Source organism: Arthrobacter agilis, from assembly GCF_006494655.1.
Taxonomy (GTDB): Bacteria; Actinomycetota; Actinomycetes; order Actinomycetales; family Micrococcaceae; genus Arthrobacter_D; species Arthrobacter_D agilis.
This window is the reverse complement of record NZ_VHIM01000002.1, coordinates 169657-227327: the sequence shown is the minus strand read 5'-3', so window position 1 is coordinate 227327 and position 57671 is coordinate 169657. Positions and strand designations below refer to the sequence as shown.

Sequence of the window (57671 nt, the reverse complement as noted above, 5' to 3'; positions counted from 1 at the left end):
GGCGACCACCGGCATCTCGAATCCGTACGCGTCGATCTGCCAGTTCACCGAGACGTCCAGCGGGTCCCTCGTCCGTCGGGAGGGCACCACCGCCACGTCGTCCAGCGAATATGCCCTGCGTCCGCGCTTGCCTCGGCCGATCTCGATCTCATAAGTCACTGCTCTAGGTTAGCCCAGGGGCGCGGACGGCCTCCTGCTGCCGCACGCGATCGAGGAACATCGCCGAACGCTCCTGCAGACCGGACACCTGCCGGAGCACGACGACGGCCGGGTCCGGATGGATCTCGCTGGCGGGCGGCTGCCTGCGGACGTTCGAGGAACAGACGAAATCGGCGCAGATGAGCGTTCCGACGCTGTTGCCGTCACGCCCGGACTGCCCGGCCCGGCGGGCGACCCAGAGGAGGACGTCCTCCTTCGAGTAGACATCCCGGCAGAGTTCGCAGAGCACGGAGCGGTTCTTCCGCGCGCCGCTCTCGGGAGCCCGCAGGAGGATTCCCGTGGGGCCCCGGTCCGTGGGCAGGACGAGGTACCCGCGCAGGGGCATCTTCGGGTCCCGCCAGCCGAGGACGTCGAGGTTCTCCCAGTCGAGGTCCTCGAGATTCTTCGGCGGGGTGAGCTTCGCGGCCTCGGAGCGCGTGGCGTTGATGAAGGAGGAGCGGATGTCGGAAATGGAGAGGGGGAGCATGGAGGAGCACCTTTGCAGAGGAGGAATCGAGGGGTATCGGTCTCTGCCGGGTCGAGCACGCAGGGGAAATCGCCGAAGGGACGCCCGAATGGACGTCGAGGGTACATCGACGACCCGGATCGGGTGGGAGACGCACACCGAGGCGTGCGGTCGGCTCTGTCAGCCGTGGAGGCTGGGCGCTGCGTGCTGGAGGGCCGGCGACGGCACCGGGGCACAGCAGGCCCCGTGGGCCACCCCGCTCACCGCGGCGCTCCGGGCCTTCGAGGTCCCCAGCATGCTCACCGTCCCTGTCTCCTGACTATCGTGCCCGGACATCCTCGCAGGAGCAGCGGAGGCAGCGCAAAGCGGCAGTCCGCCCGGCGGTGATCCCGGTCCCTCACGCCGTCGGCCCGCGGCGCGCGTCCCCCGGTCACGGCCTCGGTCGCTGCCACGGAAGCGGCATCGTCGCCTGGCAGGGACCGGATGGAGTGTCCTCCGGCGACGCGACCGACCAGACTGTCCCCATGACGACGACACGTGCGAAGGACTGGCTGATCGGGGCCGTCGGGATGATCCTGCTCCTGCTGGCGGCGGTGGCCATCCTCTGGTGGGCGGTGAGCGAGCCCGCCGGCAGCGCTGCGGACGACGGCGTTCCGCCCGCGTCGCAGGGTGCGGACGTCCCCGCGGCTGCACCTCCTGCCGGCCTGGGGGACGACGGGGTGTGGTTCGCGAGTCTGCGGCTCGACGCGGAGACGGTTGTCGCCTCGGGATCGACGCTGCGGGACGTTCGGGCCGTCGGCGACGGCGTGGTGACAGGTCCGGACGACGTGGTGGCCGCACGGCTGACCGTCGACGCGACCGTGCCCTTCGACGTGGTCGCTGAAGAGGTGGGTGACGGTTCGGAGGTGCGGGCCGCGCAGGACGGACAGGCGGCCGTGGTGCGGACGGTCGAGGCCTTCGGCCGTGAGATCCGGGTCGTCGCGACCGGTACGGTCGACGTCGAGAACGGCCGCCTGGTCCTCGAACCGCGCTCGATCGACGTCGGAGGGCCCGACGTCCTCTCCAGCGCCCTCGCCGCCGTGGTCCGCGGCTCGGTGACCTTCGAGCACGAGATCGAGGGACTGCCGGAGGGACTCGTGCTGCAGGACGTCGTGGTCCGGGAGGACGGCCTCCGCGCGACCCTCGAGGGCACCGACGTCGCCCTGCAGCCCTGAGCCGGTGCCCGCGCCACGGACGGCACCGCGTGCCCGGGTGCCGGCGGGCCGGGTGCCGGCGTCAGCCCCTCAGGCCTCCGGCAGCTGACTCTCGAACATGCGGTAGTACCGCCCGCGGAGCGCGACGAGTTCGCGGTGTGTACCGGACTCGACCACACGCCCGTCCTCGAGCATGTACACCACGTCCGCCTTCTCGATCGTGGCGAGGCGGTGGCTGATCGCGACGATGGTCCGGGAGCGGTCGGCGAACAGCCGCGTGAAGATCCGGTGCTCGGCGAGGGCGTCGATGGCCGACGTCGGCTCGTCCATCACGATGAAGGGCGCGTCCCGGTAGAAGTTCCTGGCCATCGCGAGGCGCTGCCACTGGCCGCCCGACAGGCCGCTGCCCTTCCGCCCGCGGGGGTCCTCCATCCAGTTGCTGACGTAGTTCTCGAAACCGTTCGGCATCTTCTCGATGAATTCGGCGGCCTCGGCATCCCGTGCCGCCTCGCGCACCCGCTCGTCGTCGCGCAGACGGTGGACGTCACCGAAGTAGATGTTGTTCTCCGCCGTCGCGAACTCGTAGCGCAGGAAGTCCTGGGACATGACGGCCAGGTGCTGGTGCCAGTCGTCGATGGCGATCTCCCGGAGGTCCCGGCCGTCGAGCAGCACCTGCCCCTCGCTCGGCCGGTACAGGCCGGCGAGGACCCTGATCAGCGTCGACTTGCCGGCGCCGTTCTCCCCCACGATCGCGATGTGCGTGCCCCGCTCGAAGAACATCGAGATACCCCTGAGCACCTCGGTCTCCCCGCCTGCGTAGGTGAAGTGGATGTCGCGGAGCTCGACGGCGGACGGCGCCTCCGCCAGCCGGCCGCGGGCAGCGGTGGACAGCGGGAAGTCCATGAACTGCTCGTAGTCCTTCAGGTTCGCGAGGTCCTCGTCGATGGAACTGAGCGAGGACACGAGATTGTTCGCCGTGCTCAGCGCCCGGCTCACGATCTGCTGCACGTACAGGAACTGGCCCACGGGCTGCGCACGTACGATGATCTGGCCCACGATCCAGACGAGCGCCAGCAGTTCGGCCCCGTACTGCAGGGCGTCCGCGAGGAGTTGCTTGGGGATGTACTTCTTCTGGAAATCCAGCCGCCGCTTCTCGTCGGCGTCGCGCAGGGTGGACCGCAGGTCCATGAGATGGCGGACGATCCCGTACAGGCGCATCTCCGCGATGTGCTGCGGCTTCATCAGGTTGTTCTCGATCATGCGCCGCTGCCGGCGTGAGTCCACCTGCGTGTTCCAGTGCGCCATCTGCTCGCGTGAGAGCCGGAACTGGAGGTAGACGCTGGGGATAATCGCCACGAGGACGATCAGCGCGACCCACCAGCTCACCAGCAGCAGCGCGCCGATCGCGAGCACCACCGAGGCGAGCTGCGTGAAGATCGCGGCGATGCGGTCCAGCACCCGGGCGTAGGAGTCGGAGAAACGGCGGGCCCTGTCGTAGAGGTCCACGGTGTCCTTGTCGTCGTACCGCCAGAACTCGAGCGCGAGGAACCGCTCGTACATGCGGTCGCCCACGATCGCGCCGACGCGGAAGCTGAGGACCTGCTGGATGTAGCGGTCCACGCTGGTGAACGCCCCCCACAGGAGCCCGAGTACGGCCGTCACGATCACGTAGACGACGGCGGACCGGCCCGCGTCGGGGTCACCGGCATAGGCCGCGGCGAGCGCCGTCGTCGTCAGGGACGCGAAGTAGGTGGTGACGAGCGGCAGGACCGCCGAGATCAGGGAACCCGCGATCTTCATGGCGACCGCGCCGGGCGAGGCCTTCGCGCTGACGACGAGGACCTGTCCGACGGCGCGGGCGTAGGGTCCGAGGCGGAGCTTCCGACGGGCCGTGGCTTCGGGCTGCGGCAGTCCGCTCATACGGCAGCAGCCCCCTCGGCGAGAAGGCTGATGCCGGCGGCCGCGCTACTTGGAGCCGTAGTTGGGCGCCTCGACCGTCATCTGGATGTCGTGCGGGTGGGATTCCTTGAGGCCGGCGGCCGTGATCCGGACGAACTTGCCCTTGGCCTTCAGCTCGGGGATGGTCCGCGCTCCCGTGTAGAACATGGTCTGACGGAGACCGCCCACGAGCTGGTAGGCCACCGACGCCAGCGGCCCGCGGTATGCGACGCGCCCTTCGATTCCCTCGGGGATCAGCTTGTCGTCGCCCGTGACATCCGCCTGGAAGTAGCGGTCCTTCGAGTACGAGGTGTTCTTGCCGCGCGTCTGCATGGCCCCGAGGGAGCCCATGCCGCGGTAGGTCTTGAACTGCTTGCCGTTGACGAAGATCAGCTCGCCGGGAGCCTCGGCCGAGCCTGCGAGCAGCGAGCCGAGCATCACCGTGTCCGCGCCCGCGACGATCGCCTTGCCGATATCCCCCGAGTACTGCAGGCCGCCGTCGGCGATGACCGGCACCCCCGCGGGGATCGCTGCCTTCGCCGACTCGTAGATCGCCGTGACCTGGGGGACGCCGACGCCGGCGACCACACGGGTGGTACAGATGGACCCCGGGCCCACGCCCACCTTGATGCCGTCCGCTCCTGCGTCGATCAGCGCCTGGGCGCCCTCGCGCGTGGCGGCCTGACCACCGATGATGTCGACGTGCGCCAGGGACTTCTCGGCCTTCAGCCGGGCGATCATCTCGAGCACGCCGGCACTGTGCCCGTTCGCGGTGTCCACGAACAGCGCGTCCACGCCGGCGTCCACCAGCGCCATGGCGCGCTCCCAGCCGTCGCCGAAGAAGCCGATCGCTGCGCCGACGCGGAGGCGGCCGTCGTCGTCCTTCGTGGAGAGCGGGTACTGCTCGGCCTTCGTGAAGTCCTTGACGGTGATGAGGCCCCGGAGGATCCCCTCGTCGTCGACGAGGGGCAGCTTCTCGATCTTGTTGGCCGCGAGGAGGTTGATGGCGTCGTCCCCGCTGATGCCGACGTGACCCGTGACGAGGGGCATCTTGGTCATGACCTCGCGCACCAGCATGCGCGGGAAGTCGCGCTCGAGGACGAAGCGCGTGTCGCGGTTCGTGACGATGCCGAGGAGGTGGCCGGCGTCGTCGACCACGGGAAGACCGGAGACCCGGTAGTGGCCGCAGAGCTCGTCGAGCTCGGCCAGCGTGGCGTCGGGACCGATGGTCAGCGGATTGGTGATCATGCCGGACTCGCTGCGCTTCACGCGGTCCACCTGGTCCGCCTGGTCGGAGACCGACAGGTTCCGGTGGATCACGCCCAGGCCACCCTGACGCGCCATGGCCACGGCCATCCGCGACTCCGTGACGGTGTCCATCGCCGAGGAGAGCAGCGGTGTCCGCACCGTGATGCGCTTCGAGATGCGCGACGACGTATCCGCCTCCGAGGGGATCACGTCGGTGTGGCCGGGGAGCAGGAGCACGTCGTCGTACGTCAGGCCGATGAATCCGAAGGGGTCGTGGGTCTCGTTCTGGCCGGACTGCTCGCTCAATGCTGCCTCTTTCGGTATCGCCCGATGGGGGTGGGTCAGGGGCCTTCAGCGGGTGGGCCCGCGGGCTGTTTCAGTCTAGAACGGATCGGGTGACCCCCCTATTCCGGTGACAGCGCTCACGTCACCAGCCCAACGCGGCCCGGAAGCGTTTCTCGAAGACCGGCGTGGTCGTCGCCACGTAGGTCCGGGAGAGGTGGTCCCGGTCCATGTAGGTGCGTACGTTCCCGATCACCCCGTGGCACATCTCCCCCGGGCAGATGAGATCGGTCAGCTCCATGTGCTCGAGGCCCTCCACGCGGGCCGCGACGGCGGCGAGCGGCGAGGACGGCGCCAGGAGCTCGCCGGCCGGCACGTCGCACGCCTCGACATCGCCGGAATGCAGCGCCGTGCACTCGGCCATGTCCTCCTCGAAGCGCGGCGTGTCCCGTAGCCCCACCACGGGTATGCCCGCCTCGAGAAGGGGTGCGATCCCCTCCTCGAACCCCTCGGGAACCTCTTCGGCCGGCGAACTCCAGTCCGTGCGCGTGCCGACCGTGAGGACGGCATCGGGCGCCAGTTCGAGGGCGTAGGCGACGGCTGCCCGGTTGAAGGCCGAACACGCGGCGTCGACGGTTCCGGGCGCATCGACGAGACGGCAGCTCGGCCGGTGCACCGAGACGGCCAGCCAGTTGTTCCCGGTGGCCATGGCACCGACAGCGGTCATCCACATCTTGGAGTGGGAGTCGCCGAGCAGCAGCACGGTGCGCTCCGCCGCGGCCGGGTCCCCGGTCTGCACGCAGGACGCGAGGAGTGGGTCCGCCGGCATGAGGCCCTCGGCGCAGGGGCCGTCCGCGGCGGGCCACTCGCCGCCGAGGCTGCTGGCGAGCGGCATCACCAGGGCATCGTCGGAGCCGCTGAAGCGGAACCCGGGTGAGAGTGCGGCGGCGCCGGGGTTGTCGGCGGATGTCTGCTGTTCCGCCGCCGTCTCCTGCGCCTGCACCCTGTACTCCCAGCCCGAGAGCGGCACGGCCACCAGTGCGAGCACGACCGCCAGGACGAGGCCCGTGCGCCGTCGTCGTCCGGACAGCCAGGACCACGACGCCACGGGGGCCTCGATGAGGCGCGTCGTGAGCACGGCGAGCACGAGGGATGCGGCGATGACCACAGCCCCGTCCAGCAGGCCCGCGGTCGGCTTCTCCGCGACGATCAACCAGATGACCAGGACGGGCCAGTGCCACAGGTACAGCGCGTAGGAGGCCCCGCCGAGCTGCAGGCAGGGTGCCGAGGACAACCAGCGGTCCACGCCGGCGCGACTGCCCGTCCGGCCCGCCACGATGACGGCGGCCGCGGCGAGCGTGGGCCAGAGGGCGATGTACCCCGGGAACTGCTGCTGTACCTGCAGGAGCAGCCCGCAGGCCAGCATCATGGCCACCCCTGTCCACCCCAGCAGGATCCGCGCGCGCATCGGAAGTCGGAGGTAGGGCAGGACGAGCGCCACGAGGGAGCCGAGGGCGAACTCCCAGAGCCGCGCTCGCGTGTCGAAGTACGCGGCGGCCTGGTCCGTTCCCGTCTGCCAGATCGAGAACGCGAGGGACAGGACGAAGATCGTGCCGAACACCGCCAGGAGGACGGGCCTCGGACGGAGCGAGGACCTCCGGACCAGCACGGCGCACGCCGCGAACAGGAGGGGCCAGAGCAGGAAGACCTGGCCCTGCACGGAGAGCGACCAGAAATGCTGCAGGGGACTCGCCGCGCTGTCGTCGAGCGCGTAGTAGTCGACGGCGTTTCCCGCGAGCTCCCAGTTCTGCCGGTAGGTCAGGGACGCCCATGTCTGGTCGAAGACGGACCGCCACCGCGAGCTCGGCAGGTAGGCTGCCGTCGCTGCGAGCACAGCGAGGAGGACGACGACGGCGGCCGGCAGCAGTCGCCTGAGCAGGCCGAGCCAGTACCCCACGAGGGCCGCCGGCTTCCCGGACTCGAGCCGCTGCGTGAAGGTCAGGGTGAGAAGGAACGCCGACACCAGGAGGAACACGTCGACCCCGCCCGAGACGCGACCGAGCCAGACGTGGTAGACCACGACCATGGCGACGGCCACCGCCCTCAGACCCTGCACCTCCGGACGGAAGCGCCGCTCACCCGCCTGATCACGGACCGGTGTCCCACCGGCGGGAGGAGTACTCTGCAGGACGGACAACACGCTGTTCCTCCTCGAGGCACGGACGGCAAGAACTGGACACGGGGTTCTAGTTTATCGTTTCGTGACCTCCGCCCCGGACCCGGCGCCCTCGTGCACCGGCCGGCCGATCCGCCGTTGAGGCACCGGACGTCGTACCCTAGAGGGAGTATCCGCCCGGCCCGACCGGGACCACTTCAGGGATTCGCCGGGATGACCGGCCTCGACGACACTCGTCCAGCGGCCACTGCCCTGCCCCCGCCACCACTGAAAGAAACCTAAATCTGTGAATAAAAGACCTGCCGCACTGACAGCACCACGGGAACTGGCCAAGGGAGCCATGCGCATCGTCGCCCTCGGCGGGATCGGTGAGATCGGCAGAAACATGACCGTGTTCGAGTTCGACGGCAAGCTGCTGATCGTCGACTGCGGCGTCCTCTTCCCGGAGGAGCACCAGCCGGGCATCAACGTCATCCTCCCCGATTTCTCCTCCATCCGGGACCGGCTCGACGACGTCGTCGCCGTCGTCCTCACGCACGGCCACGAGGACCACATCGGAGGTGTCCCGTACCTCCTGAAGGAGCGGGCGGACATCCCCCTGGTCGGTTCGCGCCTGACACTGGCCTTCATCGAGGCGAAGCTCAAGGAGCACCGCATCACCCCGAAGACCGTCCAGGTCAAGGAGGGCGACCGCAGGACCATGGGCGGCTTCGATCTCGAGTTCGTCGCCGTCAACCACTCCATCCCCGACAGCCTCGCCGTCGCCATCCGCACCGCGGCCGGGATGGTGCTGCACACGGGTGACTTCAAGATGGACCAGTTCCCGCTGGACCGCCGCATCACGGACCTCGGCTCGTTCGCGCGCCTCGGCGCCGAGGGTGTGGACCTGTTCCTGACCGACTCCACCAATGCGGACGTCCCGGGCTTCACGACGTCGGAGAAGGACCTCGGCCCGGCTATCGACGCCGTGTTCCGCACCGCCCCGCGCCGCATCATCGTCTCGAGCTTCGCGAGCCACATCCACCGCATCCAGCAGATCATCGACACCGCGCACCGCCACCGCCGCAAGGTGGCGTTCGTGGGACGCTCGATGGTCCGCAACATGACCATCGCGGCGGACCTGGGCTACCTCAACATCCCGCAGGGCCTGCTCGTGGACTTCAAGAAGCTCGAGCGCAGCGACGACCACAAGGTGGTCCTGATCTGTACCGGATCGCAGGGCGAGCCCATGGCCGCCCTGTCCCGCATGGCCAACAAGGACCACGCGATCCGCATCAGCGAGGGTGACACGGTCCTGCTCGCGAGCTCGCTCATCCCGGGCAACGAGAACGCGATCTACGGCATCATCAATGCACTCACCGAGATCGGTGCCAACGTGGTCCACAAGGGCAACGCCAAGGTCCACGTCTCCGGCCACGCGAGCGCCGGTGAGCTCGCCTACTGCTACAACATCGTCAAGCCGCGCAACGTCATGCCCGTGCACGGCGAGTGGCGCCACCTCCGCGCGAATTCGGAGATCGCCGTCGCGACCGGCGTCGACCCGCGCAACGTCGTCATCGCCCAGGACGGCGTGACCGTCGACCTCGCCCGCGGCCGCGCCACCATCTCGGGCAAGGTCGACGCCGGCCTCGTGTTCGTCGACGGCGACAGCGTCGGCGGCATCACCGAGGAGGACCTCGTGGAGCGCCGGCGCCTGGCCGAGGAGGACCTCGTGGAGCGCCGGCGCCTGGCCGAGGAGGGCGTGGTCACGGTCCTCGCGATCATCGACCCCGACAACGGCGAGATCGTCGAGGCGCCCGAGTTCTTCACCAAGGGCTTCTCGTGCTCCAACGAGGACCTCGACAAGGCCGGCGCAGCAGTCGAGAAGGCTCTGCGCGACGCCGCTTCGAACCGGCAGGGCGGCCGCCGCCAGGACCCCGAGGACATCATTGAACGGGCCACGGCGAACTGGATGCGCCGGTTCTACAACCGGCAGCCGGTCGTCACCGCCATCGTCGTCGACGCCTGATCCCCGCTCCGGGGTCCGAGTACCCCGCAGCACCACGAAGCCCCGGCACTCGAAGGAGTGGCCGGGGCTTCGTCGTCGGCCCCGAAGACCTTCCGATCCCACCCCGGCCTTCCCGGAGTGGGAGTGTTCGAACATTCCCACGGCTCGGCGTCCCATGTGGGCTCGATGCGTCGAACAGGGCGACCGAGGGTGCCCGCTCGAAAGAGGCGGAACACAGAAGCACCCCGGCTCCGAGGAGCCGGGGTGCTTCTGATCCAGACCGCTGCTCGAAAGGTCGAGCCGCCGATGAGGTCCTAGTGCGAGTGGCCGTGGCCCTCGTCGTCGGACTCTTCCGGCTTCTCGACGACGAGCGTCTCGGTGGTCAGCACCAGGGCCGCGATGGAGGCCGCGTTGCGCAGTGCGGAGCGCGTCACCTTCACGGGGTCGATGATGCCGGCGTCCACCAGGTTCTCGTACTCGCCGGTCGCGGCGTTGAAGCCATGGCCCACCTCGAGGTCCGAGACCTTGGCGACGACGACGTAGCCCTCGTGGCCGGCGTTCTCGGCGATCCAGCGCAGCGGCTGGGCGAGGGCACGGCGGACGAGCCCGACGGCCGTCGCGGCGTCACCTTCGAGTGCGAGGACGGCGGGGTCGGTGTCCAGCGCCTTGCCGGCGTGCACCAGCGCGGAGCCACCACCGGCGACGATGCCCTCTTCGAGAGCGGCACGCGTGGAAGACACAGCGTCCTCGATGCGGTGCTTCTTCTCCTTGAGCTCCACCTCCGTGGCGGCGCCGACCTTGATGACGCCGATGCCGCCGGCGAGCTTCGCGAGGCGCTCCTGGAGCTTCTCGCGATCCCAGTCGGAGTCGGTGCGCTCGACCTCGGCGCGGATCTGCGCCACGCGGTCGGCGACGTCGGACTCGCTGCCCGTGCCGTCGACGATGGTGGTGGCGTCCTTGGTGACCGTGATCCGGCGTGCGGAACCCAGCACTTCGAGACCCACCTGATCGAGCTTGAGCCCGAGATCCGGGGAGACGACCTGTGCACCCGTGAGGGTGGCGATGTCCTGCATCATGGCCTTGCGGCGGTCACCGAAGCCGGGCGCCTTGACGGCGACGACGTTCAGGGTGCCGCGGATCTTGTTGACGACGAGCGTGGACAGGGCCTCGCCCTCGATGTCCTCGGCGATGATGAAGAGCGGCTTGCCGGCCTGGAGGGCCTTCTCGAGCAGCGGCAGGAATTCCTGCAGCGAGGAGATCTTGCCGGAGTTGATCAGGATGAGCGCGTCCTCGAGGACGGCTTCCTGGCGCTCGGCGTCGGTCACGAAGTACGGGGAGAGGTATCCCTTGTCGAACTGCATGCCCTCGGTGAGGACCAGCTCGGTCTGCGTGGTCGAGGATTCCTCGATCGTGATGACGCCGTCCTTGCCGACCTTCTCGAAGGCCTCGGCGAGCAGGTCTCCGACCTCGGTGCTCTGGGCGGAGATGGAGGCGACGTTGGCGGTCTGCTGACCGACGACCTCGCGGGCGTTCTCCAGCAGGCGCGTGGCGACGGCCTCGACCGCCACCTCCATGCCGTGCTTGAGCTGCCCGGGCGCCGCGCCGGCGGCCACGTTGCGCAGGCCTTCCTTGACGAGAGCTTGGGCGAGGACGGTCGCGGTGGTGGTTCCGTCACCGGCGACGTCGTTGGTCTTGGTCGCCACTTCCTTGGCCAGCTGTGCGCCGAGGTTCTCGTACGGGTCATCGAGCTCGACCTCGCGGGCGATCGTGACGCCGTCGTTCGTGATGGTGGGGGCGCCCCACTTCTTATCGAGCACGACGTTGCGTCCGCGCGGGCCCAACGTCACCTTGACGGTGTTCGCGAGCTTGTCCACGCCGGCCTCGAGGGCACGGCGGGCGGCGTCGTTGAATTCCAACTGCTTTGCCATTGTTGATTCCTTTCAGGCTGGTGCAGCGAGAAAAACCCCGGCCACGACGGGCCGGGGTTTCTCCTGTGGGTGCTACTTGACGACGATGGCGAGGACGTCGCGAGCCGAGAGCACCAGGTACTCCTGGCCTCCGTGCTTGACCTCGGTTCCGCCGTACTTCGAGTAGATGACGATGTCGCCCTCGGCGACGTCGACGGGGACGCGGTTGCCGTTGTCGTCGACGCGACCCGGTCCAACTGCTACGACCTCGCCCTCCTGGGGCTTTTCCTTGGCCGTGTCCGGGATGACGAGGCCGGAAGCAGTGGTCTGCTCGGCTTCGAGGGGGCGGACGACAATGCGATCCTCAAGGGGCTTAATAGAGACCGACACTCGGGCTCTCCTTTGCGTTGGTTACCAATGGATTGAAGGCCGTCGGGCTGGGCGTGAACCGTCGTCGCGGTGCCGGTGAACGCTTCCCTCGGGATTAGCACCCACAACGAGTGAGTGCCAACTCCGACTGTATGCAAGGGCTGGCACTCGGTCAAGGCGAGTGCCAGTTCATCTCTCCCGGCGCGTGCTGTGACGTACGTCATGTCGGATTAGGGCACAGTTTGTTTGCGTAATGGACGGGTATCCCCCTACATTCGATGAGGTAAGGCTCTCCTTACTTCTTCGCCCGGCATCGGCCGGCCCAACCCCTGGAGTCTCCCATGGCACACGTGCGCCTCGCCGTCCTGTCCGCCGCAGCTGCGGTCACCCTGGCCCTCACCGCCTGCGGCGGCTCCTCCGAGGCGGCCGACGAACCGGCCACCGCATCGACCGTCACCATCGACCATGCCCAGGGAACCACCGAGGTCCCCGTCGACCCGGAGACCGTGTTCACCTTCGACCTCGGCGCACTGGACACCCTCGATGCCCTCGGCGTCGACGTCGACGGCGTGCCGCAGGGGACACTCCCGGCTCAGCTCTCGGCTTACGCCGGCGGCGGGACCACGTCCATCGGCTCGATGAAGGAGCCCGACTTCGAGGCGATCGCCGCCGCGGCCCCCGATCTCATCATCATCTCCGGGCGGGTGGCGGACTCCTACGACGAACTGACGGAGATCGCTCCCACGATCGACCTCAGCGTGGACGCAGCCGATCCGATTCCCAGCTTCAAGGAGCACACCGCGTCGCTCGGGCGGATCTTCGGGCTGGAGGACGAGGTGGCCGAGCGCCTCGAGGCACTCGATGCAACCATCTCCGAGACCCGAGAGGCCGCGGCGACCGCCGGCAACGGGCTGATCCTGATGACCAGCGCCGGTGAGGTCACTGCCTACGGCGCGGGCTCCCGCTTCGGCCTCATCCACGACGTACTGGGCGTGGAACCCGCCGCGACCGTCACGTCCGAGGGCACGCACGGCGAGGCCGTCTCCTTCGAATACATCGCGGACGTCAATCCCGCCCACCTGTTCGTCATCGACCGGGACGCAGCAGTCGGCGAGGCGGGCGCAGCCGGTGCCGCGGTGCTCGACAACGAGCTGGTCGACCGGACGGACGCCGCGAAGAACGATGCCGTCACCTACCTCGATTCCGCCGGCTGGTACCTCATCGGATACGGGCTGAACAACCTCGACGCCATGATCTCGGCGATCAACGAGGCCGTCTCGGCCTAGCCCGGTCCGCCGCCTCCCGCGGCCGGCGTCCCCATGGCATCAGTCTCCCTCAGGCCGGCACGGTCTCCCCGGCAGCACGGCCCTCACCGTCCGCACGCCCTGTGGGTTGCCGGTGGGGCCGTGCTCCTGCTTGCCGTGATCAGCCTGTTCGTCGGCGTCTCCAACGTCTCCCCCGCCCAGCTGATGTCCGGCGACCCGCTCGTGTGGCAGACCTTCCTCGTCAGCCGGGTGCCGCGTACCCTGGCGGTCGTCCTGGCCGGTGTCGCCCTGAGCATCGCCGGCTTCATCCTGCAGCTCATGGCACGCAATCGGTTCGTGGAGCCCTCGACCGTCGGCACGGTCGAGTCCGCGACGGCGGGGATCCTCGTCGCGACACTGCTCCTCCCCGGGGCTCCCGTCGTGGGAAAGATGGTCGTCGCCGCACTCTTCGCCATGGCCGGCACAGCACTCTTCCTCTCGGTGCTGCGCCGCATCCCCCTCCGCAACACACTGGTGGTGCCGCTGGTCGGCATCATGCTCGGTGGTGTCATCGCTGCGGTCACCACCTTCTCCGCCTACCGCTTCGACCTGCTGCAGACCCTGAACACGTGGATGATCGGCGACTTCTCCGGACTGATCCGCGGGCGCTACGAGCTCCTCTGGCTGGTCGCCGTGCTGGCCGCCGTCGGCTACATCTGCGCGGACCGGTTCACGGTGGCCGGCATGGGCGAGGAATTCACCACCAACCTCGGGCTGGACTACCGCCGCACGATGAACCTGGGCCTGATCCTGGTGAGCCTCATCAGCGCCGTCGTCGTCGTGGTGGTCGGATCCATCCCCTTCCTCGGGTTGATCGTGCCGAATCTGGTGTCGCTGCTGATCGGTGACAACGTGCGCCGCGCGGTCCCCTGGATAGCGGTGTTCGGGGCGGGCTTCGTCCTCACCTGCGACATCATCGGCCGGAGCATCCGTTTCCCCTACGAGGTCCCGGTGGGCGTGATCGTCTCGGTGGTGGGCAGCGCACTGTTCATCGCCCTGCTCGTCAGGAGGGGTACAGGTGCGCGCTAAGACCGATCCGCTGCCCACCGCCGTCCTGCAGAGCACGCGAAAGCCTGTCCGCACCGTGCCGCCGCGCGCCTGGATCGTCGTCCTCGGCACCGCGGCCGCGGCGCTGGTCGCAGCCTTCCTGCTGGTGGGACTCGAGGGGAACCTCGCCTACGTCCTGCCGCGCAGGCTCAACCGGGTCGGTGCGATGATCCTGGTCGCCGTGGCGGTGGCCGTGTCCACGGTCCTGTTCCAGACGGTCACCGGCAACAGGATCCTGACGCCGTCCATCATGGGGCTGGATGCCCTCTACGTCCTCATTCAGACGGTGCTGGTGTTCGCGTTGGGTGCCCGGACGGTCCTGACCATGCCGACCACGGCCCGCTTCTCCATCGAGGTGGTGCTGATGGTCGCCTTCTCCTGGCTGCTCTACCGGTGGCTCTTCGCGGGCGGCGGTCGTAGCCTCCATCTCCTGCTGCTCGCGGGAATCGTCTTCGGAGTGTTCTTCCGGGGCGCCTCGTCGCTGCTGCAACGCCTCATGGACCCGAGCGAGTACATCATCCTGCAGGATCTGTTCTTCGCGAGCTTCAACCGCGTCGATCCCACGCTCCTGTACGTGTCGGCGCTCGTCGTCGCCGGGCTGTGCGTCCCGGCGTGGCGGCTTCGCCACCGGCTCGACGTCCTCGCCCTGGGCCGTGACACCGCGGTGGGCCTCGGCGTCGACCACCGCCGGACCGTGACGCTGGTCCTGGTGATCTGTTCCGTGCTCGTCGCCGTGTCCACCGCACTGGTGGGACCCGCCACCTTCTTCGGGCTCCTGGTCTCCGCCCTCGCCTACCAGCTGTGCAGTCGGTTCCGCCACGCCGTGGTCCTCCCGATCGCCGTCCTCCTCGGTGTGATCGCCCTCGTGGGGGGCCAGCTGGTCCTCGAGCAGGTCTTCGCCTTCGACACGGCCCTCAGCATCGTCATCGAATTCACCGGTGGCATCGTGTTCCTCGTCCTCCTCCTGAAAGGCCGTGTCCGGTGATCACCCTCGAGAACGCCACCAAACGCTACGGGACGACGACCGTGGTGGACGGCGTCAGCGCCACCATCCCGGGCGGCGGCGTCACGTCCATCATCGGACCGAACGGCGCCGGCAAGTCGACCCTGCTGTCCATGATGAGCAGGCTCCTGCCGCTCGACGCCGGGACGGTCCACGTGGACGGTCTCGATGTCAGCACCACGCCGGGACGGGTGCTCGCGCGGACACTCGGGATCCTCCGGCAGGAGAACCAGCTGACCGTCCGCCTGACGGTGCGCGACCTCGTCGGCTTCGGCCGGTTCCCGCACAACGGCGGCCGGCCCACCGTCCTGGACCGCGAACACATCGAGCGTGCGCTGGACTATCTCGACCTCAGCGGACTGGCGGACCGCTTCGTCGACGAGCTCTCCGGGGGCCAGCGCCAACGTGCCTTCATCGCCATGGTGCTGGCGCAGGACACCGACGTGATCCTGCTGGACGAGCCCCTGAACAACCTGGACATGAAGCACTCCGTGGAGATGATGCAGCTGCTTCGCCGGCTCGTCGACGAGCTCGGCAAGACCGTGGTGCTGGTCATCCACGACATCAATTTCGCGTCCTGCTACTCGGACACCCTCATGGCCATGAGGGACGGCGCGGTCATCCACCAGGGACCGCCCGAGGAGATCATGACACCCGCGGTCCTGCGCGACGTGTACGACGTGGACATCCAGGTGGAGCTCATCCGGGGCCATCGGATCGGTGTCTACTTCGCCTAGTCTGGCCGTATGGCTTCGGACAATATCGCGGACATCCTCACCCCCGAGGGCTGGGACCTGCTGAACTCGCTCGGTCCCTACACGGAGGCGGACAGCCTCCGCCTTACGGAGCAGTTGCGGAAATCGGGGTATGCGCCCGGGATGGTCGCCGCAGCCCTCACACAATCGCGACTCCGGGCGAAGGCCTCCGCCAAGTTCGGGCCCTTCGCCGAGCACATGGTGTTCACCGCAGCGGGGCTGGAGCAGGCCACCCGGCTCACGGTCGCGGCCCGCCACGCGAAGCGCTTCGTCGACGCCGGCCTCCTGCGGGTCGCCGATCTCGGCTGTGGACTCGGCGCCGACAGCATGGCCCTCGCAACGCTCGACCGCGAGGTCACTGCCGTCGAGCTCGACGAGACCACCGCCGCGGCCGCGACCATGAATCTCATGCCCTTCCCCAACGCGCGAGTGGTGAACGCGGATGCCTCCGATGTGGACATTGCCGGATACGACGGCGTGTGGCTCGACCCTGCCCGCAGGACGACGTCGACGTCGGGTACGGCACGGATCTTCGACCCGGAGGCCTTTTCCCCTCCGCTCTCCTTCGTGCAGGAACTCGCCAACGGTGGGAAGCCGGTCGGCGTGAAGATGGGACCCGGCATGCCGCACGCGTCCATCCCGGAAACGTGCGAGGCCCAGTGGGTCTCGGTGGACGGCGATGTCACCGAGGTGGCTCTGTGGTTCAACGCCCTCCGGCGGGCGGACGTCCGCCGGGCCGCGCTGGTGATCGGCGCGAGCGGCGCTGCGGAGATGGTGTCCGCGGCGGAGTTCGGCGAGGGTCCCACCGCGGCGATCGGAGAGCCCGGAGGCTACCTCTACGAGCCCGACGGCGCCGTCATCCGCGCCGAACTCGTGGCGGACCTGGCTGCCGAGGTGGGTGGGCACCTGCTGGACCCGATGATCGCCTACATCTGCGCACCCACCTACGTCGACACGCCCTTCGCCCGCGCATACCGGGTCCTCGACGTGCGCCCCTACAACGTCAGGGCGCTCAAGGCCTGGGTGCGCTCCGAGGGGATCGGCGTCCTGGACATCAAGAAACGCGGCCTCTCCGTCACGCCCGAGGAGGTCCGGAAGCAGGTGCTGACCGGCTCCGGCAAGGGCCGCCGGAAGGCCACCCTCGTGCTGACGCGTATCGGTGAGGACCGCGTGGCGATCGTCGTCGAGCCCGTGCCGGCGGTGTGACCCCGCCACCCTGCGCCGTCCTGTCCCTGCGCTGCAAGCACGGGTGCGCAGGGACAGGACAGGCCGGGATTCCTACACTGGTGGATCAGGGACGACTCGACGAACGGAAGGACGGCGCATGGCGGACGGACAGGATCAGGACAGGACAACGGCAGGCGTACGGCACGGAGTCCTCTTCGACGTGGACGGGACGCTCGTGGATTCGAACTACCAGCACACCATCGCGTGGTGGCAGGCCTTCCGGCGCTTCGGGTACGACGTCCCGCTGGCCGAAATCCACCGCGCCATCGGCATGGGCGGTGACAAGCTCGTGGCGCACCTGTTGGGAGATGATCGCGATCCGGAACAGGATACCGACCTCGATTCGACGCACGGCGCCATCTTCTCGAGCTACTGGCCCGGCCTCCGGCCGTTCGAGGGCGCGGGCGATCTTGTCCGCCGCTGCGCGGCCGACGGCCTCACGGTGGTCCTCGCATCCTCCGCCTCGCAGCAGGAACTCGGCGTGCTGCGGGGCATCATCGACGCCGATGACGCCATCAGCGCGGCCACGAGTTCGCGCGACGCCGAGAACAGCAAGCCCTCCCCCGACATCCTCGTGGCAGCCCTGGAGGCCGGCGGGCTGGAAGCGGCGAACACAGTGTTCGTCGGGGATTCGGTCTGGGACGTCCACGCGGCGTCGGAGCTGGACATCCCAACCATCGGCCTCGCGTCCGGCGGAACGAGCGAGGCGGAACTGCGGGATGCCGGTGCCGTCGAGGTGTACAAGGACATCCGCGTACTCTTGGAGGCCTTCGACGACGGCGCGCTCCACCGGCTCACGACGGCGGACACCGGCGCCTAGGAGTCGTCGCTGCTGAGGAGCCGCCGCCGTGCGCTGAGGAGCTCGATCCCGAGACATCCGATCCACATGACGGGCGCTCCTCTCCTCGGCGCCTATGCGGAATCCCGCCAGACCACCACCGTGTCCAGCACCTGCACCGGGCTCGGCAAACCCCGGATCTGCGCAAGGACCAGCTCGGCGGCCGTGCTGCCGAGCAGATCGGCGGGCTGCTTGACGGTGGACAGCTGGGGTCGTGTCCGCAGGGCCCAGCTGCTGTCGTCGAATCCGACGATCCCGACGTCGTCGGGCACCTTCCGCCCGGACTCCTGCAGCGCGGTCATGGCGCCTGCGGCGACCGCGTCCGAGGCCGCGAACACGCCGTCGATGTCGGGGCAGCGCTGCAGGAGCTCCTGCATCCCCTCCAATCCTGCCGCGTAGGTGTACAGCGGATACTCGACCACGAGCCCCAGGTCGAAACGATCGCCGAGCGCAGCGCGGAACCCCGTGAAACGGTCATACCCCGAATCGCGATCCATGGCGCTCGCGATCATGCCGATCCGACGACGTCCGGTCGCAACGAGGCGTTCCGTGATGGAGCGTGCGGCGGCGGCATTGTCGATCGCGACGTACGGCAGGTCCGGTGTTCCCGGCGGGTGTCCCACGAAGGCGGCCGGTACGCCGATGTCGCGGACCGCGGAGGCGATCGGATCGGACGCCCGGGCGGAGACAATCACGGCGCCGTCGACGAGCCCGCCGCGCAGGTAGTCGGCGACCCTGCGGCTGTCGCGGTCCGAGTCGATGATCAGCGAGACGAGCTGGTAGTCCGCCTTGGACAGCACCTCGTTGGCGCCGAGCAGGATGGAGCCGATGTTGGGATCCTCGAACAGGAGCGAGTGCGGTTCGTGGATGATGAGCGCGATGGCGCGCGATTCCTGCGTGACGAGATTACGGGCGGCCGAGTTGCGCACATACCCGACCCGCGCGATCGCCTCCTCGACGGCCACGCGCGCCTCGTCGGAGACGTACCGCTCACCGTTGACGACCCGCGAGACCGTCCCCCGCGAGAGCCCCGCCGCCGTCGCGACGTCGTTGATGGTCGCCCGGCGGTTCCGGGTGCGGGGCGAGGGCATATGTGTACTTTAGCGGAGCATCCACAGGCCATCCGTGCGAAAAGAAGCGTAGGGTGGAAGCAGTTGTCTAGAAGAAGGCGACTGCCTTCAGTTCTTCTTGTCGGTCCGCGATCCTCGCATCGGGTACCCATCGGCAGAGCACCATCCCCGATCGGGGCGTGCACCTTGCACCATCGCGAAGCCTTCTTCCACCACCGCCCGCAGGTGGCCCTACCGGCCGTTCTGCGCCGGCCACCGACGCCGGTCCCGTTTCCTCCCGCGCTGTCCTGATGTCCGCGCGCGCCTCCTGATCCGTCCGCGGCCGGCCGCTGAAGTTCCAGAATCCGATCGGGTCGCCGCCGCGCTCCTCCCGCCCCGACTGCTTGCGGGCACAGTCTTCCGCCCCGAGCGCTTCTCCCGCCGACCCACTTTTCGTCGGCCCCCCGGACTACTGCAAAGGAATCATCCCCATGACGCAGCACATCCCCACGTTCCTGCAGGATTGCACCACCGTCACCGCCGACGGCTCCCTCGTCTCCTTCGACGAACTGGAGGGCCTGTACCTGTACTGGTGCTCCACCCGCTCGGAGGCGCCGCTCGACGTCGAGGTGCTTGCCGAGGCGCTCGCGTCCCGCGGCGTGGACCGGACGCTCCGGCACGGCGTCGAGTACGCCGAGGGACTCGTGCTCACGGGTAGCGTGATGGCAGAGTTCATTCTTACCTGTGACTTCAGCGGTGTCTGGGGACAGCCCGACCCTTGGGACCTCGCTCCCGCGCAGGATGTCGCGACCGCCTCGTAGAACCACCCGAAGGAGCAGCTGTGGGCCGACGAACACCCGGTGCCCGCAGCACTCCCGCGCTCTCCGCGCTGTCGGCCGCGGGCATCGACTTCACCGCCCGCCCCTATCAGCATGACGACGGCGCCCCCTCCTACGGGCTCGAAGCCGCTGCAGCGCTGGGCGTCGAGCCGGAGCGGGTGTTCAAGACGCTCATGGCCAGCGTCGACGGCACACTCACTGTCGCGGTCGTCCCGGTCAGTGGCTCCCTCGACCTGAAGGCGCTGGCCGCCGCGCTCGGCCGGCACCGGGCGGTGATGGCGGATCCTGCTGCGGCGCAGCGGCGGAGCGGCTACGTCCTCGGGGGGATCTCGCCCATCGGTCAGCGGCAGCCGTCCCCCGTGGTCATCGACGTGTCGGCGCTCTCCCACCGGACTGTCTTCGTCTCGGGAGGGCAACGCGGACTCGACGTCGAACTCGCACCCGCCGATCTCGTCAACGTCACGAACGCGCTCGTCGCGCCCATCGCGGGCACCTGACACCGCGGTTCGCTGACTCACCTCTGTATCAGCCGCAGATAGAATTCGCGGCCCACCGCCTGCTCGTCCGGAGCGGTACGGCCAGGATCTTTGCGAGTCCGCACGCCCATTCGAGCCTTGAAGGATTTGACCACCATGAAGCGTTCCCTTTCCCTTGCCGCACTGACCCTCGCAGCAGTCCTCGCGCTCCCCGCGTGCGGAACCGACTCCGGTGACACGAGCAGCGGTGGCACGAGCAGCAGTGGCACCACCAGCACCGAGGCAGCGGCATCTGCCTCCGGCGCGGACGCTGAAGCCAGCACCAGCGGTGACGCTGTGTCGGAGGAGCACAACCACGCGGACGTGATGTTCGCGCAGCTGATGATTCCGCACCACCAGCAAGCGGTTCGGATGAGCGAGATGATGCTGGCCAAGGACGGCATCAGCCCCGGGATCACCGATCTCGCAACGAAGATCAAGGATGCCCAAGGTCCCGAGATCGAAACCATGACCGGCTGGCTGGACGCCTGGGGGGAACCGTTGGAGCCGGAAGGCGGCATGGACGGCCACGACATGGGTGACATGGGGTCCGAGGCGGACTCGATGGAGGGCATGATGAGCGAGGACCAGATGGCCGACCTCGAATCAGCCGAAGGTACCGAGGCGTCCCGCATGTTCCTGGAATCCATGACAGCCCACCACGAGGGCGCGGTCGACATGGCACGAACCGAGATCGATGACGGCGAGAACCCTGAAGCGGTCGAGCTGGCCGGTATGATCGTCGAGACGCAGAACGCCGAGATCGAGGCGATGAGAGAGCTCCTCGTGGGCCTCTAGGCAGCCCGAAGTCCACCAGCACTACGCCCCGTGGCCCTGACGAGACAGGACGAGGAATTCGGGCGTGTTCGGCCGGTGATGTTCAGTCACGCCGGGGGACGTTCGCGGCTGCGCCCTGAATGGAAACGTCAGCACGTCCCCCTAGGACGGAAGCGCTCCCACAACGTATAACTGGCGGTGAAGGCCCCGGTCGTCTGCGCGTGTATCCCCCATCCGCGTAGCCTCCCCGGGGCCTTCCTTTCCTCGTCCTCGAGCGCACCGGTCACGGTGGTGGCGCTTTGCGATCACCGGCTGGTCCGCCCGGCTCAGCAACGGTGCCGACACTGTGATGCACGCTTCGTAGTGGAGTCCGGTGGGTAGGTAGGACTCGACCTACCGCCCACCCTTGGCGCTGATCCCGCTGTTCGCGCTGATCTGTACCGCGCTTCCCGTGACGGTCACCCCACCCGAGACCGGGACGTGCACCGAGATGACGGACGGCCGGCCGACGTCGGATCCCTGGTGCACGGTGAAGCCCACGGGCGGCGCGATCTCGCCGAGGTCCCTCAGGTAGGCGCCGAGGGCGGCCGCGGCGGATCCCGTCGCTGCATCCTCCCGTACCCCGCCCGGAGGGAACGGATTCCGGGCGTCGAACACGAGCGGCTCCCTCCGGTGGACGACGGCGACGGTGGCACCCCAGCCCTGATCCGCCATCAGCGTCCTGAGTCCGTCGGCATCGTGGTCGAGCCCGCGCAGAACGGTGACAGTGCGTACGGGCACGATGGGATGCAGGTTTCCGGCGAAAGACAGCCGGACGGGCAGGTCCACGGAGAGGTCGTCCTCCGTCAGTCGCAGTCGGCGCAGCAGCTCTGCGCGGACCGCGCCGTCGAGCCCCGTCACGTATGGCTCCACGGTCACGAGGGACGCCCGCAGGTGGCCCTCCGTCACGTGGGTGACGACGTCGATCTCGCCCACGGGCGTCGACAGCAGCAGGCGGCCGGGGCCCTCCCGCTCGGCCAGCGCGACGCCGGTGGCGATCGTCGCGTGACCACAGAACGGGATCTCCGCTTCCGGGGCGAAGAAACGGACGCGTGCCGCTCCGGGAGCGCGGTCCATGACGAAGGCGCTCTCCGCATACCCGATCTCCGCGGCGATGGCCTGCATCTTCGCCGCGTCGAGATGGTCGGCATCGAGCACTATTCCGGCCGGGTTGCCGCCGGCGGGGGTGTCGGTGAAGGCCGCGTAGCGAAGGATCTCCATGCGGCGATGGTATCGGGCGGCCTGCGGAGGGTCAGCCGTCGAGCGAGCTCAGATCCCCCGCCTGCGTGTTGGTCCGACGGTTGATCAGCCACGTGATGAGCCACAGCACCACGCCGATCGCCATGAGGCTGCCCGCGATCTGATACTGGACGGCGTCGCGCCCCACCCACGGGCCGGCCAGGAATGCGCACAGGAGCGCCGCGACGATCGGCAGCGGGCCGGGCGAGGTGAAGAAGACTTTCTGGTTCACGTCCCGCTTGCGGCGCAGCACCACACACGCGACGTTCACGACGGTGAACACGCACAGCAGCAGGAAGGCGGTGGTCCCGGAGAGGTTGGCGACGATATTGCTGTCCGGGTCGCTGGTCACGTACACGATCAGGCCGAGGGCGAGGACGGTCGAGAACGCGATGCCGGCCCAGGGTGTGCAGCGGACGGGGAGCACCTTGCCGAGCGGCCGGGGAAGGACTCCCTGGCGGGCCATCCCGTAGATGAGCCGGCTGGCCATGAGCATGTTGATGAGGGCCGTGTTTGCGACGGCGAACACGGCGAGGAACGGGAAGATCCTGTCGATGGGGAACCCGGGTGAGCCCGCACGGACCACCTCCAGCAGCGCCGCCCCCTCGGCCTCGCGGATGCCCGCGAGCTCGGTGGGGCTGAGGACCGTGACCACGGAGATGGCCACGAGCACGTAGAAGATGACGGCTATCCCCAGGCCCGTGAGCATGGTCCGCGGGAAGATGCGTTCCGGTTCCTGCGTCTCCTCCACCATGTTCACCGAGTCCTCGAAACCGACCATCGCGAAGAAGGCGATGGACGTTGCAGCCGTCACGGCCAGGAACAGGCCTTTGTCCTGTGCGTCCGCGAAGACGAAGATCTGACCGATGTTGCCGTTGCCCTGCGCCATGGCGAAGAAACCGACGCCGATCACGATGCAGAGCGCGGCCATCTCGATGAGGGTGAGTACCACGTTGAACTTCACGCTTTCGCCGACCCCGCGCAGGTTGATGGCGGCGAGCAGCAGCATGAAGGCCAGAGCCACGATCGTGATGACCCCCTGACCCGGCATCTCGAGCCAGCCGTTGACCTCCAGCCCGCCGAAGAAGTTCTGTGCGAGCACGTTCGCCGACGTCGCGGCACTGGTGATGCCCGAGCAGACGACGGCGAAAGCCACCAGGAACGTGACGAAGTGGATGCCGAAAGCCTTGTGGGTGTACAGGGCGGCGCCGGCAGCCTGCGGGTACTGCGTCACCAGTTCGAGATAGGAGAAGGCCGTCATGGTCGCCACGAGGAACGCCAGCAGGAACGGGAGCCAGACGATCCCGCCGACCGTGCCCGCCATGGTGCCTGTGACGGCGTAAACACCGGCACCGAGGATGTCGCCGACGATGAACAGGAGGAGCAGCTTCGGCCCCAGGACCCGCTTCAGCTCCGGCCCCCCCGTCGAGGCGGTCGTGTCGGACACGTGCTCGGCTGATGTGCTCATCGCGGCCTCCCCTTGGTTTTCCACCTCACTGTGGCCCTGTTCGGTGTGGCTGGCAAGAGGCCGGCTCCAGCCGCCCCGGATTGCCGATGATGTGGTGCACCAGAGAAAGGAGCAGGCCCGCGGCAGGCCTGCTCCTTCCGTCGCGGGAGGTAGGTCAGAGGATCTCGGCCAACCAGTCCTGGACCACCGGGATCTCCACCCTCTGGTAGCCGCCGAGGTAGCGGCAGTTCGAGGTGTACCCGTAGCTGGTCACGGCGACGAGGTAGCCGTTGAGGAAGACCGGACCGCCGGAATCCCCGAAGCACGTTCCTCCGCCGCCCCGGTTGTCATTCGGGTTGCCCTGCAACTGCAGGATCTGCGGCGTCAGCTTCTGGCCGGGCGACGTGGTGGTCCGCCTGATCAGGGGGTAGGACATGGGCTGGGGCTTCTGTGGTCCGGCTTCCGGCTTGCGCACTTCAGTGCCGTACCCGACGACCTCGAAGATGGTGCGGTTCAGGGCGGGTGAGCGGAAACCGTCCAGGTACCCGAGAGGCGCTACCTCGGCTGGTTCGATCCCCGTGACCGGAGCGTCCAGGATGACGACGCCGACGTCGTTCCAGTTCGCCGGGTCCGTGAAGTCCGAGTAGTCCGGGTGCGTGACCGCCGTGCCGGAACGGTACCCCGCGGCAGCGAGCTCCGCCCCGGTGTACCCGGCGGAGGGGTCGGCTGCCGCCGGGAAGGGGGCCGGCGGGGCTTCAGCCACGACGGAGTCGAAGGTGACCAGCGTGCTACCCGCGGTCCCCTCGGTGCAGTGCGCCGCGGTCAGGAGGACGGTCGGCTCGATCAGTGTCGCGGAGCAGCGGTAGCGCTGGTTGTCCTCCTCGCTGTAGGCGAGGATCAGCGCCACACTCGGGTGCGCTTCGCCATCGGGCTGGCCGCCCGTGATGGCGGAGGCCGGAGGAGCTACCAGCGTGGAGATGCCGATCGCCGTCGCTGCCAGAAGTGCGGTCTTGCGGAGAAGATGTCCCATCGTTGCGACCTTTCCCGGAGGGGTATGTGGTGGCACGACAGTACAGCCGCCGACACCCCGTCGCCACCGGTACTGCTTCCTCCCTGTCGCGGGAAGCAGGCGGAGTCCGGAGGAGAGTCTGCCGGGAGCCGTGGCTCTTGTTGACAGTGACTGTGACCGTCGTTACTCTGGGAGCGTTCACAGATTCTCGACGGAGAGTACGGCTACCCAATTCTGGGAGCGTTCACAGAACGCACCGGTCCGCTCCCCACGCACACGCACGGGGATCGGCACCGCAGGATCGAGGAGCAGTTTTGGCACGCACAACCACCGTCGCAGGGCTGTCCGGCACCGAACAGCTCGTGTACGGATGCGACTACAACCCCGAGCAGTGGGACAGGTCCGTCTGGGACGAGGACGTGCGGCTCATGAAGGAAGCCGGCGTCAATCTCGTCGCCGTCAACATCTTCGGCTGGGCGGAGATCGAGCCCCACCAGGGCGCTTTCCGCTTCGACGATCTCGACGCCGTCATGGACCTGCTCTCGGCGAACGGCATCGGGGTCAACCTGGGCACCGGGACGTCGTCGCCGCCGGCCTGGCTGACCACCGCGCATCCCGAGGTCCTCCCGCAAGCCGCCGATGGCACCACCCGCTGGCCCGGTGGCCGCCAGGCCGTCTGCCCGAGCTCCCCCATCTACCGCGAACGCGCACTCGCACTGGTCGAACAGGTCTCCGCCCGCTACGGCACGCACCCCGCGCTGCGCCTCTGGCACGTCTCCAACGAACTCGGCTGCCACAACTCCCTGTGCTACTGCGAGGTCTCCGCCGCCTCGTTCCGGCGCTGGCTCCGGTCGCGCTACGGAACCCTCGACGCCCTGAACGCTGCCTGGGGCACTGCGTTCTGGAGCCAGCGCTACTCCGCCTGGGAGCAGATCCTTCCGCCGCGGCTCACGCTCTCCGCGACCAATCCCACGCAGACCCTCGACTTCAACCGCTTCAGCTCCGACGAACTGCTGGCGCACTACAGCGCGGAGGAAGCCGTGCTCCGGCGGAACAGCGACGTGCCCGTCACCACCAACTTCATGGTCGCGGCACACATCCGCAACCAGGACTACTGGACGTGGGCGCCTGAGATGGACGTCATCGCCAACGACCACTACGTGGACCACCGCCTCGAGACCCCCCTGGCGGAACTGGCCTTCGCCGCGGATACGACCCGCGGGCTCGCGCAGGGCCAGCCGTGGCTGCTCATGGAGCACTCCACCGGAGCGGTCAACTGGCAGCCCCGCAACATCGCCAAGGGACCGGGCGAGATGCTCCGCACGTCGCTGACGCACCTCGCACGCGGCGCGGACGGCCTCTGCTTCTTCCAGTGGCGAGCCTCGCTGCAGGGCAGCGAGAAGTTCCACTCGGCCATGCTCCCCCATGCCGGGACCGACTCGCAGACCTGGCGCGACGTCGTCGGGCTGGGGGCCGCGCTCGGCAGGCTGGGCGAACTCGCCGGCACCACCGTGCACGCCGACGTCGCACTCGTCTTCAGCTGGGAGGCATGGTGGGCGCACGACCAGGAGTCCCACCCCTCGGGCGATGTCCGGTACATCGAACAGGTCCATGCCGCCTACACGGCGCTCTGGGAGGCGGGCCTGACGGTCGACGTCGTGGCGCCGGGCGCCGATCTCTCGGCCTACCGGCTCGTGGTGGTCCCCACTCTGTACCTGATCCGTGACGAGCACGCCGCCGTGATCACCGACTTCGTCCGCAACGGCGGCTCGGCCTTCGTCACCTTCTTCAGCGGGATCGTCGACGAGAACGAGCGCGTACGGCCCGGCGGCTATCCCGGGGCGTTCCTCGACCTGCTCGGCATCCGGTCCGAGGAGTTCTTCCCGCTCCATCCGGCGCACCCGTTGACCCTGGACAACGGTTCCCCGGCGTCGCTCTGGTCCGAGACGCTCCGGCTCACCACGGCCGAGGCCGTGCTCCGCTTCGCGACCGGGCCGCACAGCGGCGCTCCAGCGGTGACGCGCAACCGCGTCGGCTCGGGTGAGGCCTGGTACACGGGGACCGTGCTCGACGGCGGGGTCCTGAAGGACCTGCTCCTGCGGGCCGCAGCGGCTGCAGGAGTCCGGCTCCCCGAAGCCCAGTCCGGCCTCGAGTGCGTGACGCGATGCGGCGACGGCCACGACTACATCTTCCTGATCAACCACTCGACCGAGGACCGCAAGCACCGGGTCAGCGGTATGGAACTGCTGACCGCCGAGGCCGTGGCCGACGTCGTCGTGATTCCCGGCGGCGCCGTGCGTGTCGTCCGCACCCCAGCACACCCCGATACCGACGGCTCCTCGCAGGGCCGAAAGGACGCAGGCAATGACCGTCACTAGTACTCCGGCCGGGACAGGCAGCGCGCCTCCCGCCAGGAGGAAGAACCGCTCGTCGGGAGCGCAGCGCCGCGCCGTGGCCCTGTTCATCGCTCCGTTCGCGGTTCTCTTCCTCGCCTTCTACGCGATCCCGATCATCTACGCGATCGTGCAGTCCCTGCTCACCGTCGAGCGCGAGGGAACCTTCGGCAGGCCCCGGCAGGTCTTCGGCGGCTTCGTGCAGTACGAGCAGGTCTTCCAGAACACGGCGTTCTGGGAGTCCGTGGGCCGCGTGCTCCTCTTCGGCGTGGTGCAGGTGCCGATCATGCTCGGCCTGGCCCTGCTGTTCGCCCTGCTCCTCGATTCGCCGCTGCTGAAGGGCAAGAAGTTCTTCCGGCTCGCGTTCTTCGCCCCGTACGCCGTTCCCGGCGTCATCGCCGCCATCATGTGGGGGTTCCTGTACTCGCCGTCGCTCTCCCCCTTCGGAGCCGTGACCTCGAACGTCGACTTCCTCTCCGCGAACCTCGTCCTCTGGGCGATCGCGAACATCGTGACCTGGGTCTACGTCGGCTACAACATGCTCATCATCTACTCCTCGCTGCTCGCCATCCCCACGGAGATCTACGAGGCGGCGCGGCTCGACGGCGCCAGCAACATCCAGATCGCGTGGCGCATCAAGATCCCCCTGGTGATCCCGGCCATCATCCTCACTGCGGTGTTCTCCATCATCGGAACGCTGCAGCTCCTGGCCGAGCCGCAGACGCTCCGTAGCTTCAGCTCGGCGATCAACAGCACGTTCACCCCCAACCTCGCGGTCTACACGACGGCATCGGTGCCGAACTACAACCTCGCCGCGGCCTTCTCGGTGGTTCTCGCCCTCGCCACGTTCATCCTGTCCTTCATCTTCCTAAAGTCGACCCAGCGGAAGGTCACCCAGTGACGGCAGCCCCAGCCACCACCCCGAAGAGCCCGCGCGGCGGGAGCACGACATCGAACAGCGCCGACACCAACGCCCGCGGGCCCCGGCAGAGCGTCATGTCACGCAGTGCCGCGATGCTCATCATGGGTGTCTTCACCCTCTACTTCCTCACCCCGATCTGGTGGCTCCTCACCACGTCCACGAAGACCGGCGGGGAGATCACCTCCACGGCTCCCCTGTGGTTCACCGCGAACTCGCTCGGGACCTTCTTCGAGAACCTCGGACGCCTGTTCTCCTACGGCGACGGGCTCTTCGGGCGGTGGCTGCTGAACTCGGCCCTCTACGCCGGCGTGGGAGCGCTCATCGGCACCGTCATCGCCGCGATGTGCGGATACGCCCTGGCCAAGTACGAGTTCCGGGGCCGCGAGGCCGTGTTCAACATCGTGCTGAGCGGCGTCCTGGTCCCCGCGACGGCGCTGGCCCTCCCGTTGTTCCTCATCTTCAGCCAGGTGAATTTGACCAACACCATGTGGGCCGTGTTCCTGCCGAGCCTCGTCAGTCCGTTCGGCGTCTACCTGGCCCGCATCTACGCGGCGGCGAGCGTCCCCGGGGAACTGCTCGAGGCCGCCCGCCTCGACGGTTCGGGTGAGATCCGGACGTTCTTCACGGTGTCCACGCGCCTCATGGCACCGGCCCTCGTGACGATCTTCCTCTTCCAGTTCGTCGCCATCTGGAACAACTTCTTCCTCCCGCTGATCATGCTCCGCGACCAGTCGCTCTTCCCGGTCACGCTCGGCCTCTACGCCTGGAACAGCCAGATCAGCCAGATCCCCGAACTGCGGTCGCTCGTGATCGTCGGGGCGCTCGTCTCCATCGTCCCGCTGATCATCGCCTTCCTCGCCCTCCAGCGCTTCTGGAGCAGCGGGCTCGGCGCCGGCGGCGTCAAGTAACACCCCTGATCCTCATGACCAGCACTCCGGGTGCCAGGGCGTCCGCCCCCGCACCGCACTGTTCAATCAACCGATAGGAAAGACAATGCGCGCGCATTACGGAAAAGTCACCGCGGCCTTTGCCCTCTCTGCGCTGGCTCTCTCCGGCTGTTCAGCCGGCGGAGACAGCTCGGCGCCAGCTGCCGAGGCAGTCCCCTGCGAAGCATCCGACGGGCCCGTCGAGCTCACCTTCACCACCTGGGTCCCGGGGATGGACCAGGTCGTCGAACTGTGGAACGAGGACAACCCCGACATCCAGGTCACCGTCCAGACCGGCCCCAACGGCAACTCGGGCACGTACCAGAACTTCTTCAACCAGATCCAGGCCGGCAACGCCCCGGACCTCGGCCAGATCGAGTACGACGCCCTGCCGAACTTCCGCGTGCAGGACGGCCTCGAGAACATCGCCGAATGCGAGGGCATCGAAGAGGCCCAGGACCAGTTCGTCGACTGGACGTGGGGGCAGGTGACCTTCGGAGAAGACGGTTCCGTCTATGCAGTTCCCCAGGACAGCGGCCCCATGGCCATGTACTACCGCGCCGACCTCTTCGAGGAGGCGGGCATCGAGGTTCCGACCACGTGGGAGGAGTACGCCGCGGCGGCCGAGCAGATCAAGGCGGAGGGCGCCTACATCACCAACTTCCCGAAGACCGACGTCAACTGGTTCGCCGGGATGGTGTGGCAGAACGGCGGCCAGTGGTTCTCGAACGACGGCGAGAACTGGGACGTGAACCTGACCGGTGAGGAATCCGAGGAAGTGGCCACCTACTGGCAGGACCTCCTGTCCGAGGACCTCGTCTCGACCCTGCCGTCCTTCTCAGACGAATGGAACGCATCCTTCAACACGGGCCAGCAGTGGACCTGGGTCTCCGCGGTCTGGGGAGCCACCACCCTCTCGGACGGCGCACCGGACACCGCCGGCAAGTGGGCCGTAGCACCCATGCCGCAGTGGGAAGCGGACACCCAGAGTGCCGGCAACTGGGGCGGCTCCTCGACGGCAGTGCTGAAGGGCTCCGACCACCCGGCCGAAGCCGCGAAGTTCGCGCTCTGGCTGAACACCGATCCGGAAGCCCTCGCGCTCGCCAACGAGCTGGGCGGCCTGTACCCGGCGGCCAAGTCGGCCACCGAACTGGAGGCCTTCGCCGGCGGCGTCGAGTTCTACGGCGGACAGAAGATCTACGACGTCTTCGCGGAGGCATCCTCCAACGTGGACCCCGACTTCACCTGGGGCCCCACCATGACGCAGACCTACACCGACGTCTCCGACGGCTTCGGTGCTGCCATCGGCGGTTCCGGCACGCTGATGGACGCCCTCGAGACGGGGCAGCAGAAAACCATCGACTCGCTGAAGTCGCAGTCGATCCCGGTCGCCGAATAGCAGCCGCACCTCCTGCTCCGCTCCTGTTGCGCCGCGTCCCGGAAGGGGCGCGGCGCTTCGTGCATCGGCTGCCCTATGGTTGACGGATGACGTCCACCACGCCGGCCGCAGACCAGATCCGAGCGGGGCTGCAGGCCGCGCGGCTCGACTCCACGTCGGAGGCCGACTGGACGTCCTTCGAGGCCCGGTTCGATACGGAGTTCCCACGCCTGCAGTCGCTGTTCCATCGCCTCTACGGGCACGACGCGGACGCGGAGCTCCTGCAGGTGGTCCTCGATGCCGCGGTCTCGTGGCAGGAGCGTCCCGCCGATCTGAAGGCCATCGATGCGTCCCGGGCCATGGCTCCGGACTGGTTCCAGTCCAACAGGACGCTCGGAGGGGTCTGCTATGTGGATCTGTACGCAGGAAGTCTCGCGGGCGTGCGGGAACGTATCCCGTACTTCCGGACGCTCGGTCTCACCTACCTGCACCTGATGCCGCTCTTCCTGGCGCCGGAGGAGAACTCCGACGGCGGTTACGCGGTCTCCAGCTACCGGGACGTGGATCCCCGCCTCGGCACCATGTCGGAACTCGCCGGGCTCGTACGGGAGCTCCGTGAGAACGGGATAGCGCTGGTGGTGGACTTCATCTTCAACCACACTTCGAACGAGCACGCTTGGGCCCGGAAGGCCATCGCCGGCGATCCCGACTTCGCAGATTTCTACTGGATCTTTCCGGACCGTCGGATGCCCGACGCGTTCGAGCAGACCGTCCGCGAGATCTTTCCCGACGACCACCCGGGCTCGTTCGTGCAGCTCGAGGACGGACGCTGGATCTGGGCCTCGTTCCACTCCTTCCAGTGGGATCTGAACTACACCAGTCCGAGGGTCTTCCGCGCGATGGCGGGAGAGATGCTCTTCCTCGCGAACCAGGGCGTGGACATCATCAGGATGGACGCCGTCGCCTTCATCTGGAAGCAGCTCGGCACCGCCTGCGAGAGCCTGCCCGAGGCGCACCTGCTCCTGCAGGCGTTCAACGCCGTCTGCCGGCTCGCAGCGCCGTCGCTCCTGTTCAAGTCCGAAGCGATCGTCCACCCTGACGAGGTGGCGCAGTACATCGATCCCGGCGAGTGCCAGCTCAGCTACAACCCGCTGCAGATGGCCCTGATCTGGAACTCCCTGGCCACGCGCGAGGTCTCGCTCCTGTCGCAGGCGCTCGAACGACGGCACGGCATCCCCGACGGCACCGCCTGGGTCAACTATGTCCGCAGCCATGACGACATCGGCTGGACCTTCTCGGACGAGGACGCCGCGGAACTCGGCATCGACGGGCACGACCACCGCCGTTTCCTCAACGCCTTCTACGTGAACCGGTTCCCCGACAGCTTCGCGCGCGGTGTCCCGTTCCAGGACAATCCCCGGACGGGCGACTGCCGCATCTCCGGGACCACGGCGTCGCTCGCCGGGCTGGAGGCGGGAGACTCCGCCGCGGTGGCCCGGATCCTTCTGGCACACTCGATCATCCTCAGCACGGGCGGCATACCGCTGCTCTATCTCGGCGACGAAGTGGGCCAGCTCAACGACTACGCCTATACGGAGGACCCGGCGAAGGCGGACGACAGCCGCTGGGTGGGCCGTCCCGCCTACCCAACCGAGCGCTACGCTGCGAGGACCGATAGGACGGCGGACGCCGGTGCCGTCTTCACCGATCTCGTGCACCTCATCGACGTCCGGCAATCCACCCCCGAGTTCGCCGGCAGCCGGCTGCTGCCGTTCCACACCCACAATCCGCACGTCCTCGGATACCAGCGGCCGGGGCTGCTCGACGGGGAGGCCTCCACGGTCGTGGTGCTCGCGAACGTCGCGGACACCCCGCAGACGGTCGGCGCCACCACGCTGTCCGGCCTACCCAGGACGGGGGCCGAGCTCATCTCCGGGCGACGTCTTCGCCTCGACACCGCGCTGACCCTGGCCGCCCACGACGTGCTCTGGATCCGCATCTGACCGCTCCGTTCCCGTCAGCCTTCCCGCCGCGAGAACTCCCCGGCCGCCCGGACCTGCTCCGGCGTGGGCCTGATGCCCGTGTAGAGCACGAACTGCTCCTCCGCCTGCAGAGCCACCACCTCGGCGCCCGTGATGACCGGCGTCCCTGCAGCGCGTGCCGCCCGGATCAGCGGCGTCTCCGACGGCGAGGCGACGACGTCGAACACCACGCGCGCGGCGTCGACGGCGTGCTGCGGGAACGCGACCGCGTCCGCGTCGGCACCCGTCATCCCCAACGGCGTCACATTGAGCAGGAGATCCGCCGTCGCCTCCCCCACCTCGGGCTGCCACGCGAACCCGTACAGGTCGGCGAGCGCTCGACCGGTCCGCTCGTTGCGCGCGACGACGGTCACCCGGGTGAACCCCGAGTCCCGGAGCGCCGCGACGACCGCCTTCGCCATCCCGCCCGAACCCCGCACCAGCACCGAATGGGTCGCGGGGACGGAGTGGTCGCGGATCAGCCGCTCGATCGCGAGATAGTCCGTGTTGTAGGCGGTGAGGACGCCGTCGTCGTTCACGATGGTGTTCACCGAGTCGATCGCCCGCGCCGACGGGTCGAGGTGGTCCACGAGGGCGATGACGTCCTCCTTGAAAGGCATCGACACGGCGCAGCCCCGGATCCCCAGTCCGCGCAGTCCGGCGATCGCCGAGGGCAGATCGCTGGTGGTGAAGGCCTTGTAGATGTAGTTCAGCCCCAGCTCCTCGTAGAGGTAGTTGTGGAAGCGCGTGCCGATGTTGCTCGGGCGGGCAGCCAGGGAGATGCAGAGGGTCATGTCTTTGTTCAGGATGGGCACCCGGCCATTCTCCCGCACCGATGCCATCTGTGTGCTGCGCGGACCTCCACAGGCCGCCATCCTCACTACACTTGAGCACGGTCCTCTCTACGACGGCGCATTGCCGAGGCATCAGCACCCCCCGTCCCGTCCCGTTCCAGGAGCGTCTCCTTGACAATCGATTTCGCGCAGTCCGCACAGTCCACCCTCGGTGTCGAGTGGGAACTGGCGCTTGTCGACCGTTACAACGGCGAGCTCGTCTCGGTGGCCAACCAGGTGCTGCGGGGGGTCAGCGCGAACCATCCCGAGCTCCAGGAGGACGACGAGCACCCGCACATCAAGCAGGAGCTCCTGCTGAACACCGTCGAACTCGTGACGGGTGTCTGCACCACGGTCGCCGAAGCCAAGGAGGACCTCGCGCGCTCGCTCGCCGCAGTCCGCGAGGTGACCGATCCCATGGGCGTCGAGCTCTTCTGCGCCGGCTCCCACCCCTTCAGCGCTCCGCGCTCCCAGCAGGTCACCGACCGCGAGCGCTACGCCAAGCTGATCGACCGCACCCAGTGGTGGGGCCAGCAGATGGTCATCTACGGCGTCCACGTGCACGTGGGCCTCGATTCGAGGGACAAAGCCCTCCCGGTGGTGGACGGCCTCGTGAACTACTTCCCGCATTTCCAGGCACTGTCGGCATCATCGCCCTACTGGGGCGGCGAGGACACGGGGTATGCATCGCAGCGGGCACTGATGTTCCAGCAGCTGCCCACCGCCGGCCTTCCGTTCCACTTCGACGACTGGGCCGCTTACGAGTCCTACGTCCAGGACATGTCGACCACGGGAGTCATCGATTCCGTCAGCGAGATCCGCTGGGACATCCGCCCCGTCGGGAACCTCGGCACCGTGGAGATGCGCGTGTGCGACGGCCTGTCCACGCTGCGGGACGTCGGAGCGGTTGCGGCCCTGACCCAGTGCCTGGTGCACGAGTTCTCGACGACGCTGGATGCCGGCGGAGCCATTCCCACCATGCAGCCGTGGCACATCCAGGAGAACAAGTGGCGGGCTGCACGGTACGGCCTGGACGCCATCATCATCCTCGATGCGGCCGGCAACGAGCAGCTGGTCACCGATCACCTCGTCGAGGTCCTGAACCGGCTCGAACCCGTCGCGGCGACCCTGGGGTGCTCCGCCGAGCTCGCGGACGTCGAGGGCATCCTGCAGCGCGGAGCGGGATACCAGCGGCAGCGACGCATAGCCCAGGAGAACGACGGCGATCTGCGCGCCGTGGTGCTCGACATGGTGGAGCAGTTGCGCGCCTGAGGCCGGGCCCGCAGCGGGACGACGAAGGCCGGCCCCCGCAAAGCGGGACGATCGAGGGCATTCCGTCCGGGTCAGCCCGCCGCGCCGCCGAAGCGGTCGTCGGTCGTCGGATTGTCCGCGGGAGCGTCCTCGAGGCCGAGATTGCCCGCCAGCGTCGTCGGCGAGGGGTCGGCGTCGGGCACGGCCTGGTTGGCGATGAGATCGACCTCGTCGGCCGCCGTCAGCGGACCGTCCTGGATCTGCCCGACATCCGTCGGATCGATCCCGTCGGTACTGCCCAGGTCCGTCAGGTGGTGGTCTTGGCTCGGCTTGTCCATACCTCGAGCGTAGGTCGGAGGACGCCTCTTCCGCTGTTCAGGAGAGTAGCCCGGCAGGCGTTGCGTCCGCCGTCGACCTGTGGTCCGGACGCGGGCTCTCAATGGTCCGTCAGCACGAGCGCGTAGCCGAAGGGCTGCAGCGTCACGCCGTCCACCTCACCACCGCCGAGCGCGTCCCTGCCGCGCACGACGACACCGGCCTCGTCCGCGCCGTGGTTGATGACGGTCAGCAGCCGGCCCCGGCGGATCGCCTCCACCATGGGTGGCAGGCCTGACAGCACGGGATCCACCCCGGCTCCGGCGAGCACCTGCCGCAGCAGCTGCTCCGCGCCGTCCTGGTCGGGCACGGTGGCGAGGTAGTAGGCACGACCGGCTCCACGGGCTGCGGTCGTGAAGGCGGGCCGCCCGTCCCCGCGACCGCCCTCGAACCGGGCGAGGACCTGCGCGTCCACGGCATGGACCTCCTCCGCCAGGAGGGACCCGGCGAAGGCGATCCCCTCCCCCGCCACCTGCGCGTACTGCTGGCCCGGAGCCGTCGACTCCGTCGGGACCAGCGCGCCGAAATCCTCGATCACCACTCCCAGCAGATCGCGCAGCTGCGTCCCGAAGCCACCGGGGCGGAACCTGTCGTGCTCGTCGACCACATCGGTGAAGGCTGTCACCAGCAGATGCCCGCCTGCCTCGACGAAGCTCCGCAGGGTGGCGGCGGCCTGCGCCGTCAGGAGGTAGAGGTGGGGCGCGAGGACGACGTCGTACGGCGCCAGGTCCGCCGTCGGTGGCAGGAGGTCGACCTGCACGTGGAGGCGGTGGGCGGCGTCGTACCAGCCCCTCACGAGTGAGAGGTAGTCCAGCGGCACGGGGTGGTCGGGGTTCTCGATCGCCCACCAGTTCTCCCAGTCGAGGAGGATGGCCACGCGCGCCGAACCGTTGTCCGCGGGGAGGTCGGGGAGGGCATCGAGCTCGCGACCCAGCGCCACGACCTCCTGCCAGGTGCGCGTCGCGGTTCCGGCGTGCGGAAGCATGCCCGAGTGGAACTTCTCCGAACCTGCCCGGGACTGCCGCCACTGGAAGAAGAGGATGCCGTCCGCTCCGCGGGCCACCGCCTGCACGCTCTGCGCGGCGAGCTGGCCCGGCGCCTTCGGGGCGTTCGTGGGCCGCCAGTTGACCGCGTTGGAGGCCTGCTCCATGAGGAGCCAGGGCGTACCGGGCTTCAGTGACCGCATGAGGTCGCCGTGGAAGGCACCCTCACGGAAGCTCTCGGGATCATTGGGGTCCGGATAGAGGTCATCGCTGATCACATCGAGCTCGCCGGCCCACTGTGCGTAGTTCACGGGTTTGAAGGCTCCCATGAAGTTGGTGGTGATGGGTTGCCCTGCTCCCGCGGCCCGGATGATGTCCCGTTCCATGCGGTAGCACTCGAGCAGCATGTCCGAGGTGAATCGGCGGTAGTCGAGCAACTGGCCTGGATTGTGGCTGTAGGGCGCGCGGCGCGGCGGGAAGACTTCGGCGAAGGAGCTGTAGCGCTGGGACCAGAACATGGTGCCCCAGGCTTCGTTCACGGCATCGATCGTGTCATACCGTCGCTGGAGCCATCGGCGGAACGCATCGCGCGCAGCGTCCGAATAGTCGATGTTCAGGTGGCAGCCGTACTCGTTGTTCACGTGCCAGAGGACGACGGCGGGGTGCGCGGCGTAGCGTTCGGCGATCTTCGTGACGAGCGCAGCCGCGAGTCCGCGGTAGGCGGGCGAGGACGGAGCGTAGTGCTGCCGGCTCCCGTGCCAGTAGGGCGTGCCGTTCTCGTCGGCCGCGAGCATCTCCGGGTAGGCGACGGTGGCCCAGGGCGGTGGTGAGGCGGTGGCTGTCGCAAGGTCGACGGCGATACCGCCCTCGTGCAGCATCCCGATGATGCGGTCTAGCCATGCGAAGTCGAACTCGTGCTCGGAGGGCTGGATGCGTGCCCAGGAGAAGATGCCCAGGCTCACCATCGTGACACCGGCTTCCTGCATACGGGCGACGTCCTCCGGCCACACCTCCTCGGGCCACTGTTCGGGGTTGTAGTCGGCGCCGTAGTGCACGTGGTCTCCTGGGATCGGGCGGGGATGCGGGGTTGGGGCTGGTGACGGTCCGCGACCTGTGCGCGGTCGGGGTGCGGGTCGGCGCCGTCAGGTACGGCGCCGACGCTCGCGCACCGACGTCGCAAGGGCGGCGAAGACCAGGCAGCCCACACCCGGGATGATCAGGGGCGGCAGTTGCCATGCGACCACCGCGGTGAGGACGACGGCGGCGGCGAGCCAGAGAATGCCGGCCGGGTCGTCGCGTGCGTCCCTGACCCAGAGGAGCGCCGCGGCCTGCCACGACCGCGTCGTGTGCCAGCGGGCGGTGGTGCCGGCGAGCCCGCACAGCAGTCCGACCAGCAGGAGGACCCCGGCCCCGAGGACGAGCTGCCCGCCGGGCAGGAGCCCCGAGGTGGCGACGACGATGTCGAGGAGCAGGAGGGACGCCGCGACGACGACGCCGATCCCGGCGGGCCAGCCACGCCTCAGCGCCGCGCCGAAGTCGCTCACGAACTGTCTCACCGTGGAGTCCTCGGCGCGGAGGAAGCGGTGCAGGTGCGCCGACCCGGCGGCGAGGGATGCCGGGATGGTGATGACCCCGAGGGCCGCGACGCAGCACAGGACGCCTACCCAGAGCACCTCGCCGAACAGGGCGAACTTCGCCGTCGCCCCCGGCCAGCGCACGGCGCTGCCGTCACGGACGGCCGCAAGGCGTCCACGCTCGGCCGCTGCGTCGCGCCGGCTCGGTGTCATCCCTTGAGGCCCTGCGTGGCGACTCCGTCGACGAGGAACCGCTGGAAGATGATGAAGAACAGCATCACGGGCAGCAGGGCCAGCACGGAGATGGCGATCGTGGCGCCGTAGTCCGAGGTGCTCGTCTGGTCGTTGAAGATGCGCAGGGCCAGGGGCAACGGGTACTTGTCCGGCGAGTTCAGGTAGAGGAGCGGTCCGAGGAAGTCGTTCCAGCTCCAGATGAACGCGAAGATCGACGAGGTGATGAGGGCGGGCTTGATCAGCGGCAGCGTGATGGACAGGAAGATCCGCCCGTGGCCGCAGCCGTCGATGCGCGCGGCCTCATCGAGTTCACGGGGCAGGTTGCGGATGAACTGCACCATCAGGAAGACGAAGAACGCCTCGGTGGCCAGGAACTTCCCGGCGAGCAGCGGCCAGAAGGTGTCGATCAGGCCCAGGTTCCGGAAGATGATGTACTGCGGGATGATCAGCACGTGGAACGGGAGGAGCAGTGTCCCGATCATCGCCGCGAACAGGATCTTGCTGCCCCGGAAGTTGATCCGCGAGAAGGCGTAGGCGGCCATCGACGAGGAGATGACGGTGCCGATCACGGCCCCGACGCCGAGGATGAGCGAGTTGAGGAAGAATTTCCACGTGGGAATGCCTGCGATGCCCTGCATGACCTTCACGAAGTTGTCGAAGGTGGGATTCTCCGGGAAGAACCCCTGGTTGCTGCCGAACTCCGAGTTCGGCTTGAGCGACGCCGAGACCATCCACAGGAGCGGATAGAGCACGACCGCCGTCAGGGCGAGGATCCCCACGATCCAGAGGGCAGTCGGGATGTGGCGGCGCATGGGCCGCCGGCGCGGGCCGGACTGCCTGCGGTTCTCCGGGTCCACCGGCACCGGTACGGCAGGGTTCGATTCGATAGTGGTCACTTGGAGTCTCCTGCGTAGTGGACCCAGTTCTTGGAGGTGCGGAAGAGGATGAAGGCCAGGACTCCGACGGCGAGCAGCAGGACCCAGGCCATGGCCGAGGCGTAGCCCATCTGGTTGTTGGTGAACGCCCGGGTGTAGAGGTACACCGTGTAGAAGTTGGTGGCACCGCCGGGCCCGCCCGTCCCCGACCCGATGATGTAGGCCGACGCGAAGATCTGGAAGGCGTTGATCATCTCGAGCAACAGGTTGAAGAAGATGACCGGGGAGAGCATCGGGATGGTGACACTGATGAACTTGCGCCAGGCCTTGGCGCCGTCCACGGAAGCCGCCTCGTAGAGTTCGGCGGGGACGCCCTTGAGGCCTGCGAGGAAGATGACCATGGGGGCCCCGAACTGCCAGACGGCAAGGAGGATCATCATCGGCATGATCAGGGACGGATTCCCGATCCAGCCACCCATGGTGATGCCGAAGAGGCTCAGCGTTCCGTCCACGGGTCCGTCGGTGGAGAACATGGCGCGCCACACGATCGCGATGCTGACGCTGGCCCCGATGAGGCTCGGTGCGTAGAAGGCGGACCGGAAGAACGCCGTCCCGCGGGCCTTGTAGTTCAGCAGCATGGCCACCGCGAGCGCGGCTGCGAGCTTGATCGGCGTGCCCACGAGCACATAGATCAGGGTGATCTTCACCGAGCCCCAGAAGCGGTCGTCATTGGCCATCCGGGTGAGGTTGTCCAGGCCCGTCCACTCCGGGGCGGTGAAGAGGTTGTAGTCCGTGAAGGCCAGATACAGGGAGGCCAGCATGGGACCGAGGGTGAGCCCGACGAAGCCGAGCAGCCAGGGCGAGAGGAAGACGTAGCCCGCGACCGAGTCCCGGCGCGGACGGCGCCGCCGGGGCGTGCCCGTCCGGCGGAGGTCCGCCGGACGGGTACCGGAAGCGGCGGTGCGATGTGTTGTTGGCGCGTGCGCCGAATCCGTGGTCACGGGCTGACTCCCTTGAACTGCTAGTTTCCGAGCGTGACGGCTGCTTCGTCGAAGAACTGCTTGGCGGCGTCCTCCGGCGTGACGGCGCCCAGGCCGATCGACTTGCCCAGGTCCCAGAAGGTCTGCTCGATGGCCCCGAAGCCGTTCACCGGTGCTGCCGGGGATTCACCGATACGATCCTCGATGGAGTCGAGGTAGTCCTTGACGGCCTTGTCGGGTCCTTCGAGATTCGCGCCCTCGAGCTGTGTCTCGGAGGCGGGGATGCCGAGCGTGGCGCCGAAGATCTCGCCGACCTCCGGGCTGTTGATGAGGAAGTCGATGAAGGTCGCAGCGGCTTCCGGGTGCTCCGTGGACGCCGACGCGGCCTGCATGAGGCCGACCTTGCGGTACAGATCCTTCTCGTCCGGGTTGCTGGTCGGAGGAGCGACGATGGTCAGCTCCTCGGCACCCGAATCACCGAGGTACCCGCCGAGGAAGTTGCTCCAGCTCATCTCGCTGGTGGTCAGGTTTCCGCCGAAGCCGGATACCGGGTTGATCTCCTCGAGCTTGCTCTGGGGTACGGTCACGTCCTCGCGGTTCTCCTGGCCGGACTTCCAGTGCTCCGCCAGTTCTTCCTGCGTGAAGTTGAGCTCGCCCTCGTCCGTGAAGAGCTCGCGGCCCTCCTGGCGCAGCTTCAGCTCGAGATCCTGGATCCGCTGGGTGGTGTCCGAGCCGCCGTAGACCGTGCCGTCGCCGGCCTCCGTGACGGAGGCCATGTAGGAGTTGTAGTCCTCCCAGCTCGTGCCACCCTCGTAGGGTTCCACTCCGACCTCCGCGAGCAGACCCGGGTTCTGGAACACCGACCAGGCGCTGTAGCCGGTGGGAATGGCGAAGGTGCCGTCCTCCAGCTTGCCGGTGGCCAGGAGGTTCTCGTCGATCGCCTCCGTGGTGATGGCGCCGCCGAAGTAGTCCTCGAGGTTCAGGAGCAGTCCGTTGTCCCCGTACTGGCGGAGGTAGGTGTAGTCGAACTGCATGACATCCGGCAGTCCCCCGCCTGCAGCCTCGGTCTGCCGCTTCTCCCAGTAGGAGGGGTAGTCGGTGAAGGTGTCGTTGATCGTGATGTTGGGGTACTGCTCCTCGAACGCGGCGATCGCCTCGTCATAGCGGGATGCACGATCGTCGTTGCCCCAGAACGTGTAGTTGAGGGTGATCTGCTCTTCGGTGTCGAGGGCGGCCGGCTCATTCCCGCCGCCACCGCAACCGGTCAGGACCAATCCGGTGGCGGCCAGGGCCGCGACCCCCGTCAGGGTGCGCCGTGAGAGTGTGCGGAACATCTTTGTCCTCCTGGGAAACTTCATTGTCAGCCATCGTGGAACGCCCGTGGGAAAGCGTTATCCCACAGAGTAAGTTGAATCGTATCAATGGTCAACAGCACGCCCGGATCCTGCGCAGCCGCCACCTATCTTCGCGCATGATCAGCATGAAAGGATGCATCCCATGCCTCACTTCGACCTTCCTCTTCCGAAACTGCAGGGCTATCGGCCGGAACGCGACGAGCCTGCGGACTACGACGCCTTCTGGGACCGCACGCTCGCCGAGCAGCGCGCCCACGCGCTCGCTCCCGTGTTCGAGGAGATCGACGCCGGCTACTCGCAGCTCGTCACCGAGGATGTGACCTTCGCAGGCTTCGACGGGCAACCCGTCAAGGCCTGGCTGCTCCGGCCGCGGCACGTCGATGGCCCTCTGCCGACCGTTGTCACCTACATCGGCTACGGGGGCGGCCGCGGACTGCCCGGCGAGTGGACGGGACTGCCCAGTGCGGGCTACGCCCACTTCGTCATGGACCTCCGGGGCCAGGGAAGCGGACACCGGACGGGTGACACGGCGGACGGCGCCCTGACCGGCCCGCATCACGGCGGCTTCATGACCCTCGGGATCGGCACGCCGGACACCTACTACTACCGGCGGCTGTTCGTGGATGCGGTCCATGCCGTCGAAGCTGCCCAGGCCCACCCCGCGGTGGATGCCTCCCGGACCATCATCTCGGGGGGCAGCCAGGGCGGCGGCATCACCCTCGCGGTGGCCGCCCTGGTCCAGCGGGTGAACGACACGCCGCCGATCGGCGCGATCGTCGACGTCCCCTTCCTCGCGCACATGCGGCATGCCACCGAGATCGTGGACACGGCTCCCTATTCGGAGCTCGTGAGCTACCTCCGGACCAGGCGGAACGACGTCGACGCGGTCTTCCGGACACTCAGCTACTTCGACGGCGTCAACTTCGCAGCCCGCAGCACGATGCCGGCCATGTTCTCCGTCGGTCTGCTCGACGACGTGTGCCCGCCGTCGTGCGTGTTCGCCGCCCACAATCATTACGCCGGGCCAGCCAGCATGAAGGTGTACCCCTACAACGGCCACGAACAGGGCGGCGCCTTCCAGGACGTCGAGCACCTGCGGTTCATCCGTGGGCTCGTGGGCGGCTGATCCCCGGCCACCCTCCTGTCGGCCGCCGCGTCCCACGGCGCTCGGGCTGCTCCCGGTGCCGGCGGCAGGCTCGGGCTGCTTCCGGCGTCGGCGGCAGCCCGCCGCCGACGATTCGCGGGGTTGCTGCGGCTTCCGGCAGATCCGTCAGCGCAGCTGGATGGCGCGATCCTGGAACCAGCGGATGAGTTCCTTCAACGCCTCGAGCGAGCGGGTCGGGTCCTGCTCACCCTCGAGGTCGGAGAATGTGCTGCGGTAGCCCGGCACCTCGTCCGCAAGGCTCTCGGACATGGGCTCGTAGCCCATCGTCCAGTCCGGGAACTGCCGCTCGTCGATGGTCTCCTGCAGCAGGACCCGCACATCCGTGTGCTCGGGGTCGGCGGCGATGATGGACATGCGGCGCCGCAGGGCGTCCTCGGGACCCTCCAGCACCTGGAGGAAGCGTCCGTTGCGATACAGGAGCATGCCCGTCAGGTCGTGCCGCGCATTGTTGTCCCTGCTCAGCGCCAGGAGCGCCCCGAGGTCCGCGTCGTCGTAGGGGTGAGCGGCGCTGCTGGAATAGACGATCGACAGCAGGTTGCGCGAGGTATGGGTCACACGTGCCAATCTACCGAAGAATCGGGGTGGCCGACGAGCCGATCCGGGGCCTGACCCGGTAGGGCCGCGTGCCCGTCCGCACGCGGCCCTACCGGAGCCCCTCGTCCGCCCCCGTCAGCGCAGGGCCGGGAGTATCGATGCCACCGCGTGGTCGAGCGCGGCACGTGCCTCCGGCGTGACCGACCCGGGCCTGTCCTTCGCCAGCCGTCCGAGGAACTTCTCCAGCTCCCGAGCGGCGTTGCCGGCCTGGTCCCGTTCGATAGCCCGTTCGGCCTGATCGAGTGAGGCGCGCAGCTGCTGCACGGCGGGACCTGTGATGTCACCCGACACGACGAATCCTTCGAACTGGCGCTGCGCGGCAGGCAGCGCTCCGGGCAGGAAGGCATCGGGAACGGGAACCTGCGTGACGTCGGTGTCCGAGGCCAGGTAGAAGCCGGTGTAGGCGGGCTGGTTGTAGGAGGTGTTCTGCCGGGCGATCTCCGCCCGGTACTGGGGATCGTGCATGAGCGTGTACAGCTTCCGGTCCGTCACCTCGGTGCTCGTGAGAATCCGGATGGCCGAGCTGTCCGTGGTGCGCACGAGCAGCTCCTCCCGCCAGTCTCCGAACACGTCCGCGACGAGCGACGGCGTGCCCTTGGTCCCGTTGTTCGTCCGGGTGCCGGCTGCGGTCAGGAGGCGCCCGCGCTGCGCGTCGTCGATCCCGGCGTCCTGGTTTCCGGCACCGTTGACGATCTGCGTGGTGCCGTCCGCCGCCCACCGGATACTCATGTTCGTACCCGGGCCGTTACCGGGCAGGGGGTCGCCGCTCGCGGAGCGGAGCCCCACGGCCCAGTTCTCCAGCCCCCGGACCGTCGGATCGATGTCGCCGATCATGCCGCGACCGGTGTCCTTGCCGGTGTAGCCGCCGAAGAGGACCTCCCCGTCGGCGGCGTCGCGCATCACCCATCCGTACGGCGCATACGCTGCACCCTCGTGGACCGAGAAGATCTCGAGGCCCGGCCTGTCAGGATCGATGTCGGCCACGTGCATGGCGTCACCGTGCCCGAGCTTCGCCTCGGTTCCGGGCGCGGCACTGCCTGCCGGAAGAGTATCGAAGGAGCTGTAGAGCAGCGACCCGTCGTCGTCGATCGTCGCGCTCCCGTACACGATCTCGTGCTTGCCGTCGCCGTCGACATCGGCTGCGCTCAGCGAGTGGAAGCCCTGCCCTGCGAGCGTGCCGAACTCCTCGCTGGAGCCCGTCCCGCCGTGCGGGCCGTCGTTGAAGGGGTTGGACATGGGCACGTGCCCCGAGTCCACGGTCCAGTCCTGCGTCAGCCGGCTGCCGTCCCAGCTGTAGGCCACGATCGTTGCCCGCGTGTAGTAGCCGCGGGCGAAGACTGCCGAGGGGTTCTCGCCGTCGAGATAGGCCACTCCCGCGAGGAAGCGGTCCACCCTGTTCCCGGGCTCGATACGCGACATCGCGTAATCTCCCCACAGCAGGCCGTCGTCCCCGCGTCCCGGCTCGTACGGGATGGTCTCGAGTTCGCGTCCCGTCTCGCCGTCGAACACGCTGAGGTACTCGGACCCGTCCACCACGAAGCCCTCGAAGGCCCTGAGGTTGTTGCGGGTGCTCCGCGACGGTGCGTAGACGTCCACGAAGTAGTCGGCCATGGACCGCGCATCGGCCTCGGAGAGCGGATAGTCGTACCGCTGCTCGATCCCGAACGCCTCCTCGAGGGTGGCGGGCCAGTTCCCCGCGACGACTTCCGGATGATCCCGCCACCCCTGGAACATGTCGACGACGTGCTCGAAGTAGCCGTCGGCACTCATGCGGTAGTCGTCGGAGTGCTGCACCCCCGCGGCGACGTCGGACTCCGGCAGGGTCACGTACTCCTCGGCGATCACCTCTCCGTCGGGGCCGTAGGTGGTGGTCTTCGTGCCGGGGGCCGTCTTCATCATCATCTCGGAACGGCCGTCGCCGTCGAAGTCCGAGACCATGAACTGCGTATAGTGCGCGCCCGATCGGATGTTGACGCCCAGGTCCACGCGATTGAGCAGGCGACCGTCGAGCGTGTACGTGTCGATGAAGGTGTTTCCCGTGTAGCCGACCTGCGAGACGTCCTTCGAGTTCGAAGGATCCCACTGGACGATGAACTCGTAGGCGCCATCGCCGGTCACGTCACCGACACTCATGTCGTTGGCCGAGTAGGTGTAGGGCTCCCCCGCCGGCGTGACGCCGTCGGCCGGTTTGACCAGGGGAAGATCGATGGAGGCCTGGGCCCACGGCGAGGTCTCCGCGCTGCGTTCCACCTCCACGCCGTCGACGACGGTGCCGATGCTGTACACGGCGGTCGACACGTCGCCGGCACTGGAGGTGTCGAGGTAGTTGGTGCTGTCCGTGACGGTGGCGATGCGTTCCCCGTCGCGATACACCGTGAAGTCGGCACCGGTGAGCCCCGCTGCCGTCGCACCGGTGGTGTCGGTGGCGAGGAAGCGCCAGCTGAGGAAGACACCGTCCGGGGTGGTGGCGGCGACGACGCCACGATCGAGGTACTCGAGCTGTACGCCTTCGATCGGCGCCGCGTTGGACGGGCCCTGGGCCATCGCCGGGACGGACAGCCCTGAGAGTGTGAGGAGTGCGCCGGTGGCGAGCGCCACGCAGGCCGAGGTTGCTGTTTTCTGTGCTGAACTCATCATTGAATCCCTTGGTTGGAAAACGCTTTCCTTAACAACCTAGGATTCGGTCAGCTGTTCGTCAAGAGCAGGCGTCCGCAGGAACGGGGAAAGGGAGCAGCCTCGGCCGCTCCCTTTCTCCGTTCCTGCTCCCTGCCGCTCCGGTCTACGCGGCGGGGTGGCCCTGCACATGCTGCTCGATGAGCTCCCGGACCGACGCGTACAGCGGATGGTCCGCCGCCAGGCCCGTGATCGACGTCGTCGCCTCGCCGGGCTCCTGCACCGCCAGGATCTCCGCCAGGGCACCAACCTCCGGATCCTCCGGAGCCCTGAAGGACAACGCGGCCCGCATGGCCTCGAGCAGGGCAGCGGGGTGCACACCCTGTTCAGCCAGCTCGGCGGCCGGGCCGACGAAGCGCTCGTGCCGGCTCAGCTTCCGCAGGGGAGCCCGCCCCACGCGCACCACCGTGTCCGGCAGGTGGTGGTTGGTGAAGCGGCGCAGGATCTTCTGCACGTACGCTTCCTGCTCCGCCTCGTCGAATCCGTGCTTGGACACCAGCAACTGCTTGGTCTCCGCCAGGACGGCGCGCACCCTGTCCGCGATGGCGTGGTCCGCCATGGCATCGGCGATCTTCTCCACGCCGGCCGCGTACCCGAAGTAGGCCGCCGAGGCGTGACCGGTGTTCACCGTGAACAGCTTGCGCTCGATATACGGGGCAAGGTCGTCCACGTAGGTGGCGCCGGGAATCTCCGGCACGTTCCCTGCGAACGGCGTGCGATCGATGACCCACTCGAAGAAGGTCTCCACCGTCACGTCGAGGCCCTGTCCCGCAGCCTGGTTCGGCACGATCCGGTCCACCGCGGTGTTCGCGAACACCGCACGGTCAGCGAGGTCCGCACCCTCGTACGCCTGCTCCACCTCACTGCGCAGGAGGTCCGTCGCGTTGATGGCGTTCTCGCAGGCCATCACCTGCAAGGGTGCCTGGCCGTCGGCGCGGCCGGCGATCCCCCGCGCGATCACCGGAGCGAGGAACTTCAGGACGTTCGGTCCCACGGCCGTGGTGACGATGTCAGCGCTTCCGATCTCCGCGACCACGTCGTCCTCCTGTGACCGCGAATTCAGCGCACGGTAGTTGTCGACGGTCCGGACCGCCGGCTCCTCACCGACCTCGTGGACGTCGTAGCTGGGGGTTGAAGCCAGCTGGTCGATCAGGGCGTCCGCGACGTCGGCGAAGACCACCTCGTACCCGGCCTCGTGGAGCAGGAGCCCCACGAAACCGCGTCCGATGTTGCCGGCACCGAAATGTACTGCCTTCACTAAGCGTTCACCTTTCCGAAGAGAGCGAGGACCTCGTCCACGGACGTCGCCTGGTCCAGCTTCGCGACCTGGTCCTTGTCCGAGAAGACCCGGGCGATCGCGGACAGGATGGACAGGTGCTCGTTGTTGACGCCGGCGACACCGACCACGAACTTGACCTGCTTGCCGTTCCAGTCGATGCCCTCCGGGTACCGGACGATCGACACGGCGGACCGCTTGATGAGGTCCTTCGCAGCGTTGGTACCGTGCGGGATGGCGAGGAAGTTGCCCATGTAGGTGGGCACGGATTTCTCGCGCTCGTGCATCGCGGCGACGTAGGTGCCGTCCACGGCGCCGCGGTCGACCAGCAGTCGGCCCGCCTCGTCGATGGCGTCCTGCTGCGTGGTCGCCCGACCGTTCAGGACGACACTCTCATGGGCGAGGACATCGCTGCCACCCTCGTCGTGGGAGTCGTCATTGCTGACGTCGTCGGCCTCGGACGCAGCTGCCGCAGGCATCGGGGTCTTCGGGTCGACGCCGCTCTCGGCCGCCGCACTGGCGCGGACCAGCTCCACGATCTCGTCGTAGCGCGGGCTGTTCATGAAGTTGTCGACGGCGACGTGCGTGGCACCCTGCGTCAGGGGCTCGGCGCGGGCGGCGAGATCCTGGTGCGTCACGACGACGTCGTAGTCGTCCTTCAGATTGGCGATGGCCAGGTTGGTGACCTTGACGTCCGGGAAGCCGGCCGCCTTGATCTTGTTGCGGAGCACCGAGGCGCCCATCGCGGAGGAGCCCATGCCGGCGTCGCAGGCGAAGACGATGTTACGGATGGGTCCGTCGGTCGCCGCGGAGGAGCTGAAGCTGCCGGAGACGGAGCTCTTCTTGCCCTTCAGACCCTCCATCTTGGCTGCGGCACCTGCGATGTCGTCGTCGGTGGACTTGGAGGTCTTGAGGATGACGGAGCCGATGAGGAAGGAGACCGCTGCGGCCATCAGGACGGACAGCGTGACGCCGACGAAGCTGTCCGACGCCGTCGCGGCGTACACCGCGATGATGCTGCCGGGTGCCGCGGGAGAGCGGAGGCCGGCTCCCGTGAGGACCAGCGTGAAGATGCCGGCCATGCCGCCGCCGATCACGGCGAGGACCATGAGGGGCTTCATCAGGACGTACGGGAAGTAGATCTCGTGGATGCCGCCGAGGAACTGGATGATGATGGCACCGGGCGCCGAGGCCTTGGCCATGCCGCGGCCGAAGATTGCGTAGGCGAGGAGGAGTCCGAGACCCGGACCGGGGTTGGCCTCGAGCAGGAACAGGAGGGACTTGCCGTTCTCGGTGGCTTCCTGGGTGGCGAGCGGGGTGAGGACGCCGTAGTTGATGGCGTTGTTGAGGAAGAGGATCTTCGCGGGCTCGATCAGGATGCTGGTGAACGGCAGGAGCCCGTTGCTGACGAGGAAGTCCACGCCCCGGCCGGCGGCGTCACTGAACAGGGTCACGACGGGGCCGACGGCGAGCAGGCCGAAGACGGCCATGATCGCCGCGAAGATCCCGGCGGAGAAGTTGTTGACGAGCATCTCGAACCCGGGGCGGATCTTGCCGTCCCAGATGGAGTCGATCTTTTTCATGAGGTACGCGGTGAGCGGACCCATGATCATGGCGCCGATGAACATCGGGATGCTCGTCCCGACGATCACGCCCATGGTGGCCGCCGCACCGACCACGCCGCCGCGGGTCTCGTAGACCATCTTGCCGCCGGTGTAGCCGATGAGGAGCGGCAACAGGTAGGTGATCATGGGGCCGACCAGCCCGATGTTCGGATCTCCCGCCGCGTTCTCTCCGAATCCACCGAGCACGGGCACGGGGAAGTACCCGGCCTCGATGAACAGGGCCGTGATGAGCCCCCAGGCGATGAACGCGCCAATGTTGGGCATGATCATCCCGGACAGGAACGTCCCGAACTTCTGTACGCGGACCCGGGCACTGGTGCCGGATCGTGCCTCTACTTGTGTTGCCACATTCTTTCCTAACCGTTGTCCCCGCAACTCTGCCGGGATGGATGGGTGGTGGGTGAAGCGCGTCAGCTCCCGGATCTGCTGGAGATCCGCTGGAGCCATTCGAGGAAGAGCTTGAGTTCCGAACTGGAGAGCTGGTCCGGATGTGAGGACTGCAGCGCTGCGTTCAAGGCGATCGCAGCCACGACGACGGACGGGGTGCCCTCGGTCTCGGTCACCGGGTCCGACTCCGATGTGGTGGCGACGGCGGAGATCACGGCCTCCCGCGTCATGGCGGACAGCTCGAGGTTCCGTTTCGCCGCCGGTTCGGCGATCAACATGAGGGTCACGCCGATGTTGGCGGCGAGCATGCTCCGTGCCGCTTCGTGCGGAGTGACCACGAGGCGCGACGCCTCGGCGGCGCGCGCCAGGACCTCCTCGAGGAAGGCCTCCGCGCTGGCGACCATCGAGGGGCGGCGTTCGGGCCGGATGTTCCCGAACATGACCAGGTAGAGGTGCGGATGGTCGAGCCCGAACTGCACGTGGTTGTCCCAGTGCATCCGGAGGTCCTCGATGGGTTGCCCCGAGGTGGGGAGGCTTCGTTCAGCGCCGAGATACTCGGAGAAGCCTTCCGCGACGACGGCGTCGAACAGGCCTTCCTTGTCACCGAAGTGGTGGTAGAGCGTCGGCGCCGACACCCGGGCGGCTTCCGTGACCTGTCGGGTGGAGACAGGCTCGCCGTTGGATTCCGCGAGCAAAGCCGCAGCAGCCCTCAGCAGCCGTGTCTTAGGCGCGGGTTCGCCTACTTTTTTCATGCCTGCTACCGTAGCACCTATAGCGGCGTTATATGAAGTGGCTCACATCTGCTTTTTGCTTAGCGCGGCACAATGGTGCTAGACCGAGACCACGACCGGCAATGAGACGAGGACATTCAATGGAGAATTTCGCAGGGGTCGGAGTCAATCCCGGACGCGTCATCGGACCTGTTCGCCATATGCCGACACCCGTGAGCGAACCCCCCGCCGGTGAACGGAACGAGACGCCCGACGCCCCCGAAGAGGCCGTCGCGACCCTGAAGGCGGCGTCGAAGGCCGTGCAGGAGGAGTTGAAGCGCCGGGCGGGCATCGCCCAGGGTGACGCGAAGGCCGTCCTGCAGGCCACGTCCCTGATGGCGGCCGATCCTATGCTCCTGAAGGCTGCCACCAAGCTCATCAACAACGGCTCCTCCCCCGCGCGTGCAGTCTGGGAGGCCGGAGCCTCCGTCGCCGAGATGCTCCACAACCTCGGCGGGTACATGGCGGAACGGACCGCCGACGTCCTCGACGTCCGGGCGCGGATCGTGGCCGAACTGCGGGGGCTGCCTGCTCCCGGGGTCCCGACCTCGGACACCCCCTTCATCCTCGTCGCCGAGGACCTCGCCCCCGCCGATACGGCCACGCTGGACCCCACCGTGGTCCTCGCACTCGTGACCTCGGGTGGCGGACCGCAATCGCACACGGCCATCATCGCGCGCTCCATGGGCCTCCCGGCGGTCGTCGCCGCGGCCGGTGTCGACGACATCGAGAAGGACACGATCGTCTTCGTCGACGGTGCAGCAGGCACGATCGTCCTGAATCCCGGGGCGGAGGAGGAAGCCGCGGCGGAGGCCTACAAGGTTGCCGCGGAGGCGCTCTCGGTCTTCGACGGCACCGGCGTCACCTCGGACGGCCACGAGGTCCCGCTGCTCGCGAACGTGGGCGGGGCCAAGGACGCCGTCAAGGCGGCCGAGGCGAAGGCCCAGGGCGTGGGGCTGCTCCGCACCGAGTTCTGCTTCCTCGGACGGGATACCGAACCGACCGCTGAGGAGCAGGTCGAGGCGTACCAGGGCGTCTTCGACGCCTTCCCGGGCAAGAAGGTGGTGGTGCGCACGCTCGACGCCGGCGCCGACAAGCCGCTGCCCTTCCTCACGGACACGTCCGAACCCAATCCGGCCCTCGGGGTGCGGGGCTACCGCACCGACCTGACCTCTCCGGGTGTCCTCGAGCGCCAGCTCGCCGCCATCGCCGACGCCGCATCCCGCTCCTCGGCGGACGTCTGGGTCATGGCTCCCATGATCTCGACCGCCGAAGAGGCCGCCGACTTCGCCAAGCTGTGCAGTAGCGCCGGGCTCCAGACCCCGGGCGTCATGGTCGAGGTCCCCTCCGCCGCGCTGATGGCGGAGGCGATCCTCGGCGAGGTCGCGTTCGCGAGCCTCGGCACCAATGACCTGACGCAGTACACCATGGCGGCCGACCGTCAGCTCGGCTCCCTTGCCGCACTCAACAACTCCTGGCAGCCGGCCGTGCTCCGGATGGTCAGGCTGACGGTGGAGGGCTCGGCCGCCGAAGGCCACGCCAAGCCCGTGGGAGTGTGCGGGGAGGCTGCCGCCGATCCCGCTCTCGCCGTCGTCCTGGTGGGTCTCGGCGTCTCCACGCTGTCCATGACACCCCGTGCCCTCGCAGGCGTCGGAGCCGTCCTCAACAGCGTGACGCTCGAGGAGGCCCAGCGGATCGCCGGCATCGCGGTCGCGGCGCCGACGGCCGCGGAGGCCAAGGCCCGCGCGCGCGCCGAGCTGCCCGCGCTGGAATCGCTCGGCCTGTAGGAGCCACGGGCGGGTCGGGGGCCACGCGCTGCGCAGGGCCCGCTGACGCCGCCCCTGCCGGTACGCTCACTGCAGCGATTGTTCGTTCCAGACATAGGGGATGCAAATGAACATGGGTGGACTCGGAATCCTGATCGTCCCTGTGATCTGGGCACTGATGGCCTTGGTCCTGTACGTGATCATCCGATTCGGTGTGAAGCACGGGATGCGCTCGTACTACGCCGAGGCCGCACGGCGTCCTGGCCCGTTCGACGGCGCTCCAGGTGAGTCGACGCCATAGGTGCATTCCGGTGTCTCCCTGACCCACCACGCCGCCTCGAGCAGCGTCACCTACCGAAAGGTCGTCTCGTGCCGTACGACATGCATCTCGCCGACCGGGTCCGCCGCGCGCTACCTGACCCTCGGCGCGTGCGCGAAGTGAAGATGTTCGGCGGCCTCGCCTTTATGGTGGACGGCCGCATGGCAGTATGCGTTCCCGCCGGTGGCGGTGCTCTGCTGGTTCGAGTCGCGCCTGAGAAGGATTCCGATCTGGTGTCGCGGCCGGGGGCGCGACGGGGCGAGATGGGGAAGGGCCGGTCGATGGGCGAGGGCTGGATCGCGATCGATGAGCGTGCCGTCGAGTTCGACCCTGATCTGCAGCACTGGATCGACGCTGCGCTCGACGTCAACACCCGAGGGGACGCCCACGACGACGTCAGCCCGGGTGGTTGAACACCGAGGAGGCAGTCCCTACCTCCCTACGGACGCGGACATCCGGCCGGCGAAGCCAGGAATCGAGTCGACGAACGCATCGGGTCCGAGAACCGTGAACGGGGCATCGAAACGCAGGATCCACGACATCAATCCTGCCCACGACCAGGAGCCCACCCGCACGCGGCAGGTGGTGTCGGACACCTGTTCCAGTTCTCCGTCACCGAGCCACGGGGCGATGTCGACCGACCGACGTTCGATCAGGAAATCGCCATAGCACGGCCATACGTCAGCGCTGTCGGAACCCTTCAGGCGTGCAGCGAGGTAGGTACGAGCATCACCTGTCGGGATCGGCCGTCGGGTGAACTGCGCTCCCGCTGGAACCTTCGGCGTCAGTTTGTCCAGCCGGTAGATGCGCCAGTCACCGCCGAGGAGATCCCAGGCGATGAGATACCAGCGACCGTTCCTGGCGATCACAGCATGCGGTTCAGCGACGCCGGGTGGTCGGCCGTCGCCGTCGTAGTGGAAACGTAGAGTTCTGTGCTCGCGGGTCGCGTCGATGACCCGCTCGAGAACGGTTGGATCGATGCGAATGGCCGAGCCCGCAGCGATGAAGCGGATGCCGTCGATCCGGTGCCGCAGGCGCGGGGGCATCACCTGCCGCACGGTCATCAGCGCCCGAGTGCCGGCATCATCGAGGTCCACACCGCTGGACGGCATGCTGTGCAGCGCCACCGCGATGGCGACGGCTTGCTCGTCGTCGAACAGCAGAGGCGGTAGCTCCGAGCCGGCGGCGAGTCGATATCCTCCATCCGGCCCTTTCATGGCGGTGATGGCGTACCCGAGCTCGCGAAGACGATCGACGTCACGCCGCACGGTACGCGATGTGACCATGAGCCGATCAGCAAGCACCTGCCCGGGCCAGTCGCGGCGGGATTGCAACAGGGACAGCAGCGTGAGCATACGGGAAGACGTTCCGGACATAACTCGAGTATCCGCCAAGTAGCGGACCTTCCCTGTCCTCTACCAGGAGCATTCTGTTCCTGCGGCAATAGCCGCAATCATCGGAGCATCGAAGGATCGACTCATGAGCATCGCTACCACCACCCACCTCAATTTCCGAGGCACCGCCCGACAGGCGCTGGAGTTCTACCAGTCCGTCTTCGGTGGGCGCCTCGACTCCGCCACCTACGGCGACTTCGGCATGCCGAAGGACGTCCCCGGCGCGGACCGGCTCGTGTTCGGGCAGGTCGAGTCCGAAGACGGGTTCAGGATCATGGCCTACGACGTCCCGGGTTCGGGCGCGACCGAGTCCGGAGTCACGCAGGGCACCACCTATCGCGAGAACGGGGCAACAATCACGGACCGCGCCTTCTTCCAGTCCCTCCGCGGCCAGACCCTCGACGAGGTCGCCACTCTCTGGGACGGACTCGCCGACGGCGCGGAGATCATCGAGCCGTTGGCCGCGTCGGCCTGGAGTCCTGGATTCGGCATGCTCACCGACCGCTTCGGCGTGACCTGGGTCATCGACGTCCAGGCCTCGTACGGCGCCTGAGCACCACCCTGCGCCGGCCCCTCGCGCACCCTGCGTGAGGGGCCCTGGCTGCGGGAGACGCTGGCCGGAGAACCACGATGATCGTTAGTCTCGGCCCATGACCGGATTTCCTCGGATACTCCACACGGTTCTCGACGCTACTGACGTACGAGGACTGGCGGAGTTCTACCGTCACTTGCTCGGACTCCAGTACCGGCCAGGCGATGAACACCCAGGTGACGGCGTGGCCGACGAGGCCGACTGGCTCGTTCTGACCGATGGGCAGGGCAACCGCAAACTCGCATTCCAGCACGTCGATCGTCAGGAACGGACGACCTGGCCCTCGCCCGATGTGCCGATGCAGCTGCATCTCGATCTGACCGTTCCTGACCGGGACACACTCGGGCATCACCATTCCAGGGCGCTCTCGCTAGGGGCAGAGCTGCTCTTCGACCGTACGGACGACCCGGACGAACCGCTGTACGTCTACGCCGACCCGGCCGGTCATCCGTTCTGCATCTTCGTGGCGTCGCGGCTCTGACCGGCCCGTCGGGTCCGGTGAACACTCGAGCAAGGTGGTACCGGCACGACAGAGACCTGGAAGGTGACGAATCACCAAGCCTTACAGACCGGGTTCTTCGGCGTCCGGAGACGCCGGAAGGGGGACGGCAGCCGCACCTGCGAAGGCAACTGGCTGAACGGCGCCATCAGCAGTGAGCAGCGACCACGTCCAATCCCACTGGCCATCGGGGCCGAGCCGGAGTTCCCGGTGGAAGAAAGGCGCCGCGCACAGCATCGGTGTGTCCGAGACCCTCACGAACCAGGGAGTCGTACCGCCAGGGTTGGCCGGCGCGGAGACCATGAGGACGGAGGCGTCGGCTGATCTCACACCGAGCCAGTCTCCCCGGGTTCCGCGCGCGTCCGCTTCGCCGACCTCGACGGCGCCGGGGGTCCGGGCAGCCCCCGTCTCCGGATGGTCCACCGCCGTGATCACGTCAGCCCCATCGAAGTCCGGCGCCAGCCGCAGGAAGAAGCCGCCGTAGCCGGCGTCGGGCCGTCCCGCCGTCGTGGGGCTCCCGAAGGCGAGCTCGGCTCCGCTGCTGTTCCGCCAGCGACTGCGGACCGTGGTGCGGTTCCAGGCAACGCCGCCCGCCTGGACGGAGTCCATGGACCAGGACCGTTCCTCGGTCAGGATCGCGGCGCCGTCCGGTGCACTCCAGGCCAGCTGCTGGGCCACCCGGCCGCCCCCCGCACGGACCGACCCGACGGACTGCACTCCGTTGTTGTCCAGCTGGACGTACCCCTCGCCGTGGCAGTAGGTAGGGCCGCCCCACAGGTTCACCGGGTGCGGCCGTCCCGCGACGGCGATCGTGGAGACCGCGATGCCGAGGCCGTGGTGCCAGGCGTGGTCGGACGGCCGATCGTCGGAGATCACGCTCCCGTCGGGCGTCAGGACCGGATGGACGAATGGGCGCGGGGAATGGTCGGCGGGGAGATCCGCGCCGTCGTGCAGGAGGCCGAACGGACGGCTGCCCTGCATCAGGGGGACGGACCCGGTCACGCCGTCGACCCCCGCGTGACGGGCGCCTCGTCAGCCGGACGACGGACGGCGGGCCTCCCCTCCTCCACCGGAGCCGCCAGCGGACCGCGCAATGCCGGATCGACGAGATCGCCGCGTCGGATCCAGCGGCCCTCACGGGCAGAGGCGTAGATGCCCGTGACGATCTCGAGGGCTCGGCTGGGGTACGCCACCACAGCGGGCATCCCCTGCCCGGCCTGCAGCGACGCGTAGATGTCGGTGAGCAGGGCGTCGTGCCCGCTGGGTACCTCGCGCTCGGGAAGGCGCCAGGACGCCGCTGTCTGCTCATCGACGTGCTCCGCCGCCGTGATCGTCCAGTCCGCGTGGGAGTGACCGTACAGATGCTCGAGCTCGATGGTCGCGTGCTCGGTGTCGATCCGGAGCAGGCTCGACTGCCGGGGGGCCAGGACGGTGGTGACCACGGAGGCCACGGCGCCCGAGGCGAAGACGAGGGACGCGTGGGAGAGATCCTCCGTCTCGACATCGTGCTGCTGCCGCCAGAGCGTGGCATGGACGGACTCCCACTCGCCCAGGAGGTACGCCAGCAGGTCGATCTGATGGCTGCCGTGGCTGAGGGTGGTCCCGCCTCCCTCCGTGGCCCACGTTCCCCGCCACGGCACGTCGAAATATTCGGGCGTGCGGTACCAGTGCGTCTGGCACAGCGCCGCGAGCGGTCTGCCCAGGGCACCGGAATCCAGCAACTCCTTCACCGTCGCAGCCGCGGAGCCCGAACGCTGCTGGAACACGACGGCGAGTCCCCTGTCCGCGGCCCGGCCGGCACCGATCATGCCGTCGAGCTGATCGAGGCTGAGTGCCGCCGGCTTCTCGACGACGACATGCGCGCCGGCGGCGAAGGCAGCGGCGGCCTGCTCGGCGTGCCCGCCCGGCGGCGTGCAGATGTGCAGGACGTCGATATCCGCGCCCGCGAGCATCGCGGCCAGCGACGCGTGCCGCGAGGGAACACCGTAGAGGTCGGCGAAACCGGTCAGCTGCTGCTTGGAGGGGTCCGCCGCAGCGACGAGGTCCACCCCCTCGAGAGTCGCGAGGGCTGCCGCATGGAGGTGTGCCACCCCTCCTGTTCCGAGGATGGCGGCGCGCAGGGGGCGGGGAGTGACCGCGGCGTCGTCGTCGGCGCGGGCGGAAAATCCGGTCGGGCGCGTCATGGGGACGGCTCCTCATCGTCGGGCAGGAATACGATCTCGGGAACACTAGCAGAGAAAGCGCTTACCGACGCCTCCGGCCCCCGCATGGCGACGTGCAACAATGGCTTTTTGATGCGGAACAGGTGCGGTCGGACGTTCCGCATCTCCACCCCCAGGAGAACGAGCGATGTCGGCACCGGTCAGCAAGAGTCCAGCGACGCTGCACGACGTCGCTCGCGAGGCCGGGGTGTCGCTCGCCACGGCGTCCAGGTCGCTCAACGGCAGCGCCCGCAAGGTGAACGAGTCCTACCGGCTGCGTGTGGTGGAGGCAGCCCAGCGACTCGGCTACACCACCAATCTGTTCGCCCAGGCCGTGGCCAAGGGCAGCACCACCACGGTGGCCCTCATTGTCGCCGATATCGCCGACCCCTACTTCTCCAGCATCGCGGCCGGCGTGATCGACGCCGCCGGCAACGAGAATCTCGTGGTGACCATCGCGGTGACCGGCCGCAGTTCGGAACGCGAGCTCGATACCGTGCGTGCCCTACGCGGCCAGCGCCCGAAGGTGATGATCCTCGCCGGGTCGCGGACCACGGGATCGCCCTACGAGGAGCACCTGCGCGCGGAGCTGTCGTCCTTCGAGGACACGGGCGGCAAGGTGGCCTTCATCAGCCAGGACGCCGCACCGTTCGCGACAGTGCTCCTCGACAACCGTGGGGGCGCCCGGGACCTGGCCATCGCTTTGGCCGGCCTGGGGTACCGACGAGTAGCCGTGATCACGGGACCCGCCGAGATCAGGACGGCGGAAGAGCGACTCGACGGATTCAGGACCGGACTCGCGGAACACGGCATCCCCCTGCTGCCCGAGCAGATCATTCACGCCGACTTCACCCGGGAGGGGGGCTATCGCGGCACGCAGGAACTCCTGGCGTCCGGTGCCCCGGTGGATCTGATCTTCGCTGTCAACGACGTGATGGCCGTCGGGGTGGTCTCGGCGCTGCGCGATGCCGGGGTGGTACCCGGACAGGACATCGGCGTCGCGGGCTTCGACGACATCCCAACGGTGCGCGACATCACCCCGGCCCTCTCCACCGTGCGGATTCCCCTGGAGGACGTGGGCCGTCACGCCCTCCGACTCGCGACGGGCACCGCGACCGACGCCGCTGCCGTGCAGCAGGCCGTTTCGACGGAGACGATCATCCGTGGCAGCACGCCTCCGCGTGACGCCACGGCCGGCTGATACCGGCGCCGGTATCAGAACGGCAGGACGGAATCCGGCCGCGCTTCCTGCGCGGCGAGCTTCGCCACATCCTCAATGGGAAGTTCCGCCACCTCTGCCACCACGGTGATGTCCTCGCCGTGGATGAGCGCCTCGGCCACGGCCTCCTGCAGCACCAGTTCGGCGCGGTCGAGTTCGAACTCGACGTCCTCCTTGTCGGCAGCGGCAACGCGGATCTTCTGCAGGTCATTCTTCGACATGGCGCTGGGGTACCTCAC

At 68.1% G+C, this 57671-nt stretch carries 52 protein-coding genes (1 of these 52 running past the window's edge); 25 read left to right on the top strand and 27 right to left on the bottom strand.

Going from position 1 to position 57671, the window contains the following annotated elements; genetic code table 11:
• Positions 1-159 carry the 5' end (the start) of a GuaB3 family IMP dehydrogenase-related protein gene (locus FJV46_RS03890; protein ID WP_087029766.1) on the bottom strand. The gene continues 981 nt to the left of window position 1, outside the view, so the window shows 159 of its 1140 coding nt (coding positions 1-159); it begins with the start codon at positions 157-159; its stop codon lies beyond the left edge, outside the window.
• Between the two features lie 4 nt (positions 160-163).
• Positions 164-685 (bottom strand): FBP domain-containing protein, encoded by a 522-nt coding sequence (locus FJV46_RS03885; protein WP_087029769.1) that lies wholly within the window; start codon positions 683-685, stop codon positions 164-166.
• A gap of 88 nt (positions 686-773) precedes the next feature.
• On the opposite strand from FJV46_RS03885, the gene FJV46_RS03880 reads away from it, so the two are divergent.
• Both FJV46_RS03880 and FJV46_RS03875 read left to right on the top strand, forming a co-directional pair.
• Positions 774-983 carry a hypothetical protein gene (locus tag FJV46_RS03880; RefSeq protein WP_087029772.1) on the top strand — a complete coding sequence of 70 codons (210 nt, stop codon included), beginning with the start codon at positions 774-776 and terminating at the stop codon, positions 981-983.
• A gap of 205 nt (positions 984-1188) precedes the next feature.
• A complete protein-coding gene (locus tag FJV46_RS03875; RefSeq protein WP_087030352.1) occupies positions 1189-1878 on the top strand; it encodes an LmeA family phospholipid-binding protein in 690 nt (229 codons plus the stop codon).
• A gap of 69 nt (positions 1879-1947) precedes the next feature.
• On the opposite strand, the gene FJV46_RS03870 is transcribed toward FJV46_RS03875, so the two are convergent.
• From FJV46_RS03870 to FJV46_RS03860, 3 genes are all read right to left on the bottom strand, one after another.
• Entirely contained in the window at positions 1948-3777 is a 1830-nt protein-coding gene (locus FJV46_RS03870) for an ABC transporter ATP-binding protein (protein WP_087029774.1), read from the bottom strand.
• A gap of 45 nt (positions 3778-3822) precedes the next feature.
• A complete protein-coding gene (gene guaB / locus FJV46_RS03865) occupies positions 3823-5349 on the bottom strand; it encodes an IMP dehydrogenase (RefSeq protein WP_087029778.1) in 1527 nt (508 codons plus the stop codon).
• A 121-nt stretch (positions 5350-5470) separates the two neighbouring features.
• Positions 5471-7525, bottom strand: coding sequence for an acyltransferase family protein (locus FJV46_RS03860; protein ID WP_239961503.1), 2055 nt, complete (start codon positions 7523-7525; stop codon positions 5471-5473).
• Between the two features lie 316 nt (positions 7526-7841).
• Here FJV46_RS03860 and FJV46_RS03855 point away from each other — a divergent pair, with 316 nt between their 5' ends.
• Complete coding sequence (locus tag FJV46_RS03855; RefSeq protein WP_087029781.1) at positions 7842-9509, top strand: ribonuclease J; 1668 nt, start codon at positions 7842-7844, stop codon at positions 9507-9509.
• Between the two features lie 293 nt (positions 9510-9802).
• Here FJV46_RS03855 and groL read toward each other — a convergent pair whose 3' ends face one another.
• Both groL and groES read right to left on the bottom strand, forming a co-directional pair.
• On the bottom strand, positions 9803-11416 hold the full coding sequence (groL, locus tag FJV46_RS03850) for a chaperonin GroEL (RefSeq protein WP_087029784.1): 1614 nt from the start codon (positions 11414-11416) through the stop codon (positions 9803-9805).
• A 72-nt stretch (positions 11417-11488) separates the two neighbouring features.
• Positions 11489-11785, bottom strand: coding sequence for a co-chaperone GroES (groES, locus tag FJV46_RS03845; RefSeq protein ID WP_028280864.1), 297 nt, complete (start codon positions 11783-11785; stop codon positions 11489-11491).
• A gap of 320 nt (positions 11786-12105) precedes the next feature.
• On the opposite strand from groES, the gene FJV46_RS03840 reads away from it, so the two are divergent.
• From FJV46_RS03840 to FJV46_RS03815, 6 genes are all read left to right on the top strand, one after another.
• Entirely contained in the window at positions 12106-13050 is a 945-nt protein-coding gene (locus FJV46_RS03840) for a siderophore ABC transporter substrate-binding protein (RefSeq protein ID WP_087029787.1), read from the top strand.
• 120 nt (positions 13051-13170) lie between these two features.
• The gene (locus FJV46_RS03835; RefSeq protein ID WP_232008428.1) at positions 13171-14097 is read left to right on the top strand and encodes an ABC transporter permease; all 927 of its coding nucleotides are present in this window, start codon (positions 13171-13173) and stop codon (positions 14095-14097) included.
• Positions 14087-15100: an iron chelate uptake ABC transporter family permease subunit gene (locus FJV46_RS03830; RefSeq protein ID WP_197715693.1), complete on the top strand. Its 1014-nt coding sequence runs from the start codon at positions 14087-14089 to the stop codon at positions 15098-15100. Before FJV46_RS03835 ends, FJV46_RS03830 begins: the two co-directional genes overlap by 11 nt.
• Entirely contained in the window at positions 15097-15855 is a 759-nt protein-coding gene (locus FJV46_RS03825) for an iron ABC transporter ATP-binding protein (RefSeq protein ID WP_087029794.1), read from the top strand. The genes FJV46_RS03830 and FJV46_RS03825 overlap by 4 nt, the downstream gene beginning before the upstream one ends.
• A gap of 9 nt (positions 15856-15864) precedes the next feature.
• The gene (locus FJV46_RS03820) at positions 15865-17079 is read left to right on the top strand and encodes a class I SAM-dependent methyltransferase (protein WP_087029797.1); all 1215 of its coding nucleotides are present in this window, start codon (positions 15865-15867) and stop codon (positions 17077-17079) included.
• 118 nt (positions 17080-17197) lie between these two features.
• Positions 17198-17920 carry an HAD family hydrolase gene (locus FJV46_RS03815; protein WP_087029800.1) on the top strand — a complete coding sequence of 241 codons (723 nt, stop codon included), beginning with the start codon at positions 17198-17200 and terminating at the stop codon, positions 17918-17920.
• Between the two features lie 92 nt (positions 17921-18012).
• Here FJV46_RS03815 and FJV46_RS03810 read toward each other — a convergent pair whose 3' ends face one another.
• Complete coding sequence (locus FJV46_RS03810) at positions 18013-19029, bottom strand: LacI family DNA-binding transcriptional regulator (protein ID WP_087029803.1); 1017 nt, start codon at positions 19027-19029, stop codon at positions 18013-18015.
• A gap of 449 nt (positions 19030-19478) precedes the next feature.
• Here FJV46_RS03810 and FJV46_RS03805 point away from each other — a divergent pair, with 449 nt between their 5' ends.
• The 3 genes from FJV46_RS03805 (at position 19479) to FJV46_RS03795 (ending at position 21139) form a co-directional block, all read left to right on the top strand.
• On the top strand, positions 19479-19808 hold the full coding sequence (locus FJV46_RS03805) for a hypothetical protein (protein WP_087029806.1): 330 nt from the start codon (positions 19479-19481) through the stop codon (positions 19806-19808).
• 20 nt (positions 19809-19828) lie between these two features.
• Positions 19829-20323 (top strand): Cys-tRNA(Pro) deacylase, encoded by a 495-nt coding sequence (gene ybaK / locus FJV46_RS03800; RefSeq protein ID WP_087029809.1) that lies wholly within the window; start codon positions 19829-19831, stop codon positions 20321-20323.
• A gap of 135 nt (positions 20324-20458) precedes the next feature.
• A complete protein-coding gene (locus FJV46_RS03795) occupies positions 20459-21139 on the top strand; it encodes a DUF305 domain-containing protein (protein WP_087029813.1) in 681 nt (226 codons plus the stop codon).
• Between the two features lie 372 nt (positions 21140-21511).
• Here the strand turns inward: FJV46_RS03795 and FJV46_RS03790 are convergent, their stop codons facing one another.
• From FJV46_RS03790 to FJV46_RS03780, 3 genes are all read right to left on the bottom strand, one after another.
• The gene (locus FJV46_RS03790) at positions 21512-22378 is read right to left on the bottom strand and encodes a PhzF family phenazine biosynthesis protein (RefSeq protein WP_087029819.1); all 867 of its coding nucleotides are present in this window, start codon (positions 22376-22378) and stop codon (positions 21512-21514) included.
• A 31-nt stretch (positions 22379-22409) separates the two neighbouring features.
• Positions 22410-23864 carry an APC family permease gene (locus tag FJV46_RS03785; RefSeq protein WP_087029822.1) on the bottom strand — a complete coding sequence of 485 codons (1455 nt, stop codon included), beginning with the start codon at positions 23862-23864 and terminating at the stop codon, positions 22410-22412.
• A 154-nt stretch (positions 23865-24018) separates the two neighbouring features.
• Positions 24019-24873 (bottom strand): S1 family peptidase, encoded by an 855-nt coding sequence (locus FJV46_RS03780; protein WP_087029825.1) that lies wholly within the window; start codon positions 24871-24873, stop codon positions 24019-24021.
• Positions 24874-25166: 293 nt separating this feature from the next.
• On the opposite strand from FJV46_RS03780, the gene FJV46_RS03775 reads away from it, so the two are divergent.
• The 5 genes from FJV46_RS03775 to FJV46_RS03755 all read left to right on the top strand — a co-directional run bounded on the left by FJV46_RS03775 (position 25167) and on the right by FJV46_RS03755 (position 32474).
• On the top strand, positions 25167-27230 hold the full coding sequence (locus FJV46_RS03775; protein ID WP_087029828.1) for a beta-galactosidase: 2064 nt from the start codon (positions 25167-25169) through the stop codon (positions 27228-27230).
• Positions 27217-28146: a carbohydrate ABC transporter permease gene (locus FJV46_RS03770; RefSeq protein WP_087029831.1), complete on the top strand. Its 930-nt coding sequence runs from the start codon at positions 27217-27219 to the stop codon at positions 28144-28146. The genes FJV46_RS03775 and FJV46_RS03770 overlap by 14 nt, the downstream gene beginning before the upstream one ends.
• A 95-nt stretch (positions 28147-28241) precedes the next feature.
• The gene (locus FJV46_RS03765) at positions 28242-29075 is read left to right on the top strand and encodes a carbohydrate ABC transporter permease (RefSeq protein ID WP_087030361.1); all 834 of its coding nucleotides are present in this window, start codon (positions 28242-28244) and stop codon (positions 29073-29075) included.
• An 85-nt stretch (positions 29076-29160) separates the two neighbouring features.
• Positions 29161-30492 (top strand): ABC transporter substrate-binding protein, encoded by a 1332-nt coding sequence (locus FJV46_RS03760; protein ID WP_087029833.1) that lies wholly within the window; start codon positions 29161-29163, stop codon positions 30490-30492.
• Between the two features lie 86 nt (positions 30493-30578).
• Positions 30579-32474 (top strand): alpha-amylase family protein, encoded by a 1896-nt coding sequence (locus tag FJV46_RS03755; RefSeq protein WP_087029836.1) that lies wholly within the window; start codon positions 30579-30581, stop codon positions 32472-32474.
• A gap of 14 nt (positions 32475-32488) precedes the next feature.
• On the opposite strand, the gene FJV46_RS03750 is transcribed toward FJV46_RS03755, so the two are convergent.
• A complete protein-coding gene (locus FJV46_RS03750; RefSeq protein WP_256940820.1) occupies positions 32489-33307 on the bottom strand; it encodes a shikimate 5-dehydrogenase in 819 nt (272 codons plus the stop codon).
• Positions 33308-33457: 150 nt separating this feature from the next.
• Here FJV46_RS03750 and FJV46_RS03745 point away from each other — a divergent pair, with 150 nt between their 5' ends.
• Positions 33458-34597 (top strand): glutamate--cysteine ligase, encoded by a 1140-nt coding sequence (locus FJV46_RS03745; protein ID WP_087029839.1) that lies wholly within the window; start codon positions 33458-33460, stop codon positions 34595-34597.
• A 71-nt stretch (positions 34598-34668) separates the two neighbouring features.
• On the opposite strand, the gene FJV46_RS03740 is transcribed toward FJV46_RS03745, so the two are convergent.
• The 6 genes from FJV46_RS03740 to FJV46_RS03715 all read right to left on the bottom strand — a co-directional run bounded on the left by FJV46_RS03740 (position 34669) and on the right by FJV46_RS03715 (position 40931).
• A complete protein-coding gene (locus FJV46_RS03740; protein WP_087029842.1) occupies positions 34669-34914 on the bottom strand; it encodes a hypothetical protein in 246 nt (81 codons plus the stop codon).
• A gap of 98 nt (positions 34915-35012) precedes the next feature.
• A complete protein-coding gene (locus FJV46_RS03735) occupies positions 35013-36989 on the bottom strand; it encodes a beta-galactosidase (protein ID WP_232008430.1) in 1977 nt (658 codons plus the stop codon).
• Between the two features lie 87 nt (positions 36990-37076).
• Positions 37077-37721, bottom strand: coding sequence for a hypothetical protein (locus FJV46_RS03730; protein ID WP_087029845.1), 645 nt, complete (start codon positions 37719-37721; stop codon positions 37077-37079).
• Positions 37718-38638, bottom strand: coding sequence for a carbohydrate ABC transporter permease (locus FJV46_RS03725; RefSeq protein WP_370684689.1), 921 nt, complete (start codon positions 38636-38638; stop codon positions 37718-37720). The genes FJV46_RS03730 and FJV46_RS03725 overlap by 4 nt, the downstream gene beginning before the upstream one ends.
• Positions 38635-39618: a carbohydrate ABC transporter permease gene (locus FJV46_RS03720; protein ID WP_087029848.1), complete on the bottom strand. Its 984-nt coding sequence runs from the start codon at positions 39616-39618 to the stop codon at positions 38635-38637. The genes FJV46_RS03725 and FJV46_RS03720 overlap by 4 nt, the downstream gene beginning before the upstream one ends.
• Before the next feature lie 20 nt (positions 39619-39638).
• A complete protein-coding gene (locus tag FJV46_RS03715; RefSeq protein ID WP_087029851.1) occupies positions 39639-40931 on the bottom strand; it encodes an ABC transporter substrate-binding protein in 1293 nt (430 codons plus the stop codon).
• Positions 40932-41094: 163 nt separating this feature from the next.
• Between FJV46_RS03715 and FJV46_RS03710 the strand changes: the two genes are divergently transcribed.
• Positions 41095-42078 carry an acetylxylan esterase gene (locus FJV46_RS03710; protein WP_087029853.1) on the top strand — a complete coding sequence of 328 codons (984 nt, stop codon included), beginning with the start codon at positions 41095-41097 and terminating at the stop codon, positions 42076-42078.
• Between the two features lie 144 nt (positions 42079-42222).
• Here FJV46_RS03710 and FJV46_RS03705 read toward each other — a convergent pair whose 3' ends face one another.
• The 5 genes from FJV46_RS03705 to FJV46_RS03685 all read right to left on the bottom strand — a co-directional run bounded on the left by FJV46_RS03705 (position 42223) and on the right by FJV46_RS03685 (position 49424).
• Positions 42223-42672 carry a BLUF domain-containing protein gene (locus FJV46_RS03705; RefSeq protein WP_232008431.1) on the bottom strand — a complete coding sequence of 150 codons (450 nt, stop codon included), beginning with the start codon at positions 42670-42672 and terminating at the stop codon, positions 42223-42225.
• Positions 42673-42786: 114 nt separating this feature from the next.
• Positions 42787-45348, bottom strand: coding sequence for a rhamnogalacturonan lyase (locus FJV46_RS03700; RefSeq protein WP_370684690.1), 2562 nt, complete (start codon positions 45346-45348; stop codon positions 42787-42789).
• Positions 45349-45490: 142 nt separating this feature from the next.
• Complete coding sequence (locus tag FJV46_RS03695) at positions 45491-46642, bottom strand: mannitol-1-phosphate 5-dehydrogenase (protein ID WP_087029857.1); 1152 nt, start codon at positions 46640-46642, stop codon at positions 45491-45493.
• Positions 46642-48633 carry a PTS mannitol transporter subunit IICBA gene (locus FJV46_RS03690; protein ID WP_087029860.1) on the bottom strand — a complete coding sequence of 664 codons (1992 nt, stop codon included), beginning with the start codon at positions 48631-48633 and terminating at the stop codon, positions 46642-46644. Before FJV46_RS03690 ends, FJV46_RS03695 begins: the two co-directional genes overlap by 1 nt.
• A gap of 62 nt (positions 48634-48695) precedes the next feature.
• Positions 48696-49424: a TetR/AcrR family transcriptional regulator gene (locus tag FJV46_RS03685; protein WP_087029864.1), complete on the bottom strand. Its 729-nt coding sequence runs from the start codon at positions 49422-49424 to the stop codon at positions 48696-48698.
• Positions 49425-49543: 119 nt separating this feature from the next.
• Here FJV46_RS03685 and ptsP point away from each other — a divergent pair, with 119 nt between their 5' ends.
• The 3 genes from ptsP (at position 49544) to FJV46_RS03675 (ending at position 51940) form a co-directional block, all read left to right on the top strand.
• Positions 49544-51229, top strand: coding sequence for a phosphoenolpyruvate--protein phosphotransferase (gene ptsP, locus FJV46_RS03680; RefSeq protein WP_087029867.1), 1686 nt, complete (start codon positions 49544-49546; stop codon positions 51227-51229).
• Between the two features lie 106 nt (positions 51230-51335).
• Positions 51336-51509 carry a hypothetical protein gene (locus FJV46_RS15170; protein ID WP_158250131.1) on the top strand — a complete coding sequence of 58 codons (174 nt, stop codon included), beginning with the start codon at positions 51336-51338 and terminating at the stop codon, positions 51507-51509.
• 68 nt (positions 51510-51577) lie between these two features.
• Complete coding sequence (locus tag FJV46_RS03675; RefSeq protein ID WP_087029870.1) at positions 51578-51940, top strand: TfoX/Sxy family protein; 363 nt, start codon at positions 51578-51580, stop codon at positions 51938-51940.
• An 18-nt stretch (positions 51941-51958) separates the two neighbouring features.
• Here FJV46_RS03675 and FJV46_RS03670 read toward each other — a convergent pair whose 3' ends face one another.
• Entirely contained in the window at positions 51959-52903 is a 945-nt protein-coding gene (locus tag FJV46_RS03670; RefSeq protein ID WP_087029873.1) for a helix-turn-helix transcriptional regulator, read from the bottom strand.
• Between the two features lie 103 nt (positions 52904-53006).
• Here FJV46_RS03670 and FJV46_RS03665 point away from each other — a divergent pair, with 103 nt between their 5' ends.
• Together FJV46_RS03665 and FJV46_RS03660 are read left to right on the top strand one after the other, a co-directional pair.
• Positions 53007-53474 (top strand): VOC family protein, encoded by a 468-nt coding sequence (locus FJV46_RS03665; protein ID WP_087029876.1) that lies wholly within the window; start codon positions 53007-53009, stop codon positions 53472-53474.
• A gap of 97 nt (positions 53475-53571) precedes the next feature.
• Entirely contained in the window at positions 53572-53994 is a 423-nt protein-coding gene (locus FJV46_RS03660; RefSeq protein ID WP_087029879.1) for a VOC family protein, read from the top strand.
• A gap of 81 nt (positions 53995-54075) precedes the next feature.
• On the opposite strand, the gene FJV46_RS03655 is transcribed toward FJV46_RS03660, so the two are convergent.
• Positions 54076-55014 (bottom strand): DUF6807 family protein, encoded by a 939-nt coding sequence (locus FJV46_RS03655; protein WP_087029881.1) that lies wholly within the window; start codon positions 55012-55014, stop codon positions 54076-54078.
• On the bottom strand, positions 55011-56195 hold the full coding sequence (locus tag FJV46_RS03650) for a Gfo/Idh/MocA family protein (RefSeq protein WP_087029884.1): 1185 nt from the start codon (positions 56193-56195) through the stop codon (positions 55011-55013). Before FJV46_RS03650 ends, FJV46_RS03655 begins: the two co-directional genes overlap by 4 nt.
• A 166-nt stretch (positions 56196-56361) precedes the next feature.
• Here FJV46_RS03650 and FJV46_RS03645 point away from each other — a divergent pair, with 166 nt between their 5' ends.
• Positions 56362-57414, top strand: coding sequence for a LacI family DNA-binding transcriptional regulator (locus FJV46_RS03645; protein WP_087029887.1), 1053 nt, complete (start codon positions 56362-56364; stop codon positions 57412-57414).
• Between the two features lie 14 nt (positions 57415-57428).
• On the opposite strand, the gene FJV46_RS03640 is transcribed toward FJV46_RS03645, so the two are convergent.
• Entirely contained in the window at positions 57429-57653 is a 225-nt protein-coding gene (locus tag FJV46_RS03640; RefSeq protein WP_126130630.1) for a hypothetical protein, read from the bottom strand.
• Positions 57654-57671: the final 18 nt, after the last annotated feature.

Bases quoted from the DNA above. Each gene is read 5' to 3' on its own strand.
- FJV46_RS03785 (WP_087029822.1), bottom strand. From the start codon at position 23,864: ATGAGCACATCAGCCGAGCACGTGTCCGACACGACCGCCTCGACGGGG.
- FJV46_RS03665 (WP_087029876.1), top strand. From the start codon at position 53,007: ATGAGCATCGCTACCACCACCCACCTCAATTTCCGAGGCACCGCCCGA.
- FJV46_RS03810 (WP_087029803.1), bottom strand. From the start codon at position 19,029: ATGCCCTCGCCCCGCACCCGGAACCGCCGGGCGACCATCAACGACGTC.
- FJV46_RS03740 (WP_087029842.1), bottom strand. From the start codon at position 34,914: ATGGACAAGCCGAGCCAAGACCACCACCTGACGGACCTGGGCAGTACC.
- FJV46_RS03770 (WP_087029831.1), top strand. From the start codon at position 27,217: ATGACCGTCACTAGTACTCCGGCCGGGACAGGCAGCGCGCCTCCCGCC.
- FJV46_RS03640 (WP_126130630.1), bottom strand. From the start codon at position 57,653: ATGTCGAAGAATGACCTGCAGAAGATCCGCGTTGCCGCTGCCGACAAG.
- FJV46_RS03755 (WP_087029836.1), top strand. From the start codon at position 30,579: ATGACGTCCACCACGCCGGCCGCAGACCAGATCCGAGCGGGGCTGCAG.
- FJV46_RS03660 (WP_087029879.1), top strand. From the start codon at position 53,572: ATGACCGGATTTCCTCGGATACTCCACACGGTTCTCGACGCTACTGAC.
- FJV46_RS03780 (WP_087029825.1), bottom strand. From the start codon at position 24,873: ATGGGACATCTTCTCCGCAAGACCGCACTTCTGGCAGCGACGGCGATC.
- FJV46_RS03885 (WP_087029769.1), bottom strand. From the start codon at position 685: ATGCTCCCCCTCTCCATTTCCGACATCCGCTCCTCCTTCATCAACGCC.
- FJV46_RS03685 (WP_087029864.1), bottom strand. From the start codon at position 49,424: ATGAAAAAAGTAGGCGAACCCGCGCCTAAGACACGGCTGCTGAGGGCT.
- FJV46_RS03760 (WP_087029833.1), top strand. From the start codon at position 29,161: ATGCGCGCGCATTACGGAAAAGTCACCGCGGCCTTTGCCCTCTCTGCG.
- FJV46_RS03765 (WP_087030361.1), top strand. From the start codon at position 28,242: ATGTCACGCAGTGCCGCGATGCTCATCATGGGTGTCTTCACCCTCTAC.
- groL (WP_087029784.1), bottom strand. From the start codon at position 11,416: ATGGCAAAGCAGTTGGAATTCAACGACGCCGCCCGCCGTGCCCTCGAG.
- FJV46_RS03815 (WP_087029800.1), top strand. From the start codon at position 17,198: ATGGCGGACGGACAGGATCAGGACAGGACAACGGCAGGCGTACGGCAC.
- FJV46_RS03875 (WP_087030352.1), top strand. From the start codon at position 1,189: ATGACGACGACACGTGCGAAGGACTGGCTGATCGGGGCCGTCGGGATG.
- FJV46_RS15170 (WP_158250131.1), top strand. From the start codon at position 51,336: ATGAACATGGGTGGACTCGGAATCCTGATCGTCCCTGTGATCTGGGCA.
- FJV46_RS03795 (WP_087029813.1), top strand. From the start codon at position 20,459: ATGAAGCGTTCCCTTTCCCTTGCCGCACTGACCCTCGCAGCAGTCCTC.
- FJV46_RS03700 (WP_370684690.1), bottom strand. From the start codon at position 45,348: ATGATGAGTTCAGCACAGAAAACAGCAACCTCGGCCTGCGTGGCGCTC.
- FJV46_RS03805 (WP_087029806.1), top strand. From the start codon at position 19,479: ATGACGCAGCACATCCCCACGTTCCTGCAGGATTGCACCACCGTCACC.
- FJV46_RS03840 (WP_087029787.1), top strand. From the start codon at position 12,106: ATGGCACACGTGCGCCTCGCCGTCCTGTCCGCCGCAGCTGCGGTCACC.
- FJV46_RS03645 (WP_087029887.1), top strand. From the start codon at position 56,362: ATGTCGGCACCGGTCAGCAAGAGTCCAGCGACGCTGCACGACGTCGCT.
- FJV46_RS03715 (WP_087029851.1), bottom strand. From the start codon at position 40,931: ATGTTCCGCACACTCTCACGGCGCACCCTGACGGGGGTCGCGGCCCTG.
- FJV46_RS03730 (WP_087029845.1), bottom strand. From the start codon at position 37,721: ATGACACCGAGCCGGCGCGACGCAGCGGCCGAGCGTGGACGCCTTGCG.
- FJV46_RS03650 (WP_087029884.1), bottom strand. From the start codon at position 56,195: ATGACGCGCCCGACCGGATTTTCCGCCCGCGCCGACGACGACGCCGCG.
- FJV46_RS03670 (WP_087029873.1), bottom strand. From the start codon at position 52,903: ATGTCCGGAACGTCTTCCCGTATGCTCACGCTGCTGTCCCTGTTGCAA.
- FJV46_RS03790 (WP_087029819.1), bottom strand. From the start codon at position 22,378: ATGGAGATCCTTCGCTACGCGGCCTTCACCGACACCCCCGCCGGCGGC.
- FJV46_RS03820 (WP_087029797.1), top strand. From the start codon at position 15,865: ATGGCTTCGGACAATATCGCGGACATCCTCACCCCCGAGGGCTGGGAC.
- FJV46_RS03870 (WP_087029774.1), bottom strand. From the start codon at position 3,777: ATGAGCGGACTGCCGCAGCCCGAAGCCACGGCCCGTCGGAAGCTCCGC.
- ptsP (WP_087029867.1), top strand. From the start codon at position 49,544: ATGGAGAATTTCGCAGGGGTCGGAGTCAATCCCGGACGCGTCATCGGA.
- FJV46_RS03855 (WP_087029781.1), top strand. From the start codon at position 7,842: ATGCGCATCGTCGCCCTCGGCGGGATCGGTGAGATCGGCAGAAACATG.
- FJV46_RS03710 (WP_087029853.1), top strand. From the start codon at position 41,095: ATGCCTCACTTCGACCTTCCTCTTCCGAAACTGCAGGGCTATCGGCCG.
- FJV46_RS03880 (WP_087029772.1), top strand. From the start codon at position 774: ATGGACGTCGAGGGTACATCGACGACCCGGATCGGGTGGGAGACGCAC.